Annotated in this window: 68 protein-coding genes, 5 tRNA genes and 1 pseudogene (2 of these 74 only partly in view); 27 read left to right on the plus strand and 47 right to left on the minus strand. The window is 25.9% G+C overall.

The genetic code is table 11. The annotated features are described in order from the left end of the window. The 3 genes in view from AVBRAN9331_RS02000 to AVBRAN9331_RS02010 are tightly spaced (each overlapping or abutting the next) and all read right to left on the minus strand, a layout consistent with a single transcriptional unit that may run on beyond the window. Nucleotides 1-141 carry the beginning of an EAL domain-containing protein gene (locus AVBRAN9331_RS02000; RefSeq protein ID WP_214150050.1) on the minus strand. 2,523 nt of this gene lie to the left of the window's left edge, so only the first 141 of its 2,664 coding nucleotides appear in the window; it begins with the start codon at nt 139-141; its stop codon lies beyond the left edge, outside the window. Then, complete coding sequence (locus AVBRAN9331_RS02005; protein WP_214116310.1) at nt 138-1,001, minus strand: cytochrome-c peroxidase; 864 nt, start codon at nt 999-1,001, stop codon at nt 138-140. Before AVBRAN9331_RS02005 ends, AVBRAN9331_RS02000 begins: the two co-directional genes overlap by 4 nt. Then, nucleotides 994-1,350: a transcriptional repressor gene (locus AVBRAN9331_RS02010; protein WP_214116307.1), complete on the minus strand. Its 357-nt coding sequence runs from the start codon at nt 1,348-1,350 to the stop codon at nt 994-996. The genes AVBRAN9331_RS02005 and AVBRAN9331_RS02010 overlap by 8 nt, the downstream gene beginning before the upstream one ends. A 121-nt stretch (nt 1,351-1,471) precedes the next feature. On the opposite strand from AVBRAN9331_RS02010, the gene AVBRAN9331_RS02015 reads away from it, so the two are divergent. From AVBRAN9331_RS02015 to AVBRAN9331_RS02030, 4 genes are read left to right on the plus strand one after another with little or no spacing between them, the layout of a single operon-like run. After that, nucleotides 1,472-2,905, plus strand: coding sequence for a metal ABC transporter solute-binding protein, Zn/Mn family (locus AVBRAN9331_RS02015; protein ID WP_336612314.1), 1,434 nt, complete (start codon nt 1,472-1,474; stop codon nt 2,903-2,905). After that, complete coding sequence (locus tag AVBRAN9331_RS02020) at nt 2,868-4,151, plus strand: hypothetical protein (protein WP_336612315.1); 1,284 nt, start codon at nt 2,868-2,870, stop codon at nt 4,149-4,151. The genes AVBRAN9331_RS02015 and AVBRAN9331_RS02020 overlap by 38 nt, the downstream gene beginning before the upstream one ends. Beyond that, complete coding sequence (locus AVBRAN9331_RS02025; RefSeq protein WP_214116301.1) at nt 4,148-4,873, plus strand: metal ABC transporter ATP-binding protein; 726 nt, start codon at nt 4,148-4,150, stop codon at nt 4,871-4,873. The genes AVBRAN9331_RS02020 and AVBRAN9331_RS02025 overlap by 4 nt, the downstream gene beginning before the upstream one ends. Then, nucleotides 4,854-5,660 (plus strand): metal ABC transporter permease, encoded by an 807-nt coding sequence (locus tag AVBRAN9331_RS02030; protein WP_442862287.1) that lies wholly within the window; start codon nt 4,854-4,856, stop codon nt 5,658-5,660. Before AVBRAN9331_RS02025 ends, AVBRAN9331_RS02030 begins: the two co-directional genes overlap by 20 nt. A gap of 33 nt (nt 5,661-5,693) precedes the next feature. Here the strand turns inward: AVBRAN9331_RS02030 and AVBRAN9331_RS02035 are convergent, their stop codons facing one another. Next, nucleotides 5,694-6,509 (minus strand): mechanosensitive ion channel family protein, encoded by an 816-nt coding sequence (locus AVBRAN9331_RS02035; protein ID WP_214119648.1) that lies wholly within the window; start codon nt 6,507-6,509, stop codon nt 5,694-5,696. 95 nt (nt 6,510-6,604) lie between these two features. Between AVBRAN9331_RS02035 and AVBRAN9331_RS02040 the strand changes: the two genes are divergently transcribed. Then, nucleotides 6,605-7,180 carry a DJ-1 family glyoxalase III gene (locus AVBRAN9331_RS02040; protein WP_214119649.1) on the plus strand — a complete coding sequence of 192 codons (576 nt, stop codon included), beginning with the start codon at nt 6,605-6,607 and terminating at the stop codon, nt 7,178-7,180. Between the two features lie 126 nt (nt 7,181-7,306). Here the strand turns inward: AVBRAN9331_RS02040 and AVBRAN9331_RS02045 are convergent. From AVBRAN9331_RS02045 to AVBRAN9331_RS02065, 5 genes are all read right to left on the minus strand, one after another. Beyond that, nucleotides 7,307-7,394: transfer RNA gene (locus tag AVBRAN9331_RS02045), tRNA-Ser, on the minus strand. Between the two features lie 46 nt (nt 7,395-7,440). Continuing rightward, nucleotides 7,441-7,514: transfer RNA gene (locus tag AVBRAN9331_RS02050), tRNA-Cys, on the minus strand. 3 nt (nt 7,515-7,517) lie between these two features. Next, a tRNA-Leu gene (locus AVBRAN9331_RS02055) sits at nt 7,518-7,605 on the minus strand. Nucleotides 7,606-7,621: 16 nt separating this feature from the next. Continuing rightward, nucleotides 7,622-7,696, minus strand: a tRNA-Gly gene (locus AVBRAN9331_RS02060). A 63-nt stretch (nt 7,697-7,759) separates the two neighbouring features. Further along, nucleotides 7,760-8,656, minus strand: coding sequence for a GGDEF domain-containing protein (locus AVBRAN9331_RS02065; RefSeq protein ID WP_336612316.1), 897 nt, complete (start codon nt 8,654-8,656; stop codon nt 7,760-7,762). A gap of 200 nt (nt 8,657-8,856) precedes the next feature. On the opposite strand from AVBRAN9331_RS02065, the gene fliQ reads away from it, so the two are divergent. Further along, entirely contained in the window at nt 8,857-9,123 is a 267-nt protein-coding gene (fliQ, locus tag AVBRAN9331_RS02070; protein ID WP_214116269.1) for a flagellar biosynthesis protein FliQ, read from the plus strand. Beyond that, a complete protein-coding gene (locus AVBRAN9331_RS02075; protein WP_214116267.1) occupies nt 9,120-9,542 on the plus strand; it encodes a Sua5 YciO YrdC YwlC family protein in 423 nt (140 codons plus the stop codon). The genes fliQ and AVBRAN9331_RS02075 overlap by 4 nt, the downstream gene beginning before the upstream one ends. A 1-nt stretch (nt 9,543) precedes the next feature. On the opposite strand, the gene AVBRAN9331_RS02080 is transcribed toward AVBRAN9331_RS02075, so the two are convergent. Genes AVBRAN9331_RS02080 through AVBRAN9331_RS02105 form a run of 6 tightly spaced genes read right to left on the minus strand, consistent with a single transcriptional unit; the run spans nt 9,544 to nt 13,205 of the window. Further along, nucleotides 9,544-10,371 carry a 4-(cytidine 5'-diphospho)-2-C-methyl-D-erythritol kinase gene (locus AVBRAN9331_RS02080; protein WP_336612317.1) on the minus strand — a complete coding sequence of 276 codons (828 nt, stop codon included), beginning with the start codon at nt 10,369-10,371 and terminating at the stop codon, nt 9,544-9,546. Continuing rightward, the gene (gene csrA / locus AVBRAN9331_RS02085) at nt 10,371-10,613 is read right to left on the minus strand and encodes a carbon storage regulator CsrA (protein ID WP_214116264.1); all 243 of its coding nucleotides are present in this window, start codon (nt 10,611-10,613) and stop codon (nt 10,371-10,373) included. Before csrA ends, AVBRAN9331_RS02080 begins: the two co-directional genes overlap by 1 nt. After that, nucleotides 10,607-11,404, minus strand: coding sequence for a tRNA pseudouridine(55) synthase TruB (gene truB, locus AVBRAN9331_RS02090; protein ID WP_336612318.1), 798 nt, complete (start codon nt 11,402-11,404; stop codon nt 10,607-10,609). The genes csrA and truB overlap by 7 nt, the downstream gene beginning before the upstream one ends. Continuing rightward, nucleotides 11,404-11,802, minus strand: coding sequence for an META domain-containing protein (locus AVBRAN9331_RS02095; RefSeq protein ID WP_336612319.1), 399 nt, complete (start codon nt 11,800-11,802; stop codon nt 11,404-11,406). The genes truB and AVBRAN9331_RS02095 overlap by 1 nt, the downstream gene beginning before the upstream one ends. Continuing rightward, nucleotides 11,799-12,356 carry a TlpA family protein disulfide reductase gene (locus tag AVBRAN9331_RS02100; RefSeq protein ID WP_239803169.1) on the minus strand — a complete coding sequence of 186 codons (558 nt, stop codon included), beginning with the start codon at nt 12,354-12,356 and terminating at the stop codon, nt 11,799-11,801. The genes AVBRAN9331_RS02095 and AVBRAN9331_RS02100 overlap by 4 nt, the downstream gene beginning before the upstream one ends. Before the next feature lie 9 nt (nt 12,357-12,365). Beyond that, nucleotides 12,366-13,205, minus strand: coding sequence for a hypothetical protein (locus AVBRAN9331_RS02105; protein WP_336612320.1), 840 nt, complete (start codon nt 13,203-13,205; stop codon nt 12,366-12,368). A 75-nt stretch (nt 13,206-13,280) separates the two neighbouring features. On the opposite strand from AVBRAN9331_RS02105, the pseudogene AVBRAN9331_RS09845 reads away from it, so the two are divergent. Together AVBRAN9331_RS09845 and AVBRAN9331_RS09850 are read left to right on the plus strand one after the other, a co-directional pair. After that, nucleotides 13,281-14,054: pseudogene (locus tag AVBRAN9331_RS09845) on the plus strand (nitrate- and nitrite sensing domain-containing protein); the annotation flags it as partial. 648 nt (nt 14,055-14,702) lie between these two features. Next, the gene (locus tag AVBRAN9331_RS09850) at nt 14,703-15,227 is read left to right on the plus strand and encodes a methyl-accepting chemotaxis protein (RefSeq protein ID WP_442862289.1); all 525 of its coding nucleotides are present in this window, start codon (nt 14,703-14,705) and stop codon (nt 15,225-15,227) included. Nucleotides 15,228-15,266: 39 nt separating this feature from the next. Here AVBRAN9331_RS09850 and AVBRAN9331_RS02115 read toward each other — a convergent pair whose 3' ends face one another. Further along, nucleotides 15,267-17,456 (minus strand): molybdopterin-dependent oxidoreductase, encoded by a 2,190-nt coding sequence (locus AVBRAN9331_RS02115; protein WP_336612322.1) that lies wholly within the window; start codon nt 17,454-17,456, stop codon nt 15,267-15,269. Nucleotides 17,457-17,521: 65 nt separating this feature from the next. Between AVBRAN9331_RS02115 and AVBRAN9331_RS02120 the strand changes: the two genes are divergently transcribed. The 4 genes from AVBRAN9331_RS02120 (at nt 17,522) to AVBRAN9331_RS02135 (ending at nt 18,984) form a co-directional block, all read left to right on the plus strand. Beyond that, nucleotides 17,522-18,070 carry a biotin transporter BioY gene (locus AVBRAN9331_RS02120; protein WP_214116243.1) on the plus strand — a complete coding sequence of 183 codons (549 nt, stop codon included), beginning with the start codon at nt 17,522-17,524 and terminating at the stop codon, nt 18,068-18,070. 148 nt (nt 18,071-18,218) lie between these two features. Further along, nucleotides 18,219-18,293 (plus strand) — tRNA-Asn (locus AVBRAN9331_RS02125). 75 nt (nt 18,294-18,368) lie between these two features. Continuing rightward, nucleotides 18,369-18,584 carry a hypothetical protein gene (locus tag AVBRAN9331_RS02130; protein WP_239803173.1) on the plus strand — a complete coding sequence of 72 codons (216 nt, stop codon included), beginning with the start codon at nt 18,369-18,371 and terminating at the stop codon, nt 18,582-18,584. 10 nt (nt 18,585-18,594) lie between these two features. Continuing rightward, entirely contained in the window at nt 18,595-18,984 is a 390-nt protein-coding gene (locus AVBRAN9331_RS02135; RefSeq protein ID WP_239803174.1) for a hypothetical protein, read from the plus strand. Nucleotides 18,985-19,381: 397 nt separating this feature from the next. On the opposite strand, the gene AVBRAN9331_RS02140 is transcribed toward AVBRAN9331_RS02135, so the two are convergent. The 5 genes from AVBRAN9331_RS02140 to AVBRAN9331_RS02160 are packed head-to-tail and all read right to left on the minus strand — an operon-like array spanning nt 19,382 to nt 21,475. Then, on the minus strand, nt 19,382-19,741 hold the full coding sequence (locus AVBRAN9331_RS02140) for a hypothetical protein (RefSeq protein ID WP_336612323.1): 360 nt from the start codon (nt 19,739-19,741) through the stop codon (nt 19,382-19,384). Further along, a complete protein-coding gene (locus tag AVBRAN9331_RS02145; RefSeq protein ID WP_336612324.1) occupies nt 19,707-19,940 on the minus strand; it encodes a hypothetical protein in 234 nt (77 codons plus the stop codon). Before AVBRAN9331_RS02145 ends, AVBRAN9331_RS02140 begins: the two co-directional genes overlap by 35 nt. Nucleotides 19,941-19,984: 44 nt before the next feature. Then, on the minus strand, nt 19,985-20,575 hold the full coding sequence (locus AVBRAN9331_RS02150) for a hypothetical protein (protein WP_239803176.1): 591 nt from the start codon (nt 20,573-20,575) through the stop codon (nt 19,985-19,987). 11 nt (nt 20,576-20,586) lie between these two features. Beyond that, nucleotides 20,587-21,255, minus strand: a complete 669-nt coding sequence (locus AVBRAN9331_RS02155) for a hypothetical protein (protein ID WP_239803177.1) — start codon at nt 21,253-21,255, stop codon at nt 20,587-20,589. After that, nucleotides 21,245-21,475 (minus strand): hypothetical protein, encoded by a 231-nt coding sequence (locus AVBRAN9331_RS02160; RefSeq protein ID WP_239803178.1) that lies wholly within the window; start codon nt 21,473-21,475, stop codon nt 21,245-21,247. The genes AVBRAN9331_RS02155 and AVBRAN9331_RS02160 overlap by 11 nt, the downstream gene beginning before the upstream one ends. 261 nt (nt 21,476-21,736) lie before the next feature. On the opposite strand from AVBRAN9331_RS02160, the gene AVBRAN9331_RS02165 reads away from it, so the two are divergent. The 9 genes from AVBRAN9331_RS02165 (at nt 21,737) to AVBRAN9331_RS02205 (ending at nt 26,406) form a co-directional block, all read left to right on the plus strand. After that, nucleotides 21,737-22,423 (plus strand): hypothetical protein, encoded by a 687-nt coding sequence (locus AVBRAN9331_RS02165; RefSeq protein WP_239803179.1) that lies wholly within the window; start codon nt 21,737-21,739, stop codon nt 22,421-22,423. Between the two features lie 9 nt (nt 22,424-22,432). After that, nucleotides 22,433-22,975 carry a plasmid mobilization relaxosome protein MobC gene (mobC, locus tag AVBRAN9331_RS02170; RefSeq protein WP_239803180.1) on the plus strand — a complete coding sequence of 181 codons (543 nt, stop codon included), beginning with the start codon at nt 22,433-22,435 and terminating at the stop codon, nt 22,973-22,975. After that, the gene (gene mobP1 / locus AVBRAN9331_RS02175) at nt 22,968-24,122 is read left to right on the plus strand and encodes a MobP1 family relaxase (RefSeq protein ID WP_239803181.1); all 1,155 of its coding nucleotides are present in this window, start codon (nt 22,968-22,970) and stop codon (nt 24,120-24,122) included. The genes mobC and mobP1 overlap by 8 nt, the downstream gene beginning before the upstream one ends. Nucleotides 24,123-24,151: 29 nt before the next feature. Then, a complete protein-coding gene (locus tag AVBRAN9331_RS02180) occupies nt 24,152-24,649 on the plus strand; it encodes a hypothetical protein (protein WP_239803182.1) in 498 nt (165 codons plus the stop codon). Then, nucleotides 24,643-25,011 carry a hypothetical protein gene (locus AVBRAN9331_RS02185; protein WP_239803183.1) on the plus strand — a complete coding sequence of 123 codons (369 nt, stop codon included), beginning with the start codon at nt 24,643-24,645 and terminating at the stop codon, nt 25,009-25,011. The genes AVBRAN9331_RS02180 and AVBRAN9331_RS02185 overlap by 7 nt, the downstream gene beginning before the upstream one ends. Then, complete coding sequence (locus AVBRAN9331_RS02190; protein ID WP_239803184.1) at nt 25,008-25,418, plus strand: hypothetical protein; 411 nt, start codon at nt 25,008-25,010, stop codon at nt 25,416-25,418. The genes AVBRAN9331_RS02185 and AVBRAN9331_RS02190 overlap by 4 nt, the downstream gene beginning before the upstream one ends. After that, a complete protein-coding gene (locus tag AVBRAN9331_RS02195; RefSeq protein ID WP_239803185.1) occupies nt 25,418-25,645 on the plus strand; it encodes a hypothetical protein in 228 nt (75 codons plus the stop codon). Before AVBRAN9331_RS02190 ends, AVBRAN9331_RS02195 begins: the two co-directional genes overlap by 1 nt. Continuing rightward, nucleotides 25,638-26,015 carry a hypothetical protein gene (locus tag AVBRAN9331_RS02200; RefSeq protein WP_239803186.1) on the plus strand — a complete coding sequence of 126 codons (378 nt, stop codon included), beginning with the start codon at nt 25,638-25,640 and terminating at the stop codon, nt 26,013-26,015. The genes AVBRAN9331_RS02195 and AVBRAN9331_RS02200 overlap by 8 nt, the downstream gene beginning before the upstream one ends. Before the next feature lie 88 nt (nt 26,016-26,103). After that, nucleotides 26,104-26,406, plus strand: coding sequence for a hypothetical protein (locus AVBRAN9331_RS02205; RefSeq protein WP_239803187.1), 303 nt, complete (start codon nt 26,104-26,106; stop codon nt 26,404-26,406). 6 nt (nt 26,407-26,412) lie between these two features. On the opposite strand, the gene AVBRAN9331_RS02210 is transcribed toward AVBRAN9331_RS02205, so the two are convergent. From AVBRAN9331_RS02210 to AVBRAN9331_RS02325, 24 genes are all read right to left on the minus strand, one after another. Further along, nucleotides 26,413-27,435, minus strand: a complete 1,023-nt coding sequence (locus AVBRAN9331_RS02210) for an ArdC family protein (protein WP_336606991.1) — start codon at nt 27,433-27,435, stop codon at nt 26,413-26,415. Next, nucleotides 27,428-27,562, minus strand: coding sequence for a hypothetical protein (locus tag AVBRAN9331_RS02215; protein WP_275591983.1), 135 nt, complete (start codon nt 27,560-27,562; stop codon nt 27,428-27,430). The genes AVBRAN9331_RS02210 and AVBRAN9331_RS02215 overlap by 8 nt, the downstream gene beginning before the upstream one ends. Next, complete coding sequence (locus tag AVBRAN9331_RS02220; RefSeq protein WP_239803190.1) at nt 27,562-28,557, minus strand: toprim domain-containing protein; 996 nt, start codon at nt 28,555-28,557, stop codon at nt 27,562-27,564. Before AVBRAN9331_RS02220 ends, AVBRAN9331_RS02215 begins: the two co-directional genes overlap by 1 nt. A 10-nt stretch (nt 28,558-28,567) precedes the next feature. Next, on the minus strand, nt 28,568-29,032 hold the full coding sequence (locus AVBRAN9331_RS02225; protein WP_239803191.1) for a lytic transglycosylase domain-containing protein: 465 nt from the start codon (nt 29,030-29,032) through the stop codon (nt 28,568-28,570). After that, nucleotides 29,019-29,471: a hypothetical protein gene (locus tag AVBRAN9331_RS02230; protein WP_239803192.1), complete on the minus strand. Its 453-nt coding sequence runs from the start codon at nt 29,469-29,471 to the stop codon at nt 29,019-29,021. Before AVBRAN9331_RS02230 ends, AVBRAN9331_RS02225 begins: the two co-directional genes overlap by 14 nt. A gap of 184 nt (nt 29,472-29,655) precedes the next feature. Beyond that, a complete protein-coding gene (locus tag AVBRAN9331_RS02235; protein ID WP_239803193.1) occupies nt 29,656-30,309 on the minus strand; it encodes a zeta toxin family protein in 654 nt (217 codons plus the stop codon). Continuing rightward, a complete protein-coding gene (locus AVBRAN9331_RS02240; protein ID WP_239803194.1) occupies nt 30,306-30,590 on the minus strand; it encodes a hypothetical protein in 285 nt (94 codons plus the stop codon). Before AVBRAN9331_RS02240 ends, AVBRAN9331_RS02235 begins: the two co-directional genes overlap by 4 nt. Before the next feature lie 79 nt (nt 30,591-30,669). Then, a complete protein-coding gene (locus tag AVBRAN9331_RS02245; protein ID WP_239803195.1) occupies nt 30,670-31,974 on the minus strand; it encodes a PcfJ domain-containing protein in 1,305 nt (434 codons plus the stop codon). Then, nucleotides 31,974-34,133, minus strand: a complete 2,160-nt coding sequence (locus tag AVBRAN9331_RS02250) for a DNA topoisomerase 3 (protein ID WP_239803196.1) — start codon at nt 34,131-34,133, stop codon at nt 31,974-31,976. The genes AVBRAN9331_RS02245 and AVBRAN9331_RS02250 overlap by 1 nt, the downstream gene beginning before the upstream one ends. Continuing rightward, nucleotides 34,133-34,714, minus strand: coding sequence for a hypothetical protein (locus AVBRAN9331_RS02255; protein ID WP_239803197.1), 582 nt, complete (start codon nt 34,712-34,714; stop codon nt 34,133-34,135). The genes AVBRAN9331_RS02250 and AVBRAN9331_RS02255 overlap by 1 nt, the downstream gene beginning before the upstream one ends. A gap of 37 nt (nt 34,715-34,751) precedes the next feature. Beyond that, nucleotides 34,752-35,405: a hypothetical protein gene (locus tag AVBRAN9331_RS02260; RefSeq protein WP_239803198.1), complete on the minus strand. Its 654-nt coding sequence runs from the start codon at nt 35,403-35,405 to the stop codon at nt 34,752-34,754. Nucleotides 35,406-35,475: 70 nt separating this feature from the next. Beyond that, on the minus strand, nt 35,476-36,132 hold the full coding sequence (locus AVBRAN9331_RS02265; RefSeq protein ID WP_239803199.1) for a hypothetical protein: 657 nt from the start codon (nt 36,130-36,132) through the stop codon (nt 35,476-35,478). Nucleotide 36,133: 1 nt separating this feature from the next. Beyond that, nucleotides 36,134-36,892 carry a TrbM/KikA/MpfK family conjugal transfer protein gene (locus tag AVBRAN9331_RS02270; RefSeq protein ID WP_239803200.1) on the minus strand — a complete coding sequence of 253 codons (759 nt, stop codon included), beginning with the start codon at nt 36,890-36,892 and terminating at the stop codon, nt 36,134-36,136. A 10-nt stretch (nt 36,893-36,902) separates the two neighbouring features. Continuing rightward, nucleotides 36,903-37,301 (minus strand): cag pathogenicity island Cag12 family protein, encoded by a 399-nt coding sequence (locus AVBRAN9331_RS02275; RefSeq protein ID WP_239803201.1) that lies wholly within the window; start codon nt 37,299-37,301, stop codon nt 36,903-36,905. After that, a complete protein-coding gene (locus tag AVBRAN9331_RS02280; RefSeq protein WP_239803202.1) occupies nt 37,298-39,169 on the minus strand; it encodes a type IV secretory system conjugative DNA transfer family protein in 1,872 nt (623 codons plus the stop codon). Before AVBRAN9331_RS02280 ends, AVBRAN9331_RS02275 begins: the two co-directional genes overlap by 4 nt. Beyond that, nucleotides 39,153-40,106, minus strand: coding sequence for an ATPase, T2SS/T4P/T4SS family (locus AVBRAN9331_RS02285; RefSeq protein WP_239803203.1), 954 nt, complete (start codon nt 40,104-40,106; stop codon nt 39,153-39,155). The genes AVBRAN9331_RS02280 and AVBRAN9331_RS02285 overlap by 17 nt, the downstream gene beginning before the upstream one ends. After that, a complete protein-coding gene (gene virB10, locus AVBRAN9331_RS02290; protein WP_239803204.1) occupies nt 40,096-41,373 on the minus strand; it encodes a type IV secretion system protein VirB10 in 1,278 nt (425 codons plus the stop codon). The genes AVBRAN9331_RS02285 and virB10 overlap by 11 nt, the downstream gene beginning before the upstream one ends. Then, entirely contained in the window at nt 41,363-42,271 is a 909-nt protein-coding gene (locus AVBRAN9331_RS02295; RefSeq protein WP_239803205.1) for a TrbG/VirB9 family P-type conjugative transfer protein, read from the minus strand. The genes virB10 and AVBRAN9331_RS02295 overlap by 11 nt, the downstream gene beginning before the upstream one ends. 1 nt (nt 42,272) lies before the next feature. Beyond that, the gene (locus AVBRAN9331_RS02300) at nt 42,273-42,944 is read right to left on the minus strand and encodes a virB8 family protein (protein WP_239803206.1); all 672 of its coding nucleotides are present in this window, start codon (nt 42,942-42,944) and stop codon (nt 42,273-42,275) included. Continuing rightward, complete coding sequence (locus tag AVBRAN9331_RS02305) at nt 42,928-43,068, minus strand: hypothetical protein (protein ID WP_239803207.1); 141 nt, start codon at nt 43,066-43,068, stop codon at nt 42,928-42,930. The genes AVBRAN9331_RS02300 and AVBRAN9331_RS02305 overlap by 17 nt, the downstream gene beginning before the upstream one ends. Beyond that, nucleotides 43,065-44,153, minus strand: a complete 1,089-nt coding sequence (locus AVBRAN9331_RS02310) for a type IV secretion system protein (RefSeq protein WP_239803208.1) — start codon at nt 44,151-44,153, stop codon at nt 43,065-43,067. The genes AVBRAN9331_RS02305 and AVBRAN9331_RS02310 overlap by 4 nt, the downstream gene beginning before the upstream one ends. Continuing rightward, on the minus strand, nt 44,153-44,929 hold the full coding sequence (locus AVBRAN9331_RS02315) for a type IV secretion system protein (RefSeq protein WP_239803209.1): 777 nt from the start codon (nt 44,927-44,929) through the stop codon (nt 44,153-44,155). Before AVBRAN9331_RS02315 ends, AVBRAN9331_RS02310 begins: the two co-directional genes overlap by 1 nt. Next, entirely contained in the window at nt 44,910-47,690 is a 2,781-nt protein-coding gene (locus tag AVBRAN9331_RS02320) for a TraG/VirB4 family ATPase (protein ID WP_239803210.1), read from the minus strand. The genes AVBRAN9331_RS02315 and AVBRAN9331_RS02320 overlap by 20 nt, the downstream gene beginning before the upstream one ends. After that, entirely contained in the window at nt 47,691-47,957 is a 267-nt protein-coding gene (locus AVBRAN9331_RS02325; RefSeq protein WP_239803211.1) for a TrbC/VirB2 family protein, read from the minus strand. 103 nt (nt 47,958-48,060) lie between these two features. On the opposite strand from AVBRAN9331_RS02325, the gene AVBRAN9331_RS02330 reads away from it, so the two are divergent. Beyond that, entirely contained in the window at nt 48,061-49,230 is a 1,170-nt protein-coding gene (locus AVBRAN9331_RS02330; protein WP_239803212.1) for an AAA family ATPase, read from the plus strand. Nucleotides 49,231-49,330: 100 nt separating this feature from the next. On the opposite strand, the gene AVBRAN9331_RS02335 is transcribed toward AVBRAN9331_RS02330, so the two are convergent. Then, nucleotides 49,331-49,744: a hypothetical protein gene (locus tag AVBRAN9331_RS02335; RefSeq protein ID WP_239803213.1), complete on the minus strand. Its 414-nt coding sequence runs from the start codon at nt 49,742-49,744 to the stop codon at nt 49,331-49,333. A gap of 149 nt (nt 49,745-49,893) precedes the next feature. Here AVBRAN9331_RS02335 and AVBRAN9331_RS02340 point away from each other — a divergent pair, with 149 nt between their 5' ends. The 4 genes from AVBRAN9331_RS02340 to AVBRAN9331_RS02355 all read left to right on the plus strand — a co-directional run bounded on the left by AVBRAN9331_RS02340 (nt 49,894) and on the right by AVBRAN9331_RS02355 (nt 52,904). Continuing rightward, entirely contained in the window at nt 49,894-50,466 is a 573-nt protein-coding gene (locus AVBRAN9331_RS02340; RefSeq protein ID WP_239803214.1) for a hypothetical protein, read from the plus strand. Nucleotides 50,467-50,534: 68 nt separating this feature from the next. Continuing rightward, nucleotides 50,535-50,777, plus strand: coding sequence for a hypothetical protein (locus tag AVBRAN9331_RS02345; RefSeq protein ID WP_239803215.1), 243 nt, complete (start codon nt 50,535-50,537; stop codon nt 50,775-50,777). Nucleotides 50,778-51,221: 444 nt separating this feature from the next. After that, a complete protein-coding gene (locus AVBRAN9331_RS02350) occupies nt 51,222-52,472 on the plus strand; it encodes a tyrosine-type recombinase/integrase (RefSeq protein WP_239803216.1) in 1,251 nt (416 codons plus the stop codon). A 24-nt stretch (nt 52,473-52,496) separates the two neighbouring features. Next, complete coding sequence (locus tag AVBRAN9331_RS02355) at nt 52,497-52,904, plus strand: type II toxin-antitoxin system PemK/MazF family toxin (protein WP_239803217.1); 408 nt, start codon at nt 52,497-52,499, stop codon at nt 52,902-52,904. Nucleotides 52,905-53,649: 745 nt separating this feature from the next. On the opposite strand, the gene AVBRAN9331_RS02360 is transcribed toward AVBRAN9331_RS02355, so the two are convergent. Further along, nucleotides 53,650-54,330 carry the 3' portion of an FAD:protein FMN transferase gene (locus tag AVBRAN9331_RS02360; RefSeq protein WP_239803218.1) on the minus strand. It continues 81 nt past the right edge of the window, so 681 of the gene's 762 nt are visible here — the last part of the coding sequence; its start codon lies off the right edge, out of view — the gene reads right to left on this strand; the stop codon is at nt 53,650-53,652.

Below are 54,330 nucleotides of genomic sequence, written 5' to 3' on the forward strand. Positions count from 1 at the left end.
GTAATTAATATCTATTTGATGAAGTTTGGTAAAAAATATTCCAGTGCATACAAAAATGCCAACCATCATTGCAGCAATGAAAATCTGTAAAATCTTTTGAACAAATGTTTTTATTTCTATATTTTTATATTCTCTATTCATTTCTCTTCCAAAATCTTAGGTCTTTTTCCTTCAAGTGTTTTTAAAAATTCTATTATATCATCAACATCTTTATCTGGCATAACTATGCCTAATTGACAAGCAGACATAACTCTAACAATATCTTCTAAATTATTAAATGCTCCTTGATATGTATATGGTTGGGTAATTGTAATATTTCTTAAAGTAGGCACTTTTACTTTTTTATCTTCTAATTTACAGCCTTCTGAAAAGCTAGTATTTATATCAGCAATTATATTACTTCCAAAATTACTACCATTATGACACGACGAGCAGCCATAAAAATTAAATAATTTAAGTCCTCTTTTAGCATTATCACTTATAGCATTTTTATCTCCTTTTAAATACAAATCAAAAGGAGCATCAAGAGTTATTAAGGCTTTTTCAAATTCTACCAAAACACTTACTAAATTATCATAATTAGCGGCTAATCCTATTTCATTAAACCATCTTTGATATGTTACATTTAACTTAACCCAACTATTAAATTCATCAGGCGTAATATTCATATCGTCTTTTAATGTTTGTTTAATTTGTTCTCTTAAATCAGTAATATTTGCGTCTTTAAAAAATAAATTAGAATATACAATATTTAAAATTGTTGGTGGATTTGTTAAATTATCAGAATTTATACCAGAATTATTCGTCCCACTACCAGTAAGATTTAAATTATGACAGGTATTGCAAGATACTTTATTAGGACTTAAATTTACATCAAAATATAATCTTTTACCAACGGCAGCTAATTTTTTATCATAAGGTATGCTAGTTAAAGGTTTATATATATTCTCATCTGCAAAAGCAAAAACAATAAATACAATTAAAAATATAATCTTATTCATCATTGTCCTTGCATTCCTCACAAACTCCTTTTACCAAGACAGAATTAACTTTTAAATTATTAATTGTTGGAAACTCCAAATCTTTAGTATGATGACAAATATCACACACAAAAAGTGCATTATTACCTTTATTTATTTGATAATAACCCTTGCCATCTAAATCAATTTTATTTACCAATTTAGACTTTTGAAACTGCTCCATCGTCCTATAAAATGTAGTTTTATTTGCCTTAGTTTTAAATTCATCAAAACTCATAGGCTCTTTAGCAGCTAAAAGCTCATCTAATAATAAAATTCTAAGTTCTGTAATACCGATATCGTGCTTTTTTAATAATTTTACTGAATTCATCTCGTAAATAATAGCAAAAAAAATTAAAATTTAAACCTAATTTATTTTTTGCAACTAAGTTGCATTTAAGCAACAATTTACTACACTTGCAACTTTAAAACATTTATGAAAAGGAATTGCAATGAAAAAGATATTATTAAGTTCATTAGCTAGCGTGTATTTATTAGCTAATAATGTAGGAGTTAGCATATTACCACAAGTTGAAATTGTTAAAAAACTATTACCAAATGCAAATATTACAACTCTTATGCCAGCAGGAGCTGACCCACATACTTACGAGCCAAAACCAAAGCAAATGATGGAGCTTAGTAAGGCTAAAGTATTTTTAGGTATCGGGGTTGAAATTGAAGATATATGGCTTAAAAGACTTGCCGAAAATACCAATATAAAAATAATTCACACTGATGAAAATATTCAAAAAAATAATTATTCTCATAAAGAATTAAACGAGCACCATCACGAACATAATGATGATGTATATAATGGGATTTTTGATGATAATGATGTAAAAAATAGAGATTTAAGTGATTGGATTGGTAATTGGAAATCAATTTATCCTTACGCTAAAAATGGGGATTTAGATGAATATTACAAATTAAAATCAAATGCAAAAAAAGATAAAACTGAGCAAGAATATAAAGAATATTATCTAAATGGCTATAAAACCGATGTAGAAAGCATAATCATTACAAAAGATAGTATGGAATTTATACAAAATGGTATAAGTAAAAAATCAAATTATAAATATATTGGATACAAAATACTAACCTATGAATCAGGTAAAAAAGGTGTTAGATATTTATTTGAAGCTACCAATAAAGATGCAGCTTTTAAATATGTGCAATTTAGCGACCACAATATCGCTCCTACAAAAGATTTAGAACATTTTCATATATTTTTTGGCAACTCTAGTCAAGAAGAATTGCTAAAAGAAATGGATAATTGGCCAACTTATTATCCTAAAAATATGAGCGTAAAAGATATTAAAAAAGACTTAATTCATCACATAGGCTCAAATCATAAAGAAGAGCACCATCACCACGAGCATCAACACGAGCATTCAGGCTTAGATGTGCATATTTGGACTGACCCTATTTTATTAAAACAAATTGCACAAAATTCAGCTAATGCTTTAAAAGAAGCTTTTCCTAATGAAAGCAAAACAATTGATGAAAATCTAAAAAATTATGAAAAAGAATTAGATGAATTAAACTTAAAAATATATGATTTAACGAAAAATGTGAATGTAAAAGGTTTTATAAGCGCTCATCCATCGTGGGGATATTTTGCTAAAAGATATAATCTTGTTGAATATACTTTAGAATTTGAAGGTAAAGAAATAAAACCTAGTGAATTAGCAAAAATCATAGAAATTGCAAAAGATAAAAAAGCTTGCCTTGTTTTAAAAGCACCGCAATTTAATGATAAATTGGCAAAAACCATTCACAAGGAAAGTGGATTAAAATTAGTAGAAATTAATCAACTTTCTAATGAATTATCTAAGGAGCTTTTAAACTTTGCGAAAATTATTAACGATAATTGTTCTAAGCATTAATATATACGCTTGTGCTTTATGTGCTTTATATACGCCAACTGCTCATGTTAGCTTTAAAGGAAATTCCATTTCATGGGAATTTTCTTCTAATTTTTCACAAACACTATTAGACGGCTATGATTTAAATAATGACAAGAATTTAGATGAAAAAGAATTAGTAGCCGTTCGTGCTGCTTTGCTTGATTATTTACTACCTAGAGATTTTTTGACTACTTTAAAATATTATGATTTGCCATTCGGAGAAAGCAAAAAAATCAAATTTATTGTTAAAGATATTAAAGTAAGTTTTGATAAGGAGCTTTTTTTAGAATACTTTATAGATTATGATTTTAGTCCTAAAATTGATAGAGTTTTAATGTTTTCGGTAGAGGATTTAGATGGGTTTTTTAATTTTAAAATAAAAGAAAATACCTATAAAGTAGATGGTTTTAGCATTAATGAAAACATTAATCTAAATGCAGTTTATTATGAATTTCAAAAAGCAAATGTAATAGAAAAAATAGCTCAAAAAGTAGATGAAAAAGTAGAAAAATCAAAAGAATTTGAAACCAACACTTCAAAATCTTTTTATGATATTTTATTAGAAAAATTAGCAAAATTACAGAGCAAAATGCTTGAATTATTAAAAGACAATAGCATATATTTATATCCTATCGCACTAATTTATGGCTTTTTTCACGCTTTATTACCAAGTCACGGAAAAAGCATAACCGCAGCTTATTTTATGAACTCTAAGAAAAAAATATTATTTTTTAGTCTAAAAGTAGGTTTTATTCACTTAGTAAATGCCTTTATAATTGCTAGTTTTTTCTCTTTATTTAATCTTTTAAATCTTAATAAAATTTCAGGATTTTTAATAAGTTTCTTAGCACTTATTTTGCTTTATTTAAAACTAAAAAAACCACAAATTTCACAAATTGCAAAAACACCAAATAATATAAAAAGCTTTAGTGTGGCTAATGAGAATAGAATTTTAAATGTAGTAAATAAAGAAAAAGTTCTTGATAATTTCTTAGCATTTAGCATAGGTTTATTACCTTGTCCTGGACTTATTTTAGTAATTGGTTTTATAAGTAGCTTAGGTGCTAGAGCTTTTATAGCGGCTTTATTAATCGCATTAGGTATGAGTTTGGCTATATTTTTAAGTGCATTTATAATAACAAGATTTAAATTTAACTCAAAAATAGAGATTTTAAGCCTTGTATTTGTAATATGCGTTGGATTATTTATAGGATTTTTTGGATGATTGAAGTAAAAAATGTAAGCTTTTCTTACGATACGGAAGAGATTTTAAGCAATATTAGTTTTAATGTAGAAAAAAATGAATTCGTAGGAATTATAGGAGCAAACGGCGGTGGCAAAAGCACAACTTTAAAGCTTTTATTGGGTTTGTTAAAACCAAGTAAAGGCGAAATTATTATAAACACAAATAAATTAAGTTATGTCCCACAAGTTGCTAATATAAATCCTAGTTTTCCAATCAATGTTTTAGATGTAGTTTTGATGGGAACTTTAAAAAGAAATTCATTCTTTTTTAATTCAAAACAAGATAAATTAAATGCACTTTTAGCACTTGAAAAATTAGGCTTAAAAGATTATGCAAATAAAAGATTTGCAAGTTTAAGTGGCGGGCAAAAGCAAAGAGTTTTAATAGCTAGAGCAATACTTAGTGGCTGTGAATTATTATTACTTGATGAGCCTACTGCTAGTATTGATGCAAAAGGACAAATAGAAGTGTTTGAATTATTAAAAAGCCTTAATAATCAAGGAATTAGCATAATTTGTGTTTGCCACGATATAGCTTTAATTTCTTCGTATGCAAATAAATTAATTCATATTAGCAAGACCGCACATTTACACAAAATCACAAAAGGTCTTGATAGCAACAAATTATTACACTTAGCAACGCATAAAAATAATTTATGCGAAGTTGATATATGGGAAAATTATGGAATATCTAAATTATAATTTTATTCAAAATGCAATTTTAGCAGCGGTTTTAGTAAGCATTGCTTGTGGGATTATAGGAGCGCTTGTTCTTACAAATCGTCTTGTAGCAATGGTAGGTGGTATTTCTCACGCAGCTTATGGTGGGCTTGGGATTTCGCTTTATTTTGGAGTTAGCACTATGCTTAGCACTTTAGCCTTTGTTATTGCTTGTGCTGTTTTGATTGCATATTTATCAAGAAATTACAAAAACCAAGATGCTGTAATTGGTGTAGTATGGGCTTTTGGAATGAGTGTTGGGATATTGCTTAGCGATTTAAGTCCTAATTCAAATTCCATAGTTTTTAGCTATTTATTTGGAGCTATTTTGGCAGTTGAATTAAGTGATATTTATATTATGTTAAGTGCTGATATAGCTTTTATCATAATGGCTTTTGTATTTTATAGACAATTAATAGGAGTTAGCGTTGATAGTGAGTTTTGCAAGGCAAATGGTGTTAATGCAAATCTAATTTATTATATGCTAATAATTGCAGCCGCTGTTTGTATAGTGATTAGTTTAAGAGTAGTTGGAATGGTTTTAATACTAGCTTTGCTTTGTATTCCTAGCTATATTTCTTCTATGTTTTGCACCAAGCTTTCATCTATGATGATTATTTCTGTATTATTATCGCTATTTTTTTGCCTAGGTGGATTAATTTTAAGTATTGCTTATGAATTAAGTAGTGGAGCTTGTATAATTTTACTTGCTTGTTTTTGCTTTATGATTGCTTATGTTTTAAGCTTTGTTGTGAAAAAAAGAATTTGAAATAAGATAAAAATCTCATTTCAAATTCTAAAATTATTTTATAAATATCTTTGCAAGTGCTTCATTTACCTGCATTGAAGCTTTTTCATAATTTTCATTTTTTACCCATAGTTGAATTGCTATTTCTATATTAGTATCATTTACATTTTTAACCCCAACATAAATTGCTGGATTTTTTAAAATTAATTCATTTTGACCTAATGCTGTTTCAACTTCTTTTCTAACATCACATAAAGTTGATGGGTCAATTACTTTAGAATAATCAATTCTTCTTGTTTTTTCACGAGAATAATTATAAATATTATCGCTTATAACTTTTGAGTTTGGAACTATTATATTTGTATTATCGTATGTTCTAAGCGTAACTGAAAACAAACATATATCAGATACAAATCCTTCTCCTGCACCAAATTTTACATAATCACCTATTTTAAAAGGTCTAAACACTACAACCAAAACACCCGCAGCTATATTTGATAAAGTTTCTTTAAATGCAAAAGATATAGCAAAAGATGTAGCTGTAAATAAAGCAACGAATGAAGTCGTATCAACACCAACATTATTAAGTGCTGCTAGAATTCCAACAACTAAAATTATAATTTTTACAAGCTTAACTAAGAAATTGGTTAAAGTCTCATCTGTGCTAATTTTAATTAAAGTAACTCTTAAAATTTTTCCTACAACTTTCATTAAAAACAATGCTAAAACAATAATAAGAATTGAACCTAAAATCTTAAAACCATATTTTAAGAAAAATCCTTCAAAATCAAAACCTGCACTTTGCAAATCAATTAGTTTATTCAGAGTTTCTGTGGTTGTGGCTTTTACATCTTGAATTGTTGTATCCATCAATATCCTTTTTAAAAAATTTGAAAATGAATATTAACAATTAATTACTTAATTTTAATTAATATTATTCTCTAATCTAATTAAAAGGAGTAAAAATGAAAAATATTTTAGTGCCTATGGCAAATGGAGCTGAAGATATTGAATTAATTAGCATTATTGATATTCTTCTAAGAGCGAAAAATTATGGAGCTAATATAAATGTAATTTGTGCTAGTTTAGATGATAATTTAGAAGTTACACTAGATACTGGTATGGTTTTAAAAGCTAAGGTAAAACTAAGCGAAGTTGATACTAAAAACATTGATGCAATTGCTCTAGCAGGTGGTTTTGGTGGTATGACAAATCTTAAAAATAGTGAAAAAATCAAATCAATTTTACAAGATTTAAATTCTCAAAACAAATTAATAGCAGCAATTTGTGCTTCTCCAATAGTTTTAGCAAATGCTGGGGTTTTAAGTGATGAATTTACTTGCTATCCAGGTTGTGAAGAAGGAATTAAAGGAACAAGATTAAATGAGCCTGTAGTAGTTCGTAAAAATATAATCACAAGTGCTGGACCTATCACTTCATCTTATTTTGCACTTACAATAGTAAAAGAAATGGGATTTTTAGACCAATTTAATGGAATGCTTGATGGTTTATTAATAAATCAATTCGGAATTAAATTCTAATTAAAATATATTGAGTGTTTTTCAACACTCAATTAAAATATTTTCTTCTAACAAAGGAGCTAAAAAAGCTAGAACAAAATACTTTTTTAAAAAAATATAAAATGAAAAAGATTGTTAAAAATGAAGTGGCCGGGAGAAAGGGATTCGAACCCCTGGAGGCTTGCACCTCAACGGTTTTCAAGACCGCCGCTTTCGACCACTCAGCCATCTCCCGAAAAATTATCAAACAAGCGATAAAAGATTTTTTGCAAAAGCCTTATTGGAGGTGATACTCGGATTTGAACCGAGGATCAAGGCTTTGCAGGCCCATGCCTTACCGCTTGGCTATATCACCTTATGGTGCCCAGAGCCGGACTTGAACCGGCACGGTAAAAACTACCGAGGGATTTTAAGTCCCTTGCGTCTACCATTTCCGCCATCTGGGCAAAATATGTAAAATAATGGAGCGGGAAACGAGGTTCGAACTCGCGACCCCAACCTTGGCAAGGTTGTGCTCTACCACTGAGCTATTCCCGCACTTATGAAATAAAGACAGAATTATATATTTTTTTTCTTAAATTAAACTTAATTATAAAAAAATTATGAAACTTGTATATTTACACAATTTTTGCCGCTTTTTTTACCAAAATATAATTCTTGATCGGCAATTTTAAAATAATGCTCAAAACTATCTTTACAAGGATTTTTAATAAAAATACCACCAATTGTTATAGTTGGTTGTATGTTATATTTTTTCAATTCTTGTTTTGAAACTGAATTTTTTACTACATTCATATAGTATTCTGCTTCTTGATTGTTTTTTACATTTAATTTCACTACAAATTCTTCGCCACCCCATCTAGAAACAACGCCTTTAAGCCCTAACATTTCATACTGAATTGCTGATGCTACACTTTTTAAAACTATATCGCCTATATCATGACCATAAGTATCATTAATTCTTTTGAAATTATCTATATCACAAACAGCTATTAAAATTGATTCATCTTTATTAAAGTTAGGAATTATCTTTTCTTCAAAATACTTTCTATTAAAAAGACCTGTTAGAAAATCTCTATAAACCAAATAAGTTAAGTCGGATAATTTTTTATTTGAAGTAACCGTTGCAAGACCACCATAAATTAACATAAATACCGAACTTGAAAATGTATTAATATAGAAAAACAAATCTTGACTATTACTATATTCACCTACTAAATAATGTCTAAAATAATATAAACCATATATGCTAAAAAGCAAAAATAAACTTACTGATATTCTATAAAGCCACTTGCTAAAAAATGTAAATTGCAAGAAAAATAAGCACATCATAATAGTGCTAAATCCACTTTCAAACCCTAAATAATAAGAACCCATAATTTGGTGTAAAAATATTTCGGCAAATGCTACAAAAAACGCTGCTGTTATTTTGTCTTTTAAATAAAAGCAAATTGCTACAAAATAACTCGTTATTGAGTAAATATTAAAAATAGCCATAGGAAAAATACCATTAATTAAAAACAAAAAACAATAAACACAATGTGTAATAAATATAGAAACAAGTAGCCAAAGGTTTATGTCTATTTCTTTTAATAATTTAATAAAATCGTTTCTAATGGGTATTCCTTGTTTTTTAATAATAAATAGTTAAGTAATTTTGCCTAAAATTGTTTAACACTTTGATGATAAGGATTAATATGGAAAGCACTTTAGTTGCACTTGGGGTATCAACTTTTAAAATAGCACTTTTATTATCACTTCCGATGCTCTTAGCTGGACTTATTGCAGGACTTTTAATAAGTATATTTCAAGCGACTACGCAAATTAACGAAATGACTTTAAGTTTTGTGCCAAAAATCATTTTAGTTGTTGTAATAATAATATTCTTAATGCCTTGGATGATGAATCAAATGATAGATTTTACAACTATGATATTAAATAAAATTCCAAGTTTTGTTAAATGATTTATCTAGCACAAACCGATACTACAGCTGGATTTTTAAGTAAAGATTATAAAGAAATTAATTTAGCTAAAAAAAGAGAAATCAATAAACCTTGCATAATCACAAGCACATATCTAACTAGCCTTAAAAACCTTGCAAGAGTTCCAAATAAATTTAAAAATCAAGTAAGAAAAGCTAAAAAAACAACCTTTATATATAAAAACCAAATATCATTTAGGCTAGTAAATGATAATAAACATAGTTTATTTTTAAAGAATTTTAAATATTTATACTCAAGTAGTGCAAATTTGCACGGGTATGAATTTGATATAAATTATGCAAAAAATATAGCTAATGTGATTGTGGATTTGGATTTAGCTCAAAAAAGTTCATCAAAAATGTTTAAAATAAACAATTCTAAACTAAAACAAATTAGATAAATTATGATTTAAGTTTAAAAAAACTACCCCCACTACCACTTAAAAATAAGCCCTTATTAGCATAGTCTAAAGTGATAGAATATAAAGCATTGCAAGGTTTTAGCAAATCGTTTAAATCATAATTTGTAAAATTATTTAAAAGCTCTTTTGTCTTTAATTTACTTAATTCATCATTTGCATAATATTTTGGCTCTTTTGCAAATTCACTAAAAACATCTTTTGTGCTACAAGGTGTGCTAAATTCTAATGAAAAATCGCATAAATCATCGCTAAAATCATCAATTATCTCACCATATCCACTAACATTAGCACTCTTTAACCCACTTTCAAAAAAGCTCACATCAGCCCCACTAAGCCTAGCAATTGCTTTAGTATCAAAAGGCTTTATATCATTTAATAGTTTTATAAAACAAGCAGCATTAGAACTAGCACCGCCAAGTCCTGCAAAAGTAGGGATATTTTTGTGTAAAACTAAAGCAAAATTATTTTGAAATTCTTGTTTTAAATTCTCATCAATCAGACTTAAAACTTTTGAAAAAATATCGCTTTTAGAATAAAAATTACTTACTAAATTATCATTTATCAAATAAAATTTATCCATCAAAACATCTTGTTTAAACTCATTTTCATAAGTAATTCCATTGATTTTTAATAAAGAATTTAAATTAGGAATTAAAGTTTTATCCAAATTCCTAGCTTCGCTTTTAGGTATAAAATAAAGCTCATCATATAAATTATCAATTCTATAAAATCTTGAAATTAATTGATGATAATTATCTTTTTTGCCTGTAATTTTTAAAAAGATATTAATCTTTGCAAAAGCTTTCATTATTTATCTTTTTTATACATTGAAAGTGAGCTTACTAAACTATCTAGCAATTCACTTGAAGATGCAGCTGATTGGATATTTTCATCTTTTATAGAATCTACTAATTCATCTCTTAAAATTAAAGTTTGTTTAGGAGCTTCTATACCGATTTTTACCGAATCACCCTTTATTTCAAAAATCTTAATTTTAATCCCACCATCAATAACTATTCCTTCGCCTGCATTTCTTGATACTACTAACATTTTTCCACCTTATTTAAAATATATTCTATTTTTTCATCTAATCTAATAATGCTAAAACAATCTCCTAAATCTATTTTATAGGTTTTATAATCTTGTTTTTTAAAATCATTTAAGCTTAATTTTTTGCCTAATAGCAAGTCGTTTATATCGCCTAAATAAAAATTTTCTTCTAAATCAACACTTCCAAAAGCATCATAATTTATAAAATCTTTAAAGCCGCCTTCACTAAGTCTTCTTAAAGCACTCAAAGTCCCTTTTACGCCTAATTCATCGCAAATTAGCTTAGCGTATGAACGAACATAAGTGCCTTTGCTAGCACTTAATCTAAAACTAATAAAAGGGAAATTATAATGCAAAAACTCCGCTTTTACACTCATTACACACTCATTTAGCTCAACCTTTTCGCCATTTCTAGCTAACTCATACGCTCTTTTGCCATTGATTTTTTTAGCACAAAATATAGGCGGAGTGTAAGTTATATCTCCTTGATACTTAGCAAAAGCTTGCATAATTTGCTCTAAACTAGGCTCTTTAACACTACAAAAGCTTATGTTTTCATTATCCAAGCTAGGGCTAATTGCACCAAGCCAAATCGTTGCTTCATAGACTTTTGGCTCAAGATTTAAAAAGCGAAATAATTTTGCGTGTTTTTTATCAGCACAGAGTAATGCCCCACTAGCAAATGGGTCAAGTGTGCCTGAATATCCTAGTTTTAGCCCTAATTTTTTACCTAATTTTAAAGCGTAAGAATTAGAGCTAATATTAATTGGTTTGTTTGCTAGAAAAATCATTATTCAAAAATAATTTTTACTTTATCGTTTTCTAAGCCATTTTCTATTATTTGCATACTTGTAAGACTACTAGCAACTGCGTTTTCTACTTCCATTACTTGATTAGGACACATCATTTTTGTGCTTGCTGGATTTTCATAATAAATATTATTATTTTCTTGTTTTATAGCACTAAAAATTCTATTGCAACCTACAAACATACCTAATTTATTATCTTCAATTATTAAAGACCAATTACTAGAATTGCTATATTCTTTATTTGTGTCTTTAACTATAATTTTTGATATTTTATATTCTTTATTTTCTAATTTTTTCACTTCTTTTGCTACCTCAACATTGTTAGTATTTACACAACCAAACAACACTAATATACTTAATAAGATTAAAGATTTTTTCATTTATTTTCCTTTGCTTTATTTATACTTTCTCTTAATAATCCTTCATCGGCTTTACCTAAAATAAAATACTCATTTCCTAATTTTTGATATTTACCATCTTTTAACATTACTTTAAAAGGTAATTGAACCTGAGTATTATATTTTATATCATCTGTTATTGCTTCTACTATCAAATCTGCTCTTTTATCATTTGTTAAAAAATAATACGCATTATAGTTCTTTGCAAATTCTTTTAATTTTTCATTATCAGCTTCTTCTGCATAAGATAATCCAACAAACACTAAATCATCTAAATGCTTTGATTGTATATCAAAAAGCATTGGAGCTTCGGCTCTACAAGGCTGACAAAAAGTCCCAAATATATCAATAATTAAAATTTTATTGCTATCAACCAAACTAAAGCCATTTTCTTCTCTTTTGATTTTTATTTCTTGATTATCCCAACTTTTTAAAGTTAATATATCTCCAGTTTTAATACTTGTAGTTTTAGCTTCATCGTTGCAAGCACTAAAAAATACAGCAATAAAACTAGCGACAAACAATAATTTTTTCATACCCACTCCTTAAAAACTTCTAATAAATACGCTATGCATAGGTTTTCCATCTTTATCAAGTTTATAATACTTAAATGCAATCTTGGTTCCTATGTTTAATGGTTTATTTATTTCGTTAATATTAAAACCACTGCCTATAGTAATAGTTGTAAGCTCGTTATTATTTAATTTTTCATCGGTAAATTTAGTAAGAGCTCTTAAAGCGTTAATCTTTTTCCATTGGCATTCATAATTAATTAGCTTACCTTCATTGTTTAAATTAGTTTTTGATATAACGCAATTGTCTTTATAAAATTTTCTAATTTGAACTATTTTATCTTGTCTTGGAACATCATAATTAGTGTTCTTTTTGTGTAAATATACGCCCTCTGATTCTTTTAATATAACTTCATTAAAAAAATCTACAAATTCATCTTCACTATTAAATTCATTCTGAACTACGAATGTAATATTTTTATTAGGGTGTTCTTTTAAATAATCTCTTAAATAATTTAATCTATCCTTTAAATCTCCCTTTTGATTAGGGACATCAACCACATAAAACTTAGCACATTTAAGCTTGTTTAACATAACATCATTAAAGGTATCATAATAATCTGTCCCACAAAATAAAAGACCTTTTATCTCAAAAGGTGGAAAATCCTTTGTAAAATCTTTGCTAATTTCATAAGTTTGATTATGATTATTATATAACTTTTTACCATCCCAGTTTGCACCCATACCATCAATATATTCGCTAATATAATAATCTCTTACATCAATACTTTTTAATTCATCAAAATCACTACCCTTAAATGAATTACCAAGTAAAGTTGAAAAAAACATACAAAAAATTAAAAAAAATTTCATCCGTTCTCCTAAAATTTATATAATTCTTTAAAAAACTTTAAAATAAAAATCTAAATCTATTAATTAAGGGGACTTATGATTTCTAAAATATCTATTTCTAAAAAACTTTTATTGCTTACAAGCACATTTTTAATTATATTATTAATTTATAATATTTTGCTAATTAAAAAGAGTTATGAAACATATAATTCTTCAATAATTGCTCAAGATAGCGTAAAAATCATATCAACAAATAGTGAAATAATTCATTTATTACAAGTAGAGCGTGGTCTTAGCGTAGGATTTTTAGCTGGTGCTAATAAGCAAGCACTAATAGAACATAGAAATAAATTTGTTTTAAATAATGAATTAAAAAATGAAGTTGATAATCTAAGAAATATGGTTGATAATAAAGCCAATAGAGCTATAGTATTACAAAATTATACCAATTTAATAAATCAACAAATCAAAAAAGTAAAAGATATTTCTCAAAGTCTTGATGAAAGCTATGCTAGTTTAAGCGATGCTCTTAATTTAGTATCTACTACTAAAGAAAGATATGGATTATTAAGAGGGACTTTAAACGGAGTATTTAATGCCAATACTATGGATATTAATACTTTTTCAAACATTAGCTATTTAAATACAAGCATTACTGGAAAATTACAAGAATTAAAAGAACTAAAGATTAATTTTATTGATGAATATTTAAAAAATCTTTCAAATCTTGAAAGCTATAAAAAACTTCAAGAATTTATATCAACTGCTATGAATAATAATATAAATGGTAATTTTAATATAAATGCAAATGAGTTTTTCCAAGTAGCTACTAATGTGATAGAAGATTATAAAAAATTAGAAAACGAAATAACAAATCAAATTCTAAATAAAGCAAATATAAATAAGTCTGAAGCTCAACAAGAAATAATTATTCAAATAATAATAGCCTTATTAGCACAGATTTTAAATATGTTTTTAGCCTATATAATATCTAAAAATATCATTAAAAATCTTAGTTTAATTAATACTGGTCTTAATAGCTTTTTTGATTTTTTAAGATATAAAAGCAATGATGTAGATAAAATAATCACAAATAATAAAGATGAATTTGGCAAAATGGCTATGCAAATAAATGCAACCGTATTAGAACTAAAGCAAAATTATGAAAAAGACCAAACCTGTATAAATGAAATTACAAATATTACAAATTCTATCAAACAAGGTAATTTAAATAATGAAATCACCAGCGAACCTTACAATCCAAAAATAAAAGAATTAAAAGAAATTCTAAAAGAAATGTTGCAAACTCTAAAACTAAAAATAGGAAAAGATATTAACCAAATTGATGAACTATTAAAAGAATACTCAAATATGAAATTTAAAAATAATATAAAAAACCCAATAGGAGAAATAGAAAATAGCCTAAATACCTTGCAACAAGAAATTAAAAATATGCTTTATTCTCAAGAAAATATAAGCAATACTTTAAAATCAAATTCTAATAATTTAAAAGAAAATATGAAGCTTTTATTAAATGGTAGCAAAAAGGCTAAAAACAACCTTGAAGAAAGTGCAGTAGCAATCAATCAAATGTCAAGCTCAATGACTGCAGTAGCTCAAAAAAGCCAAGAAATCATTCAACAAAGCGATAGCATAAAAAGCGTTATTGATGTTATTAGAGGCATTGCAGAAGATACAAATTTATTAGCCTTAAATGCTGCTATTGAAGCAGCGCGTGCAGGTGAGCATGGGCGTGGATTTAGCGTGGTTGCAAGTGAAGTTGGCAAATTAGCTAATAACACTAGCTCATCATTAAATCAAGTAGAAGCTAATGTAAAATTATTAGTCCAACAAATTCACGATATTGGTATGAGTATAGATGAGCAAACTCAAGCAATTAATCTAATCAATACAACCATAAACGAAATTGATGAGCTAAGTAAAGAAAATGATAATATTGCAAATGATACAAATAAAGCTGCAAATAGCGTAGATAGTCTAGCTAGCAATATTTTAGATGATTTAAACAAAAAAGAATTTTAATTATCCTAGTTTTTAGGATAATTAAAATAAGAATTTAAATTATAAATTCTTAATAATTTTCGGAGCTTTAAAGCAGTCTTTCTCCCAGTTTTTAGTGCCATTAAATTTTTCTATATCTACTTTACAAGTGTGAGCTGTGTTGCTATTTGATACCGCTGAACTTGGGCTTGAGCTTGTTAGCACATTTACATTTCCATTTAGGCACCTTTTACCATCAATTTGCCACCAAGCACCTTGAAAAATCAAAATATTATTAGGATTAATATCACAAATTATTCTAGCCCCCACTAAAATCTCGCCCCTATCATTAAAAACTCTTACAATATCTCCTTGCTTAATACCCTTTTTAATAGCTAAATCTTTATGCAAATAAACAGGCTCTAAATCATTTTCACTATCTCTTATATCGCTATTATGTAGTTGTGAATGAAGTCTATAAGGACTATGTGCAGAAGTTAAAAATAAAGGATATTTGCTTAAAAGCTCATCTTTTTGCTCGTATTTTGCGATATTGTTTTTTATACTTAAATTAATATTTTTTATGTTTTTAAATCTTGTAAAAGGCTCTAACTCGCTTAAGCCCTGCACTTTTTCATAAGATTTTTCTAAAAACTCATCAAACTCACTTAAAATTATTCCTTTTTTAAAATATCTTTCTTTAATATCTAAATAAGCTAATTTTACTAAGTCTAATTCATCTAAATCACGGCAAAATTCATAAGATTTATTAAATCTTTTTGCTATTTCTTTGCATATTTCAAAATCACTTTTTGTGTTATAAAAAGGCTCTTTTATAGGTTTTAGTGCAAAAATTATTTCTTTATTCGTGCTTTGCTCTATATCATAACGCTCCCCTTCAATAGCAATAGGCAAAACAATATCACTCATCTTAGCTTGAGCCGTCCAAAAAGGCTCAAGTGTGATAATGCACTCAAGATTATTTAAAGCCTTTAAACTCTCATTGCTATTTGGCTGATGGGTAAGGTATGAGCCACAAGCATTTATCATTAATTTTATATCAGGATAGATGATTTCTTCATCTTTATAAGTGCTTTTTGTATTAGGCCTTAATAAGCACTCGCTAAGTCTTGAGCTTGGGATATAATGATTTTTGCCTTTTATTTCGCCTAAAAGTGCATTTATATCGCTTAATTTTTCTGTATTTTTTGCACTCTCACCCTTGCAACCACTGCTTAAATTAAACTCAATCCCTAAACCATCTTTGCCTATATATCCGCACATAGCAGCTAAGCAAATTATTGCTAGGTAGTTAAATTCTCCGTTTAATTGTCTTTGAATTGACCTACCTAATAAAATATTACTAGGATTATTTTTAAGCTTTAAGGCTAGATTTTCTAAATCATTTTTGCTAATACCACAAATCTTACTAGCCCATTCTAAGTCCTTATTTACCCCGTCGTTTATACCTAGAAAATAGTCTTTAAATGTATCAAATCCTGTGGTTTTACTCTCTATAAATTCTTTATCATAAAGATTATTAGTATAAAGATAATTACACATTCCAATAGCCATCGCCATATCAGAATTTGAATTAGGAGTTAGAGTTGTTGCATTCATCATTTTTGCACTCTCATTAGCTCTAATATCTATAAAAATTACTTCAATATCTTTATTTTCAGCCATTTGTTTTAGATATTTTTCGTGTTCGTGCATAGGAATATCGTGAGCAATTTTACTCGTAATAATAGGATTAGCTCCCCAAAACACCACTACTTTAGCGTGTTTGATTATTTCTTTATAATCAGTTGCTCTTTCATAAACACAAGATGAGCTAAAAACATAAGGCATACTAGCTATTGCAGAGCCGGTTGAATAATCTCCTAACTCAAAGACCCCGCCACCAAGAGCATTGATAAGTCTATGAATTAGCATTCTACCCCAGCCAATTTTACCTACCCCACCCCATTCGTAACTTTCAGCGTAAATACTGCTAGAGCCATATTTTTCATAATATTTTTTAAGATTATTTGCAATTAATTCAAAGGCTTTATCCCAAGAAATCTCTATAAACTCATCATCTAATCTATCCTTAGAACCATCTAAAAATCCACGCCTAACGCAAGGATTTTTAATCCTTGAGCTATGATTTATTCTGCTTGTGTAATTATTAATCAAATCAGTCGGGGCTTCATCGTAAATAAAAGGCGTTATTTTATCATCTTCTAAATAAAACGCCCCTACTCTAGTGGCTATTAAATGTTTTTTCATAATTCTTCCTTTATAAATATTATTTTTAGTATATAATCATTTTTTAATTTTACAAAGGAGGGATTATGTTAGCAGCTTTAAAAAGTTTTTGCTTAAAGAAAAATACCGCAAGCAATACAGCTAAAGTATTACTAGCAAGTATTTTAATAGCATTTGCTGCTAATTTAAAAATAAGCATAGACATCATACCCTTTACTATGCAAACTATGGTGGTTTTAACTATATCTTATGCTTTAGGCTCAAGACTAGCTTTATTTAGTTTGATTTTATGGTTTTTAGAAGGTTTGTGTGGCTTTCCTGTATTTGCTAGCGGTGGTGGTTTGCACGCAATTTTAAGCCCTAGTGGTGGGTATATTTTTGGTTTGATTGCTATGGGTTATATTATGGGAAAAGCTAAAGACCATGATATAAACAATGTCTTTGCGTTAAGTTTATATGCTCTAGTAGCTACTGCGGTGCTTTATATTTGTGGCTTATTTATTTTAAGCTTTTATGTTCCTAAGGATAAAATACTTAGTATAGGGTTATATCCTTTCATAGTAACTGATATTGCAAAAGCATTTTGTGCTGCATTGCTTATAAATCCTGCTTATAAACTATTTAAAAACTTATAATTTATAAGTGCTTTTAAGTCAATAAATCATTTTGACTAAAAGCATTTTTTATTAAATTTCACATTTTTTTATATTTTTTTCAAAAAACTCTTGACAAACAAAATTTTCTTGGCTATTATTACGCTTTTACTTAACGATTACTACTTATTCCGGATTAGCTCAGCGGTAGAGTAGGCGGCTGTTAACCGCTTGGTCGTAGGTTCGAATCCTACATCCGGAGCCACTTTTTTATTTCCATTAGTTTTATTTATTTTGTCTTTAAGAAAAGATATTAGGTTAGTGAAAATTAGGAGCTTATATGAAAGATAATAATGTAAAACTTAAATCAATATATGATACTTCTATTGTTATAAAAAATAATGATCTTTTAGCAAAACAAATTTCTGATTACTTAAAAGAATATTTAAAAATTAAACGATTTGGAGGCAATGGTGGAAAATTTGCTTATATTGATGATGAAGGAAAATTTATTAAGCATATAGATATAAACGAGTTAAGCATTAAGGATCTGTAAAAGGAAAAATATGAAAGAAGAAAATAATAAACTTACACCGTTACATAAAGCCAACATAAGCGATATTAAGAAAAAATTACCCAAATTAAAACAAGCTTTAAAGAATGAAATAGAAACATATAACGAAGAAATGCGTTTTAAAATATTTGATGAAATCAAAGAAGTAATAATTATTGCATTACAATGTGGTAAAACATATAAAGAAATAATTGAATTACTAAAAAATAATTTAGAAGTTATGGTTACAGATAAACAGCTTGCAAGATATGTTAAAGAAGTATTAAAGTTAAAAAGAATAGGCACACAAGGCGGTAAATTAGCTAATATTGATTCTGATGGTAATTTCATAAATTATGTTGACATAGAAAATATAAATATAGATTTATTAGATGATAATTAAAATACTTTAATTGTCTGTTACTTGTCTGACACTAGTCTGACCACTAGTCTGCTCTATAAAATAGACTAGTCTGACTAGTCTGTATATTTTTTACATATAAAAATTATTAAAATTTAAAAAATAGCAAAAAAAGTAATGAATTTTAAGTATTTTTAACGCTTGTCTGACACTAGTCTGCTCTATAAAATAGACTAGTCCGTAATCTTATGCACTAGTCTGAATTTTATTAATACTTGTCTGGAATTTATATTAATTTATAATTTAAAATAGTTTATTTTAAATTATTTTAGTTTAGAATATATCTATAACATTTTTTTATTATGTTTTTAATTTTATTAATATTTTTTGGCTATAATAATTAATATATGGCAGATACTTCAGCCAAAAAACTGCCATATTATTTTAAACTTTTCTCGTATTTATTAATTTTTTTAAAAATCATTTTTTCTTTTAATACATTATGGCAAAAATAAGCACTACCAAAATGATTTCCCTTAGTCGTTTTTTCAAAATTTCTATTAGTGTGATAATCTATCCTTAAATCAAAAACTATTAGTTCTAACCCATATTTTAAAAATAAATCTACTCTAGCCTTACCTTGCAATGCATTTATTGGCATTAATAAGCAAAATGGTTTATTTAACTCGTAGCACTTTTTCAAGACTTTATCTTTTTTGCTATACGGTGGATTTGAAATAATAATATCGTAATGTTCTTTAGGTTCATAATAAAAAAAATCCCCCCCCCCTACTATCATCAATGTGAGAGTAGATTACCTTATTACCATTTTTTGTAAAAAGCTGAACGAATGCTGACCATTCCTTATCAAATGGACACCATATTGTTTTGCTTTTAGGAATAAATTCTAGTAATGGTTCTACTGCATAAAAAGGTGTATATACTTCATCACCAGATGGAGTTTTATCACAAGTTAAATATGCTTTATTAACTGCCATGCTTATATTTATATATTCTATTGTTTAAAAAGTAACATTGCATTTTACCAATTGATTACATCGTTTTTATTAGATATGTTAGTATTTTTAAACATTATGTTTTCAATAATTTCTGAGCTTTTAATTCTTAGTAAAATATAAATTCTGCTATAAAAAATAATGCAATTTATTAAATTCTCTTTTGTGATTTTATCATTTAATTCAAGTTTAAAAATATTATTATTTTTTATACATTCATATTCTGTTGCGTGTTCTGTTGCGTGTTTAACAATATTATCTATATCTAGTTTTTTTAACTCATTTAATGTAAAATCTTTTAATTCAAATTTACAAATATAAAGAAAAAAACCTATATTATTATATTTATCTGCTACATATTCTATTTTAGCATTCCACTTATCTAATTCATTAAAGCATAAAATACTTTCTGCATTAATAGAACAACCATAAGCTTCATAATTAAGTTCTAATCTATTTAATTCTAAAATATCAATCATATAATCAATACCACATTTGAAAAAATCAAAAACATTTTTTTTACTATCTTTTTTTGTGTCTAAAAAACAATTATCTTGTAGATGTTTTTTTAATTTTTCTATATAAAAATCAGCTTCTTTATTAATAATATAATTCATCTTTTTTCCTTTTATCTATGTATAGGTTTTGAAATGTCTTTTTGACTCTCTTTTACATTAGCAACTTTATTTTCTTTTATAATTTCTACAATGTTTTCTTTAAGTTTTTGTGTAGCCTGTGCTTCTTTTAACGAAATGGCTTGTTTGGAATTATCAATAACTTTTGCATTGCCATCTTTAAACATTTCAAAAAAATCTAAAGTAGCTTGATAAACTCCATTTAATTCTTCATCGTGTAAATTTATTGAGCGTAAATCATTAAATATATTTTTAAAATTTTCTTGTTTTTCAGGTTGTTTAAACTTACCACCTTCGCCAAATCTTTCTAACAATTCAAATACTTGTTTGTTTGTATTTTTGTCTGCAACTTCTTTATTTAAATTCGTATTTGATAAATTTATCAAGTGGTTTAAATCCTTACTAAATGCCCCAACGCCTAAAGGAGTATTTAGTTCTTGCTCTTTTCCATTGAGCTTTATTTTTAATTTTATAAACTCGTTGGGGAATTTTAAATTTTCTTTTGCACTGGCTTTAATAATATCATCTAACATAGCTAAAGATTGAAGCAATGCATTTTTTTCGTTATCTTTAAATTCTTTATTAGTTGAAAATATATCCTGTCTTTTTTTATCCATATCTTCAACTGATATTATTGTAATGCTTTCAAATTTATCTTTCATGCTCTTTCTCCTTTATAGATAAATCATTTATTATTTTTAAATCATATTTTTTACATAACTCATCAAATAAAGAATAGAATTCTTTTTCTTTTTCTAAAAGCATCATTGCTTGCTTACCTAATTCAAGAAAAAATTTATTTTCTAAATCTTTTTTCTTTTGCTTGGCATCTTTAAGTTTTTCTTCTAACGATGCAATAATTTGATCTTGTTTTGAATACATAATATCTCCTTGAATAATTTTATTTATTATATCACAAAATAATTATTATTTTAATAAAAAAATCTTTTTATTAATTAATTTATATCTTATAATTTTAATATTTTAATATTTCTATTTACTTAAAAAAGTTATTATTAATTTTAGAATAAAATAAGGTTAGGCAGGATAGACAAAGTATCCAAAAAGTGCCATACACTTTTTTTATACTATTGTCAAAACTGCTGTTAGCTCTTATATGTTATTAGCGTGAAAGGAATAGATATGGATAAAATTAAGAATGATATTTTAACTTTAGGAAGTGTTACTAAATTAGTTGAACATGAAGATTTTGAAAATTTTATAAATAAATTAAATAATGTTGATTTTAAAACTATTACACGTCGTATTTTACATAACCTTTCTTTTCATTTTAGATATGATGATTATACACAGCAAACCATAAATCATCCAGAGCAATTAATTCCATTATTATATAGTCATAGCAAACGCTTTGAAATTCGTTGCATTATCAGACAAAGTCTTTATAAAATAATGTCAAATTATTTTCCTAAAATAGATATTAAGTTATTAGATATTGAAACTATAAAAAATAATTTTTTAGAAGAACAAAAGAACTATAAAGACTATCATGCAGATTTAGTAACAAAAAATATAAGACCAAGATTCGATGATAAATATCGTTATGGTTTTAAAGTTAGAGTAACCGAAAACGAATTTTTTTATAATGCAAAAGATTGTGATAATTTAAATAAACTTGAATTTAAATTTCATCAAGATTTGGGTGTTCATTTAACTCTAGTGGATACTTCAAAATGTTATTCAATGGATATAGATACCGTTTCTAAAAATGTAAATATTTTAAGTCACCCAAAGTTAATTGCCGAAGAATTTGTATCTATGCTTGAAAAAATAAATAATAGTCAACCATATTTTAATTTTATATGCTAGTGGGAAAAAATGAGCTCTAAAAAAACTACAATTAGATTAAAAGATTATGCACTTGAATATTTAGATAAGTTAAAAGAAACTAAAGGAGTTTCATATACTCAAGTAATACATGAGCTTATACTAATATGTATTAAGGAGAATTATAAATTTTTAAAAGATGAAAATATTAAAGATGTGGAAACCAAGTATAAAGAGATTAGAATTTTCATAAGCAAAGATGAGTATGAAACATTAGAAAATTTTAGAAAAATACACGGCTTTAATTCAATAACTAAAGAAGCTAAATATTTAATATTATCATCTTTAAAAGATGAAAAATATATTAGCAAAAATCAATTTAATGAACTAATGAAAGCTATTGTAGAAATTAAAAAAATAGGTGTAAATATAAATCAAATTGCAAAAGTTTTAAATGAAAAAAGATTTGATAACTTTAGTCCTGACATGCAAAAATTTAATAAAATTGTAGAAGATACAAACAATGAAATTAAACTAACAATAAAGCAAATTGTATCAGACTATATGGCTTTAACAAAGAGATTAAATGGCTAAAAAAATATATTTAGAAGATGAAGAATTAAGAGCTAAAAAAGTATTTATTAAAAAAGAAAAAGTTGCAAAACTTCCTAAAAATTATAAAAAACGCACATTACATAAAACATATATTAATAGTAAAAAAAATACTGAAGTTATGATTAAAATAGCCAGTTCATGCTATGATGCAAAAAGCTTGAAACGGCATTTAAATTACATTTCAAGAAAAGAAAAGTTGGAATTATTTGATCAAGATAGCAATATATATAATAACAATAATGAAGCTATTGAAAATTTTTTAGCGTATGATGAATTTGAATATGATACAAGTAAAAATAAAAAGCAAATAAAGGAAACACACAATATCATATTTTCAATGAAAGATCATAAAAATGCACCAGTAGAAAAAATCAAAGAAGCTTTAACAAAGACTTTAAAAACTAAGTATCCTAATAATAGTTTTCTAGTAGCTATGCACAAAGATACAGATAATCCACATTGCCATGTTGTATTAAAAGTAAAAGATAATTTTGGTAAAAGACAACATATAAGAAAAAAGGATTTGCAAGATTTAAGAAAATTATTTGCACTAGAACTCAATGCTTTAAAAGTAGAAGCAACTGCAACAATAAAAACTAAAATTAATTTAACTCCTAAAGTGTATAAAGAAAAAGATAAATATATGAATTATCATGAAGTGGTAAGTTTCGGTGATGCATTATATGATTTTAAAGAAGATAATGAGCCAAGCTTTTATGTAAAAATGAAGGATAAAAATGATAAAGAATTTATATTGTGGGGCAAAGACTTAAAAGAAGTTGTAGATAACAATAATGTATGCGTAGGTGATAAATGCTATTTTGCTGTGACTGATCAATTAGAAGCAAAAGTGACAGCTAAGAAAAAATTACCTAATAAACAATTTCAATATTATGAATTAACCACTTATAAAAATATATGGGAAGTATCTATAAAAGATAAAAGCGAAAAGCATTTGCAACCTTTAAAGCAAAAGCAGAAATCTAAATATAAAATATTAACCAAAGATGAGTTTAAAACAGAGAGCCTTAAAAGTAATACACTAAATAAGCAAGATGAATTTCAAAATAAATTTAAGTTTAAAGATAAAACAAAATATAAAAATATAGAAAATATAGAAAAATAAAATATTTTAATACTTAATAAGGAGACAGTATGATTGTTTTTCTTACCAAATTGAAAAGAAAATTTTCAAAAGAAATTATAGAGAAAGAACCTAATGTGGTAGAAAATATTATTGAAGTTTTCGCAGATATTTGGAGTCTAACAGTAGTAATCGCAAGATGTAGCAACAATATAGTGCATGGTGAGTTTTTGAGTAGCTTTCCATTTGATAAATCTTTATCACCTAAGTTTATTCATTATATAATAAACTATACAAGAGATAGAAAGCTAAAAGAATTAAAAAATATATTACTTAGCTTAACTAAGAATACGCCTTTAGAAATTCTATATAGATCATTATATAAAACCTTTTTAAACTTGGAAAAACATAGTGAATCATATTTAACATATCCAAATCAAAATATAGATAAACAAGAGCTACAAAAAGCACTAAATAAAATTAAAAAAGATATTGATGATTTATCAGATCATATTCCATGCTCATATCACATAAAATTAGAATTTAACAAAAGGAGAAAACAATGTTGAATACATTTAAAACATTATTTACAGAAGTTTTGCCTTATGCATATCAAAGTAATGATTTTGCTTCAATTATATTTATATATTTAATACCTATTATGTATATGTTTTTGTTCTTCTATAAATGGTTTGTAATAGGTAGAACACTTAAAGAACAATGGGATGCTATGACAATATATACAAGCTTTATATTAATAATGACTCTCGGAGCGTATATAGCACAATACGCTGTAATTTTAGATTACAAAAATCTATACCCTGTAACTATTTTTATAGTGTTTTATGCAATTATATTTTTTACAGTATTAACATTATTTAATATATTAGGATTAATAATAATTAAATTGGAATTAAAAGAATTAATATGAAAATTATGCAAATAAAAAAAATCTTTGAGTATTTACCTATCATTATAATCGTATATTTAGTTTATATTTTTGCTAATGATTATATTAACAATAAATATGAAGATTATGTTTTTATAGATACCGATAACAATATAAAGATACATATAGTATCTAATCCTGTAATACAGATTCCAAAACATAATGAACTTTATAAAGAAAAAGAGCGTGGTCAAAAATTTTCATTGCAACACTTACTTAGAAGTGAGAAATTATATATTTGTGAATTTGGCTCTAATTCTAAATATAAAATAATAGATGATACTTATTGTATTAGAATGATTTTAAAGTATGGACAAACTAATTTTAAGAGTAAAATTTTAATTAATTTTATAAAAACTCAATATGAAGAAAAATTAAAGGAGTTATAATGCCAATATTTATTGCTATATCAGCTATGCTTTCAATTGTTGCGATTATATTGATAATTATTTTTATTTATGAATATTTTTTTGGGAGTTTTCCATTAATTAAAAAATATTATAAAATAAAATTTCATGAATTTTTATTACTTGATGAAGATGCTATTAAAGATTTAAGAGAAAGTGCTACAAGAAAATTATATAATGCAATAATCAATAGGAATAATAATGAATAAAATATATTTTAAATTTTTAAAATATATTAATTTAATTGATATTTTTGTTTTAATACTTTTGTTTCTAAGAAATTATTCTACAACTGATTATGAGGCAAAAATACATATAATTACTATTATTGTTTTTTTACTTGTTATAATTAATAATATTTATCATATTAAAAGAATAGGAATTAAGCGTAAAATTTTATTTATCTTATATACTGCTGGTATAAAATTATTTTCCTATCAATTAATTATAAGCCTTTTGCTAAGATTAGATGAAATTAAAGATTTTGAAAACATTATAATGTTTTTATTTTGGCTTTATTTAGGATATTTATTTTTAAATAGCTATGGATTTATACTAGAAGATAAAAAAGAAAATTAACAATATAATGCTTCCACCAACACACATTATCTTCTTTTTTATTTTTTTATGGTAGAATAAAATTAAACATAAAAAAAGGAATTTGTCTATGGAAGAATTGATATTTTTTGTAAAATTTTGTGAGTCAATCTTTGGTAACGATTATTCAACTCGCTTTGATGCATTAAACTATACATGTATTATTTTATTTATATTTTTCAGCATTTTTAGCAATACTAGATCTCTTTCTTTTATTGGGTCTGGTGGTTTATTGTTTTTAAATATATGTAATGCATTAACAGGGTATAGTTTGGCTCAAAATTCTGGTGCATACTTACTTGCATACTTTACAATCATGTTATCAGTTTATTTATTAGAAGAAAAATCAAATACTACAACAATTCATAGCTAAGTAGTTTTACTTAGCTATTTCAATATCGCTTCCTTTTGTTTTATTTAATACATTTTTTAATACATTATCCATAACATTTTTTGATATAGCATTTTCTTTTTTGATATTTTTATCAATACTAAAATCGCTAACATATTCAACTATTTTTAAAGCATCTTTTGTTGCTTGATATAATTCATTTGGATTATTGTTTATAATCTTTTTCCATGAATTAATATATGATAAATGTTCGCTAGGATCAAAATCAATATTTAATTTTTTACATAACATATAACTAGCAATTTCTGCTCTCAATTCTTCTCTTGCGTATTGCTCACTACCAAAACCACCTTCTAAATTTCTATTTAATCTATTTTTATGTCCTGTCCAATGACCTAATTCATGTAATGCTACACTATAATAACCCATTTCGTTTTTAAATTGCTGTTTTTCAGGTAATACTATTTTATCTAATGAAGGATTATAATATGCTCTATCGCCTAGTTTATGCTCAATAATAGCTCCTGAATTAGCCAATATTTTTTCTGCATTTTCAATTGATTTAAATTCAAAATTAGGATCTACTTTAAATTGTTTTCGTTCTGGCATATTTTCTATTTGCTCTGCATTAAATAAAGTATAATGCTTAACTATATATTTTTTATCATCATTTAAAGATATAAGTCCTTCTTCCATCTCTTTTTCTAAATCTGTTGTTTTAGGTTCAATAACACTAACAAACCTAATAGGAACGCCTTTCTCGCCTTTTTTAACAAAACCACCTAGATCTTTTGCTTGTTTAAAGGTTAGCCATCTAGGATCTTTATATCCCTTTTCAGCAGTAATTATCTCTAATAACAAAGCATTACAACCGTTATATTCTTGTTCTGTAATAGCATTATGTGGATTATTTTTTAGACCTGTTGCTTTCCATGGCTGTATCCATGGTGCAGTGTTATTTTCTAATGATTTTATAAGTGTATTTGTAAAATCTTCAATATATTGATGATTTTTATCAGCACTAGAGTTATTGAATTTTATATCACTCATTAATATCACCAGCACTTTCCAAAAAGTCAATAATACCTAATTTTTTAGCTTCTTCTTCACTATAAATTGCAACCACTTCTCCATCTTCTAATAAATCTATTTCTTGATTAAAATCTTTATTTTGCATTAATTTCCCCTATCTTTTGTTTTATCATTATGTTTTTTTTCATTTGTTATTTTCATAAAATCAGTAAAATCAAAACCTTTAGACAATTCAATTTTAAACTGCTTAGATACTTGCTCCCAATCAAAAATTTCTATCTTTTTGCAGGTATTTTTAAGTTGTTCTGCAAGTGCTTTTGCTCCATTCTTCCCAGCATCATCATAGTCATAACAAATAGTTATATTAGTATCTTTAAAAAGATGAATATATTTATCTTCTACTAAACTTGTAGCAGAACCAAGAGTGATCGCTCTAAATCCATTTGCAATTGCATTTAAACAATCTTTTTCTCCTTCAACAACCAAAATAGCTTTATTTAAATTAGTTCTATATTCATTAAGATCGTTTAAATTAAAAGGGCAACGCTTTTTACCTTTTGAAAACATTACTTTTGGTAACTGTATTAATTCTTTATTACTACCCACGAATGGCTTAGGACTAGGATTATATTTCCATAAAGTCATAGCCTTATTATCAAGATCACGAATAGGCATTATTAACCTATCTGATTCTTTAGAATATCCTATCTGATATTTTTTAGCTAATTCAATTCTTTTGTGATTATCAATATTTGGCAATGTTTGTTTTAAAAGTTCGCTATAACGAGTAAAATTTTCTTTTCTTTGCAATTCGTAATTAGATATATAATCTTCACTTATAGATAGCGATGAATGCTCCTTGTTTTCTTTAAAACTAGGTTCGCTTAGTGCATATTGTTTATTATTTACACCCATAAATTCATTTACTTTATCAAAAGCTTCCTTTTTAGAATAATTATGAAATTCACACAATAAATCAACACAAGAACCATACCAACCACTACCGAAATCTTTAATTCTGCCATTAAGATTGATTGAAGCACTTGCAGTTTTTTCATCTCTTAATTTAAATCTAAAATATCTATCAACTTCATAACCTAATTGAGTAAGTATGTATGCAGTATCTTCTCTAGTATTCATTTTACCCCCTTTATTTAATAATTGCATTAGTATTTTTATATACTATTTTTTGTTTTTTTCGCAATTTATTTAAAACCTTTATATTGTAATTGTTATTTGAAATTCTACCATTATAACAATTTAGACCTTTGTAATTAAATCCCCATTTTTTAAAACATTTGGCTAGATATGCACTTGCATATCGCACATTAATTTCTGGATCATACAAATCATTTAATGTTAAACCTAATTTTTTTAAATTTTCTTCATGTATAGAATTAACTTGCATCAAACCTATATCGTAAGTGCCATTGTCGTTTGCTTTATTTATCGCACTTGGATTAAAATTACTTTCAGTTTTTGCTATTGCCCACAAAAGCTGCGATGGAATCTTATGTATTTTAGAGTATTTAACAAATAACGCATCATAGGCATTTTCATTTGCAAAACAAATAAAAGGCAATAGTAAAATAAAAATTAATTTATTTTTTATCATCTTTTTTGAGATCTTTATACTCAAATTTACCTATATCTGTTTCTAATATTAATTTTTTTATAGGATAACAACCTGAAACGAAGTAAAATTTTTCCCCTTCTTTCAATTTAATTTCAATTTTTTTTCTTTCTATTATTGATTTGGTATTTTTCACACCTTTGTCTGTAAATTCTGTTGAATAGCCATATTTAATCATTTCATTACCGTTTTCCGATACATCCCAAAAATTATGCATATTTATAGGGATCTCTAATCCACATTTTCCATCTTCAGCAACAATAGAAGTAATAGTAGTATCAGTTTTTGCTTGAAAAAATAAACAATGTTTTATATATTTACTAACATATTCATGTCCGAAATTTGGTTTATTAATATCTTCTCCACAAGAGATAAAAAGTGTCGCTGTAGCTAATGCTACTAAAATTTTATATTTTTTCATTAAATTCTCCTTAAATAATATTTAAATTAATTTTAATTTAAAATAACTTTATATAACTTGAAATGATTGTTTTAAAAAATATTTTAATTAAAGGTATATTTTAACACACCCAATCGCTTCACTAACTTCTTCATTTGCAAAACAAATAATAGAAATCAATAAAGAAAAAAAATATTTTCCACATCTAAAGTTCTTTATTTATATCTTTATTTTTACCAATATCAGTCATTTTTTCAATATTTTTAATAGGCAAACATAAATTACCGTTTTCGTTAAATAATATATTAGAACACACATCACTAACCCATTTTTTCAATGGCGTATTCAAATCTATTAATTTTTGCTTATCCACTTCTAAACATTTAATTAATTTATTTGTTGAATTATCGTAAAGTTTTAAGTTATCAATAAGTGGCAGTGATTTTATTAAATTTAATCTACTTTCTTTATATCTTTTAATAATAAGATTAGTTTCAATATTATGCCCACCACGATTAACCCTTGCTTCAACTCTTTGTATATTAAGATTAGAGTTATCAAGCCCAATATATATCATTTTGACATTAAAACCATTGTTTTTAGCCTGTTTTATTCTATTTAAAACACTTTTACCTGAAAGCGTAGTTTCCATAGAAAAAGAAATTTTATTTTTAATACACGCATTAAATGTATTTATAGCCAACTTAGAGCCTAATGCATTATTGCCATTATTATCTTTAATAAATTTATCTGGATCTATATTTATTAAATTTAAAAATTCAATTTTATTTGCAAACCTATAAGTAGATTTCCCACTTCCATTTGCACCTGCCAAAAATAAAGCTATAGGTTTATTCATCTAACAATACCTTCGGCTTTTAAATAAATATTCATATTTTCGGTCATCTTTTCACTTTTATAAACATCAGCTTCTTTAGTTTTTCCTAATTCAATCAAGTTTTCATATTCAATATGATCTCTTAATGATTTTTCAGTAATTATTCCTTCATCATCGCTATCGTATGATTTATGCAAACCCATCTGTATCTTTTGATAAATATTCTCACTCATAGTATCTTTTAAGCTTTCAAGGTATTTTAATGCTTGTTCTTTATTTTCTAAAATTACAAAATCTGACATCTTATCTCCTTTCAATTATTTTAATTTATTTTAACATAAAATAAATTAAAATAAATTAAAATAATTTTTCAAAAATATCTTAATTAAGGTATGCCTTAACATACTCAACCACTTCTTTACTTGCTTCTTCATTTGCAAATGTTTTTATTTGATTTATGTAATACTTATTTCTATATTTTATAATCTCTATTGTATAGTGCTTATACTTATAATCTAAAGTAAAAATTCCACATTTTTCACTATTGATTTTATCTATATAAGAAGCAACGCAGTTTTTATTTCTTCTACCTTCTTGGATTAAATCAAAATTAGTTTTAATCATTTTAAAATTATCAGGTAATTTTAACTTTAAGAATGGATTATCTTTTTTAATAACCATTTTGTTCTTTTTAGCTATTTTATAGTCATATTCAACCACTAAATCATCGTGTAGCGATTTAAGTCTTTTTACTGAAGTTATATCTAAATTAATAGGTCTTTTAAGCGATATTGATAGTTTTATATAATCTGATAATAGTATTCTAAAATCATCAAGACTATAATTTAAATCTATTTTAAAATCATTAAACTTAAACATATAATTAGATAATATTCGTTCTTTTGAATAATTTCCATAATCATCATAATTTAGTTTTAAAACATTATGCCATACTCTTTTATAGTGTGTGGCACTTAAATATTTTTCTAAATTAAATAATGCTTTTGATTTTGCTAAATCAATTTTATTTACTACTTTAGGTATATTTTTATTCGGATATTTTAATTTTAATAATTCTTGTTTGTTTGGTGTGTTTTCTAATAGTTTTATTTCTATTTTCATATAATAGCTTATAAAATCTTCTTCATTAGCATTTTTTAAATCATATAAAATATCTTTAGCTACATTTGAGTTTAAAAATGATAAATATGTATATGCAAAATGCTTATTTAAACTACATAAATGCTTTAAGGTTGCTGGATACTTATTTTTATTATTCATAAAACCATATATATCATATAGGCTATTTTCTAAAATAAATGTTCTTATTGTTGTATTTCTTCCATAAGTATTAATAATATCATCACGAAAACTACAATATAAGTAATTATTTATATCAAACTTTATAGTATTGTAATATAATGAAACGCTTATTGTAAGTAAATATATTTTTTTATCATTTAATGAAAAATAATCGCACACATTAGTTTCTTTAATAATATTCAGCATATTAAATAGCTTATAAGTATCATCAGTTACTAATATAGCAATTTTATCAATTTGATAGCATACTAAATAATTACTCTCGTAATATTCTATAAAAGGGATAAGATAAGAAAAATCACTCCTTATCTTATCTTTAAATTGCTTTCTATCATCTAAACAAGAACAGTTAAAAAATTGCATTATTTTTTAGGTTTTCCATTATCATCATAAAACATTGCTTTGCAACCATTACGCCAATTAGAACAACCCCAAAAGTAATTACCTTTTTGTGATTTTTTACGCTCTAATACTCCAGCACCACATTGTTTGCAAGGATAAATATTTGCATTATAACCATCAGGTTTTCCAGCTTTATCATTATATGTTTTGGAGCAACCACCCTTATAATTAGAACAACCCCAAAAATATTTATCATCTTTTGTTTTTCTTCTTTGCATATAACCATTATTGCAAACTTTACATGGATATGTTTTATCTATTGCATTATCACTTGCAAATGTTTTTAAATCATCATTGTTTTTCAAACTCTCTATATCGTTTTTTACATCATTAAATACTGCTCTTAAAAAATCATTTCTGCTTAATTTAAAAGCTTCTATATCTTTTTGATTTTCAAACCACAACGCAGTCATATCAGGACTTGTCAGAAGCTTAGGTGATAGCTTTATTAAATTTCTTCCTAAATCAGTAGATTTAATCTTTTTCTTAACTTCAACAATATATCCACGCTCAAATAACTTTTTAATATGCTCACTTCTTGTTGCTGGTGTGCCTATGCCACCACTTTCACCCTTTTTATCCTTATCCTTTTCTTTTAGAAGTGCTTTTATTTTTTCATCTTTTACATATTTACTTACACTTGTTAAATCTTTTAATAAAGTTGCCATAGTATATAATGGTCTAGGTTTAGTTTGTTTTTTATTTATATTTATATTACTTGAATAAGATTTGCAGTTTTCAAGTGTGCTTAGATCTTGTGAATACTCTTCGTTTTCTTGCTCTTCATCGGTATTAATTTCGCTATCATTAGTATCAATAAATTCGCTAAAACCTGCAAATGTAGTTTTATTTGAGCTTGTGCTAAATTCATATTCATCATACTTAAAAACTACACTAGTATGCAAATATTCTTTAGGTTTAAAAAATTGTAATGCAAATCTTTTTGCTATCATTTCATAAACATTTAATTCATCTTTACTTAAAGCTTTTATATCAACTTTTTGTTCCGTTGGAATAATACCATAATGAGCCGTTATATTGTTATCATTAAATGCACTACTTTTAATACTAGTATCAGAATTATTTATAATATTTGTAAAACCTGTTAGATTATTTTTTATAGCTGATAAAATTTCTGGGCTTTCTTTATGCAAATTCTCTGGTAAATATTGACAATCTGATCTATTGTAAGATATTAGCTTGTGTTTTTCCCTTAAACTTTGTGTAATTTCTAATGTTTTATCAGGCTTATAGTTAAATATTTTAGAGCATTCAGCTTGAAGCAAAAGCAAATTATATGGTAGTGGTGGATTTTCTATTTTGTTTTCATGATTAACTATGCAATCAAATTCTTTATTTTCACATTTTGATTTTATATCATTTGCAACCACTTCATCAACAATTTTTTCGCTTGTTTTTAAATTAGCTTTTAATTTTAAATTTTCTGTTTCAAATTCTCCTGTTAAAGTATAATAGTAACTTGATTTATGATTTTCGTTTTCCAAATCTCTAGCAACTATCATAGCTAAAATAGGAGTTTGAACACGACCAACACTTAAAACACCTTTATATCCACTACTTTGAGCTATAGTAGTATATGCACGAGTTAGATTGATTCCAACAATCCAGTCAGCTTGGCTTCTAGCAAATCCACATTCGCTAATACCTTTAAAATCGCTATTATTTTTAATTTCACTTAAAGCTTTTTTAACACCTTTATCAGTTAAATCATGTAATAATAATCTCTTTACGCTTCCTTTATAGTTTGCATAATTTATTATTTCATCTACTAAAATTTGACCTTCTTCATCTGCATCACCACAATTTATAACTTCAGTAGCTTTTTTTAACAAATCACAAATTATTTTAAGCTGCTTTTTAGAGCTGTCTTTAGGCTTGTATCTAAACTCATCAATTTGTAGTGGCAAATCATTTATATTCCACTTGCCCCAATCTTGCTTATAGTCTTCAGGCATAAAAAGTTCTAAAATATGTCCAAAAGCCCAAGTAACAATATCATTACCTTTTTGAATATATCCATCATTTTTAACAGTATTTTCATTTAAATTATTTGCAATCACTCTTGCTAATTCAGGTTTTTCAGCTATGAATACTCTCATCATTTCTCCCATTCTTTCTTGTTATTTTCGCTACTGGTTTTTACCACACCTTTTTCTATTGCTTTATTTAAGCTTTCACTAAAGAACTTTTTATTATTTTCTTGTATAATGTCTTTATTATCCGTAGAAAGTGCGTTTGCACCAGATGAATTTTTATTCATCAGCTCCAAGTCGTGAGGTTTTTCCAACATAGTCGTATGCAGGGTGTTGGGGTCTGCATCTACGGATTGCTCTAAATTAATATTTTTTTGTATTCTTTTTAATTCACTAACTCTCATTTTATTAGCATGATAAATTTTTAAGTTATTTTTACCTATAACTACATCACCTATTTTTTCTTTACTTTCATATAATTTATCAAGTTTTTTCATTGCATAAACATCTATATTGTTTTTTGCTTCTTTAACAACTTCAGGATTGCTTACTACTTCTTGTATTACTTCTTTTACTTCAATTAGATTTTTAAACATTTCAGGGTGTTTATCGTATAAAGCTTTTAAATCTGCTTTTGCTTCATTGCTTGATAAAATATTTGCTAAATCCTTACCAAGCTTAAAAATCTCCAATTCTTTCTCACTCATATCAGTCCTTTAGTGGGCTAAATAGCCCACATATTATTTATCTATCCATACTTTTATCTTTAGCATAATTCATAATTTGCTCTGTTCCACTTTCTAGTTTATTACCTGCTGGACTTTGAATAGATTTAATTACTGCACCTTGCGATTGAACAAAATCAATCTCTATATTTGCTGATTTATCAATTTTATTTACAACTTGCATTAAATTTGGATATTTTTCAAGAGTTGTGTTTTTTGTAGCACTTAATGTAAAATCAACACCATCTTTAATTAGTGAATTAAATTTGTCAATTATTGCATCATCATTTGTCTTATCAAATGCATATCCTTCTTTAGTTTTAGTTGCGTATAATTTTTCAGCATTTTGCATTAATTCTCCTGCTTCATTGCGTTTTTCAGGTTGAATTTCTATTGCTATTTTATTAAACGCATATGCTTTACCATCTTTACTAATACCTTTTTGATAATATGCATCAGCTTTCATATAGGTTTCGCCAGTTTCTTTATTTCCTACTTTTAAATTCAATGGAATTTTATCAGCATCAACTGACTTTAAAAAAGCATCAATAGAATTAATCTTATTAAAAACATCTCTTGCATTAGGCTTTTGCCCTTCATATTCTTGCAATGAACCAAAACCGATGATGGTTTTATCATCTCCTACTTTACCACTTGTTACAAAAACATTCATATTTTCTCCTTTGTAAAATAATAAATAAAATTATATATACATATAATTTTATGTATAATTTTGCGTATTTTTAAGCAAGCAATTTAAAAATTACTCCACCTAAAATAAAAGCTAAAATAAAATTTAAACCAAGCAAAATATTAAAAGTCATTTTTGCTTTCTTCATCATTGAATTTATGCTTTTGGCATAATTTTGATTTAATTCTTTAACTTGATTTTCAAATTTGTTTAAATAGTTTTCTTGTCTTGTTATAAAATTCTTTAAAAACTCATCAAATTCTTGTGCCGTTGTTTCTAGTTTAGCTTCTTGATTATTTATAAAATTAGAAAAATTGGTATTAAATATTTTAGATTTTTCTTCTATTTGCAAATCTTTAAAATGAGAATGAATTTGATTAAAATCATTTATTATTTTTTTGGTTGTTAAAATATTATTTTGAGCTATCAACTCATCTTGCGTAGGTGCTTTTTTAAATAAAATACAAAAATTTACCCAAGTATTAAAAAAAGTATTAAAATTACTTTCTAGTTCATAAAACAAACTCTTTTCAACTTCACTTAAATTATTGTAACTTCTAGCTGTATCTATTAAGCTTAAAATTTTACTCTTAAGCTTATTTTGACTATCTATGAGTTTTGAATAATTTAATATATCTTTTTCATCACCATCATGATATTCTATTAGACCTTCTGCAACTAAATCAATTATATTATCTTGATTGCTCATTTTAATACACCCAACATTCTTTATTGATTTTATGCTTTTGCGTATATACATCGTAGTAATATGTTTTATCAAAATTTTCAACACTTTCTACTATATAACTACAACGATATTTGCTAACTTGATATTGGTCTTGTCTGTATAAATTTAACCATAAATTAGAAGGTTGTGAAAATTTATTTAACTTATAAATATTCTGAAAATCATCACTCCTATTAATAATGGTTTCATAGTGTCCACGATTAAAATCATTAATAGTATAATATTTGCCATCACATATATTTTTAGGCATTTTTAAATCTGTATATGCATTGTTAATTAGCTTTATACATTGTGGTGGTAGCTTATGTGTAATTCTAATTAATTTATCTTTATTACTAACTTTGCAATTTTTTTCTGGATAATACCCTTGTCCTATAGTATATTCATATTGCTTATTTAATATTTCTGCTGTGCATTCATGTGGAACATTCAAAATTGATTCTTTTAAATCAGCCATAATTAAATCATCATCAACTTCATTCCCATTGCTCGTTGGACATAGTTTTAAAAAATCTCTTCTTAATTCAAAAGTCTTCCAAGGCTTCTTAGCTCTAATTGAAAAAAATTTTCTTATAGGTGCATTGCATTCTGAAGGTTTTTTACCACTTGACATACATAATATAACTTCACAAGCAGTTCTTTTATCGCCAGTAAATTGATCGGCATATAGGCTACTAATACTAAAAAACAATATAACTATAAATTTAATAGAACTTTGCATATCAATCTCCTTATTTATGTTCAAAAATAATATTTACCAAATTAGGTTCATTTGCTATAAAGTCATATATAACTATATTTGCTGTTATTCCATTATGTTTTAAATAAAAAGCATATTTTTCAGCAAGTTCTTTTCTTGCAAATATATATATTTGATCACTATTATGTGCATAGTAAAAAAAGCTTACCTTCTTATTATTTTCAACTAAAATATTTTCTTTAAAATAAAATAAGTAATTAGTAACCCACGAGTAGTTTAGACTAGGATCTTTGATAACATTAAAAGTCGTATTTTCTACTACTTGTTGTTTTACAAGATCATATTTTGGACTATCAATTTTTACTGAACTTTTTGCACAGTTTGTAATAAATAATCCTACTAAAATAAATAAAAATAATTTTAATTTCATGCTGCTTCCTTTGTTAGTTTTAATAAATTTTCTTCTAAAAGTTTTTCATTTTCTTGTTTCATAATTTCAAAATTTTGATAAGGTATATTTATTCTTGTTTCTCCATTTTGGATTACAGTTTCCAACTCTTTTTTAGTTGGCAAATCTTTTATTTTTGCTAGAGATTTTGAAATAGATTTAAATTTGTCCATAAAATAATTATCACTATAATAAAATGCCTTATCACATAAAATAGGTTTTCCTGCATCTATTGTTACAAGTTCTTTTTCAAATGGCATTTCACGAAGTTCTTGTGGAAGCATTAGTGCCCTTACTGTTTTGCTTTCACTACCACCTACATTTAAACTTAATGCGTTTTGATAATTTGTTGATTTGTTGATTACTGTCATATTTCCTAAAATTTTTGAAATTCTTTCAGCATCTTCTTGCTCTCTAGGTGCATAATATATTTGACATGCATGATTTGTTAATAAAGTTTTTGCACCTTCTTTGCCATACCCATTAGGAATTGGCATTTCAAGTTGTGAATCTGACTGGTATATCATTAAACTTCTAAATCCAAAACCTGCCATAAATGCAACTCCTGTTAAGTATTTTGATAAATAACCACTTGAAGTAAATTCATCCATCAAACACAATACTGTATGTTGTAGCTCTGGATTTTGTTGTGGTAACTCTTTTGTATTTAATAGTATTAACTGTTGCCAAAATATATTTAAAATGAGTTTTGCATTATCTAATTGATCAGGAGTAATGCCAACATATATTGTCATTTTTTTCTTTCTTAAATCTCTAAAATCAAAATCGTTAGCACTAGTTGCAAGTCGCATATTATCTGCTCTAAAGATCATTAATGGAGCATTAAAAGAACTCATCACTCCACTTCTAGTATTATCAGAAGCTATTGCCAAATAAGATTTTATACGCTCTTGTGCTTTAGGGCTTGCAATTCCTAGCTCACACAACCAATTATAAGTATTTTCAAAACCTTTAATTTCTTGTTTTATACTTTCTTCTTCATCTTCACTACTTTCAACAGTAAAATTAAAACCTTCGCTGATAGATAATATCCCATAAAGCGTAAAAGAAACATCTAGTTTATAATTTCTAATAAATGCTAGTCCCATTTCAGAACTTAATAAGTCGTGAGTTAAATAACACAGTCCTATAAATAAATTTTGTGCTAATTGATTAAAAAATTGTGTTGTTGGATCTCCTACTACTGGATATAAAATATTTGCAAAATCAGTTAATTCTGCATCAACATTTGTGCCATTCATATTTATGTATGCTAGTGGGTTATATCTATGTGTTCTTCTATCAAATGGATTAAATAAATATACTTCATTGCCCAATTTTTCTTTTCTATATTTTGAAGTATAATCAAAGCATTCTTGTTTAATGTCTTGAACTACTGCACTTTCTTTCCATTCAAGTAAATTAGGAATAACAATACCAACACCTTTACCACTACGAGTTGGAGCACCAAGGGCAACAAATTGCTGACCACCAAATTTTAACAATTTGCCTTGATATTTACCAACGATAATACCTTTTTTGCCAAATAACCCCATTTTTTTAATTTCTCTTTTAGTGGCAAATCTTGCATCACCATGTAAAGATTGCTGTCGTGGTATTAAAGGAATAATTAAACATATCAAAGAACTTATCAAAGTTGCAAAACCTAAAGATTTGTAAATATAAGGATAGTTATTAATAATAGCACTAAATACAAATCCAATTTTAATCAAATATATTTTTTTTAAAAGCCCATTAAAATACAAACAAAAAATTATAGTTAGTGCATAATCAATCAAAATAAATAAAAATACTAAAGCTATAATTTGTGATTTAGTTAGCTTTTTCATTATAAACCTTATGTATTTTACCATCATACAAATACTCAAGTATTTGTCTTTTACCATTTATATTTTTAAAAACTATGATTATATCTATGGCTTTTTTTACAACATCTATTAACATATCTTTTCCTAATGCCCTTGCCATATCATTTTGCATAGACATCATTACAAGCCTGTCAATACAACCACCAACACTTCCAGCGTGGCAACTTGTCATAGAGCCGTTATGCCCACTTGAGATTACATTTAAAAAATCATAAGTTTCCCCACCCCTAACTTCAGCTAACAAAATTCTATCAGGCTTCATTCTTAAACAACTTTTTAATAAAGTAGCAGAATTTACTGCATCGGTTATTTTTGCTTCACTAGGATAAAATAGTTGCACATAATTTTTATGGTCATAAAATTTAATTTCTTCTACATCTTCAATAGTAATAATACGATCATCTAATGGGATAAAATCAATTAAGGTTTTCATGAAGGTAGTTTTTCCACTACCTGTTTCACCACAAATAACGACATTTTTACCATTTTTGATAGCTTCACCTAAATTATTTGCAAATTCTTTAGTTATTGCACCCCTTTCTATGTAATCATTGATTGTATATCTAACTTTACTAGGCTTTCTAATAGTAATTGATACAATTTTATCTTTTGTAGCAGGTGAAATTACTATCTGAATACGCTCACCAGTAGGTAAAATGCAAGATAATATAGGTTTATTTTTATCTATTTCATCTTTTTTAAAACTAGCACTAGCTTTAGCAAAAGATAAGGCTTTTTGTTCATTAATATCGTTTTCATAAGCAGTCCATTTTCCTTGAATATCTTCACACCAAATTAAATTGCCACCTTGATAGCAAACTTCATTTATTGAATCATCTTTCAAAAATTTACCAAAAAGCATTTCCGCATATTTATTTAAAGAAGTATTATCGCTCATAGCCTTGCCCTATTTTAGTCTTCATTTTTAGCTTATAAACTTTAGAAAAATCAACATCTTTATTTACATATACGCTTACTATTTCGCCTTGATTTTTATATAAAACAGGCTTTATTTTTATAAATTCTTGCAGTGCAGTATTTGCTAATTCTCGTGCATTTTCTCTTGTATTTTCAGTATAATCAACATTATCTTTACCCCTTTTACCATTAATAGCTACATTAACTGCATCATCAATTATGCTTAAAAATATAGCAGAGCCAAATCGTTTTAAATATTGATGATCTACATAGCCACTCATACCACTTGCACCAAGTCCATCTGTTGCAGGTGAGTTTATAGGAATAATTAAATTATTAGGAGTTCTTATTTCTTCCCAAACAACAAACAATCTATTTACACCATCACTAATTTCACCACTTTTAAAAGAACCAAACATGGTTGAACCACGATCAATCAACAAAACAGTGCCATCTGCACTATATACATCATTACTAATAGTGCAACTAACATTACCTGCTAACATAGAAACAATTCTTGTGTTTAAAGAACAATGAATAAAACTACCTTTTGATAATAAAAAATGTGGATTAATATTATTTATTCTCGCCATATTTATTTGATACGAGCTATTATTTGAATAGTTTTGTGATGAGTTATTAAAATCTAAATTATTAGAATTATTGTTAAAAGATTCTGGGTTACTCATTAATAAGTTAAGCCTGTTTGTTTCTTCTGCTATTTTATCATTGTAATAATTATTTAAATTTTGTGCTTGTGCTATATTTTCATCAAGTAATTCTAATTGACTTTTATTTGTGTTTTGAGATGAGTTATTAACACTAAAATTTGCACTAGATTTTAAAACCCTAGGTTTATTAACTAGCTTATTGTTTTCATTTGTATTCAGTATAATAGCTGGTTCTAAAGTAGTATTTTGTTCTTTTAATCCAAATAAAGCTTCTAAATCTTTTTTTACTTCCAACTCATCTTGAATTTGTGTATTATTCTTTATTTCAAAACTACGATTTTTTGCACTTATAATAGTTTCTGTATTTTGCTTAATTGGTTCTTCTTTTGTCTTGTCTGTTTTTACAAATTGATAAAAAACCAATATAGCAATTACAACGCATAAACAAATAACTGCAGTAGCTTGTAGTTTTATTTTAGAATTAGTATCTACATCTAATTCTAAATTATTATTTATTTTTTCTTGTTCTTGATTTATTTCATTAATTTTACTTCTATTTTGTTCGTTATTGCTCATTTATTACCCTTTCAACTTTATCAGATTTAGTATTTTTTAATGGATATAAATTTTTACCAGCACCTAAATTTTTAATACCAACTAATTTATCACCTGAACGAAGCAAAATTTGTTTTGGAATTTTATGAATCACTAAAACTGTATAATCATTATCTTTAGTAATATGAGTATTTAATATGCTCTCTTTATTTTGTTTATCATATTCAAATACAGATGGTATTGTTTTATTTGTATTAAAAGCTAAATATGTAAAAACACCATCATCATACGCATAATCAACGCTTATATCTTCGCTATTTTTATTAACATGTTGAACAAAATGATAATTTTTAGGAACATTGATATTGTTTAATTCTTGCTCAATTTCTTTTTCTTCGTTTTCAAGTTTAGTTTTATTAGCAATTAATTGATTTACTTTTGCAATATCATCAGTGTATTTAAAATCAACTCTATAAGAAGAATCTAATTTTGCAGTTAGAAGTAAATCAAATGTATAAATTCTTTTATTTGTAGTAATTATTAGATTTGTTTTCCAATCTTTTGCGTTTGGTTGAATTACTACATCTTGATTGTCAGAAAACGATACTAAATTACCATTGCTATCTACCATAGTTTGCTCTTGTGCTTTTGCAATATATGCTTGTGGTTTTATAAATATAAAATTAGTATCTGATTTAATAGACCAGCCTTCCAAAAAACCGCAAACTATATTTATAATTCTTTCATCATGAGCAAATTTAAGCATTGAAATATAGCCATTTTTAGCTTTTATTTCATATACTTCATTAGCATTAAACTCTGCAACTTGAATTCTTTTATCTTCTTTTGTAGGTTTAGGAATATTTACACAAAAACCATAAATCGTAAAAACTGTAATTAATAATATAACTTTTTTCATATCATTGTCCTATTTCGTAATCTAATCTATAATTTAACACTTGAAAGCTAAGTGGGTTTTCAAGTCTTGTAGCTTCATCTAATCTTGTATTTGTTAAATAATCGTATGTAATAGTGGCGATTTTATTACTCTCTTGTTCTACACCACTTCTTAAATCTTTTGTTATTGTTTTAAACCTAACTGTAGCTAATTTAATACCAGCACTTTCACCTAAAACGATTGATTTTATTTTTACATTTATTTCATAAGAATTTTTTAATTTTTCTAATATAGAATCAGAACCTTCAAATAACCTTATATATTCTTTCTTAACTTCATCAGATGAATATAATTGAGTTTTTAAATAATCTTTTTCAAGTATATTGTAATAATAGCTTTCTCGTGTTTTAACATAATCACCAATAAAAAACTTATCTAAAGCTTCACTACTAGTAAAATTTTCTTCATTTAATATTGTAATAACACTTGTTTCACCCGTTTTATTATCAACTTTTATTACATAAGGCTCAACTGTTTTTAATGGTGTTAATAAACACACTGCAACTACACTAATGATTGCAATAATTATTGATATAAATGATATAGTCCAAGCTCTTTTATTTGATACATCTAGCAAATATCTAAGACTTGCTTCATAGCTTAAAGCAATATTTTCATCATTTGTTTTTTTCATTATTACTCTCCGTTTTATTTACAGCTTCCCAATTAGTTCCATCAAATAATTTGTCAAAATTTTTATTATTTATAGAACAAGCATTTAAGATTAATATTAATAGTATTGTTGGCAAATACTTCATTTGCTATTTCTCCATTTCGCAGTATTGTTTCTAATTGAATTAATTCCATGTTTGGTTTTGCTATAAGCATTTTTAGCCCTTTGGTATCCGTTTTTAACTGCTCCAAATTCTTTTTTACCTTGATTTACTATTCCACTAGGTAATAATCTACTCATATAACCTAATTTAGCAGTTGCACCAGCAGTTACTAAAGAGCCTACACTAGTTGAAGTTTGGGCTGACTTTACAGCACTATCTAGGCTAACAGATGATAATTGTTGTGCTAATTGAAGAGCTAATGTTGTTCCGGTGCGTAAAATTACACCTGAAACTATACAAGAAATAACCACTAAAATAATATTAGGATTTTTTCCATAAATTTCATCATTTGTTAAAGACATAACAAACTGAATAATAACGCTTGCAAAAATATTTATAAATAAAAGTGCTAAAAAATTACTTATTAACAATGATATATATTGTGAAAATACTTGTTTGGTTGATTTAAGCAATAAAAATGCAAACATTAATGGGGCTATCATTATTAAAATAGAATTAGTGATTTGAACTATACTTAATGCAGAAGCTAAAGATAAAGAACCAATAAGACCACCAGCTAAACCAAAAAGCCCAGATAGCCCAGCTACAATTTTTTCACCAGACCACCACGATGCATCATCTATCATCTTTGCAACAAGTTTTACTATAGAATCCATATAAGCTTGAACTTTTTCCCAAGCAGTCCAATTACTACCACTAAAGGCAAAATTACCGGCATAGTTCATTACATCATTTATTGCTGATTTAAATAAACCGATGAAATTACCGTAATTCATAAACAAAAATATCACTATAATCTTCATCATAAAATCCCACAATAAAGTTGCGAAACTTTGTTGTTTTATAGACATTGAAAATTGTAAAAACTCATATATTAGCCATATAGTTAAATAAGTAATAGCAGTATATTGCAGTGTAATTACAAAACCTTGAATAATAGAAGAAGCAGTATAAAAAGGACTAGAACTTGAATCAATCTCAAAAATATTTGATACAAGCTCTCCAACATAAATAAAAGCACCTGTATCTGGCTTATAAACAATCATTATTCAAACCTTACATCATCAAGTTTAAATTTTCTTGCTAGTTTTAAATTTCTATACTGATTGTTATTGTAATTTACTCGCTCATCTTCTTTTAACTGCTCATTAATTTGCATTGCTCTAGCATGTTTTTCGTTTAATATTTTTAATTGTTGTTCTTGTGTTTGTAATTTTGATTGAGCTATTTGCAGTGCAGTTTGAGCATCAGCTGATTCTTTCATTGTTGTAGCTTTTACTGCTTTTTTAGCTAAAGATTCAATTTCTTTTAATGTAGCATTAAAATTCTTATCTATTTCTTTCAGCTCTTCTTCATTTTGAAAAGTTGTGGCAACTTCTCTATAGCAAATTGCTTGTTTGTTTTTAGATTCATAGCTACTGCAATAATCGCTTAATAAAAATTTTGTAGATAACTCTTTACCACGCTGTTTTAAACCTTCGCTTGTTAAATCTTCTTTAACCATAGAGTGCAATTGCAATGAGTTGCTTTTGAATTTTATAGTTTCTTCATATAAACCTTCAGCACTATTTATTGCTGATACAATATCACTAATACCAGTAGTATTTTTTAATTCTTGTGCATAGTGTTCAACTACTTGTCTATACTGCATCAATGTAGTTGCCCAACGATTAGCTTCCACTGCATATTCCTTCAAATCATCTATATATGATTTAATATTTTGTGCAATTGCAGCAACATCAATTGTTGGTATTCCACTGGCAACAGCATTATTTGTAAAGCATAACAAAACAACTAATGATTTAAACAATGTTTTTTTCATTACAATCTCCAATACTTTCATTATAAAGTTCTAAAATCTTTTGAAATTTTGTTTTATAATCTACTTCTAATTTATTTATTTTTTCAAGTTTTTCAACATAAGCTTTGCCTGTAGAAATAATTTTTAAATATGTTTTACCGATAGAACTAAGATCAAGACTTACAATAGCTCTTTCTTCTGCTTTTTTGATTAATACTTGATACATTGAAGGAATTGTATTTTTTGCAAATTCATACTCTTCTTTAGAAAGATTTAAAACTTTACAATAATCATCTTCTTTTGCTTGTGGATTTGACAGTAATAATATAGTTGCACTTTGCTCTATTATTGCACTTGCAATAGGTGATTTGGCAAAATCTTCAACACTTTGAGTTCCAAGCACCAAAAATCCATTTAACTTTCTTATTGTTTTTTCTTTATTGTGTATTTCTTTTGCAACTACTGGATTTCTAATCCAATCCCAAGCTTCATCAACAAATAATGCAAATCTTCTACCATCGCACTTTTCAAATATTCTCCATAGAATATAAAATGATACAGGACCATTAATGTCATTATCACTTAATAAATCAGTTCCATCTATACCAAATAAATTGCAATCATCTTTAAAAGAAAAATTGTCATTTTCGTTATCAAACACCCAACCAAACTGCTTATTTTTACTCCATTGTGCCAATCTACTTCTAATTGAGTTAATCTCATTTGTTCCTTCAGTTAAATGCTCTAGCATTAATGTGATTCCATATTTTCTTTCTTCTTTATTAAAATTATTCATTATTGAAATAACTGCAAAATTTAAATCTTCTTCTTCTTTTACGGATATTTTCTCATCATTTCTAGTAACTAATAATTTCATAAGAATTTGTAAATTTCTTATATTTTCTGGTGTGTTATCACACATAAAAGGATTAAAGCCTGTTGGATTTCCACCATCAATAGTAATGTAAGTTCCATTTTGGGCAATAATATTACCAATAGCACCTTTATCTTTATCTAGGTAAAAAAAGGTGGCTTTTTTCTTGTCTTCTGGAATTGATACTGGGAAAGTTGAAGGATCAGAATATTTTGCAAGTTGATTTAATAAAAAATTCATTAGTGCTGTTTTACCACCACCTGATTTACCTAAAATCATAGTATTTGCTAATAATAATTCACCAAAATCATCATTATTAAATCTTGTTTCATGAAAATTAAAATAATATGGAGATCCATTAGGGGTTCTTAAAATAGATACTGCTTGACCCCAACAATTTTTATCCTTTTTACCTTTACCAAAATTATGCAAAGCAATCAATGAAGCATAATTTTTACTTGAAATTTTATGAAGTCGTGGTCTAATTTGATAATTTGCAGGTATTTGAGCAAAATAAGTTGCAGGTAAAGCAATATTAGCAATAGTAGTCAAAAAGCCTTCATCTGCAAGTTTTGATATTATTATATTTGTATTTTCTTCTACTTCTTTTATACTATCAGCATATACAATTAATGAAAAATGATAATTTCCGAAAGAAATTTCACCAGAAGTTAAATCATCTAATGCTTGATCAATATCTATTATTTGCGATATAGCATCATCTTCTGCACTAACTAATCTCTTTTTTTGCAAACCAATTGCTTCTTTTGCATCTACTTTCTTCATAGGAGTAAAACTTTGTGTAATAACATAATTTATATTTAAATACATAAGATGATCTAGCATACCAATATAGCTATAATTTGGATATTCTTTAATTTCAATTGCTTTTAAAAATCTTTTTTTACCATTGTTTAAATCAATTTGTGCAATATTATGTCCAAATAAAATTGCGCTCATATTACCTTGCAAATAATCACATAACACTGTATCATTCACACGCACTTTTGAAAAAGTTCCTGAAAGCAAAAAGTTATAAAACTCAAGTTGAGATGAATAAACTATATTATTTTCAATGTATTTACCAAGTCTTGCAACTCCAAAATCCTTTAAATTACCTTCAATCCCCAAAAGCAATTCTTCAAAATTTTTAACATGTTGCCTAATCTCTTGAATTTTTGTTTCTACGCTCAATTTTTTAAATTTTGAACTGGCAAGTTTATTTAATGGTGAATATATGACTGATAATACTAGCTTGTTTTCTTTCAATTGGTTAAAATTTGAATAATACCTATCATTAAAATCTTTTAAAAAATTATTTTTAAAAAGACTATTTAAATAATCGTTTAATTCAATTCTGCAATTATGAAAATAAAAAGATATGTTTTCAGAAGAATATGATTTTATTAACATATTTAATTTATTTTTATTAACTTCTAAATCCACACTATTTTCTACTTCAAAATCAACACCATCAATAACAAATGTTGCTACATATTCACATTCTTTAGTAGTTATAATATGATTATTTATGAGAGTTTGAAATGGAATGTGCGATGAAATATTTGCAAGACTATGTAATGCACTAATACTTAATTTTGTTAGATTATTATAAGTTTTATTATGTGTATAACTTGAAGTTACATATGCTTTGGTTTTATAAAATTTTTTTTGTGCAGGATTTGTAAAAAATTTTAATTTTAAAAATAAAAGCCTAAAAATCATATCATCTTTTTTAGCCATAAAACGCATTATAAAAAATATAGGTATAGCTAAAAAAAAGAAAAATAGATTGATATATATTGCAGAAAACAATATAAACATCATAACAGATAATAAAGGCATCATAGGAACGCCAAAAAGCATAGCAGGTCTGCTTAGTGCTTTAAAAAATAAATCTGTATTCATTTAAAAAGCGTAAATAGCACCAATAATTGCACTTGAAGAAGCTATAACAATAGAACCAACAATTACTCTTGAATATTCTTGAAACGGATGTCCGCCCCACATAACTTTAATTCCAGAATACACTAATGCAATTGTTGATATTGTGAAAGCAACTGCTAAAATCCAACCTAAAACTGTGTCAAATAAGTTATTTACTTTTGACAAACCACCAGCAGCTAAAACAAGATTTGGTGTTAGTAATAATAATAAAATCTTATTATTTTTCATAAAAAATCCTTTTATTTTTTAATTTTTATCTTATTATATAATATGATAAATTAATTTTTTATTAACCTGAAATTGCTACTATTTAAAAATAAAGGGCTGAAGTATGAAGACAAATGAAAATCAAATAGCAAAAGCTATACAAAACAAATATAAAGAAATAGCAGAATTTCAAAAAGAAGTAGATAACTTAAAAACTTTATTATCAAAAATAAAGCTTGATAAAGAAAAAGAATATATTCAACATACAATAGATTTTTTATTGCAAAAAATACAAGCTTTAGAAAACTCTGAAATAAACAGTGAAAATTTTGAAAGCATAATTAATATGAATATGTTTAACTATGAAACATTAGATAGTGATAAGTCAAAAATTGAATACATTATAAATAATTTAATTGTTAAAAACGAAATCACAATGATAGCTTCAAAGCCTAGTGGTGGTAAATCTTTAACTGCTTTAGGAATTTGCACTAGTTTTTTAAAACAATCAATAGAACATAAAGTTGTATATTTTGATTTAGATAATTCAATAGCTACATTGACAAATAGGAAAATCTATAAAATAAGAAACGAATTTGGAAGTAGATTTAATATGTTTTCATCTAGCAATTATTCAGCAGAAGAAGCAAATATATTCCTTAACAAATTTAAAAATGTAGATTTAACAAATACATTGTTTATCTTAGATAGCATAAAAAACTTTATTCTAGGCGATAGAGATAAAAACAAAGATGTAAGTGAATTTATGAGATTAGTAAAAGCTTTAAGAGATGCTGGAGCTACTGTTATATTTTTACACCATACAAATAAACCACAAAAAGATTTAGGAGAAAATTACGCGGGTTCATCTGCATTTTTAGAAGATACAACAAATGCTTTTATCCTTGAAAATAACCCAGATAAACAAACTTTTATATTTAAAACTATAAAAGCAAGAAATGGTGATTTAAAAAACAAGGCTTTTCAATTTGATTTAGATAAGCATAGATTGATAGAAGTTGACATATTATGGGCAAGTGAGAATAAAAACGATACCAAAATAGTAGATGAAATAATAGAATTTTTATCAAACAATAAAGAAGCTAATTATACACAAATTAAAAATTATTTAATAGGTGAAGGCATAGTTAAAGATAAAAGTAAAATTGCAAATATTTTAAATAATTATTGTGGTGTTTTATGGGCTAAAGAAAAAATCAAGGAAAACAATAAAAGCATTTATAAACTTATTAAAAACGATAATGCCAATACAATAGATGGTATTGTGAAGTGATTGATAATATAAGTAAGGCAATAAACACTAATAATTGTATAAACAAAAAAATGAAGTATAATCTAAAAACAAAATACCTAGCTAAAAGCTAGGTATGTAATTATTTAATTAGCTGATAGCCAAAATTAATTGACTTAACATCAATTTCACAGAATTTTAACTCTTCTTCTTCCTTTTCATTTTTAGGCTGAAGATCTACATCATCATACCACTTTTTACAATGGTCAGGAACACATCTATCACGAACAACAACACCTGTTTTTGTAATTCTACCACTTCTACTATCTTTTTCTAATACACACTTTTTACCATAATTCATATTACCTTGAGTTTCTATTCTTCCATCAGGATACTCCATTAAAATCATAGGTCTTTTTGTAATATCACTTTTACTATTATTATTATTTATTTCCGGTGCTTTTAACGCATCAGGAACAGGTGGTAATTTTGGCAAAACACAACCAGTAGAAAATAAACACACTATACCTGCAGCCACTAAATTAATTTTTTTCATACTTTCTTCCTTTATTTTGAATTATTTGTTTAATTATATTAATCATAAATTAATTATAGCTTAAATTAAACTATTTTAAATTATTTTAGCTTATTTTAATTTATTTTAATATATTATATACTAAAATATATTATTTAAAGGAATAAAAAATGATAATTTCAGTTATATCAAAAAAAGGTGGTGTTGGTAAAACTCCTTTTGCCTTTTCAATAGCAAAAGATTTAAATATGTATTTACAATCAAATGACAATAGCTGTATTGAACATATCTATCCAAATAAAGCTAAAATCTCTCAAGAAGTAAAACTAATAGATAATTGTGTATATGATTTTGGTGGATTTGTAGCAAAAGGTATTTTAAATATTGTTGAAAAGTCAAATTATATAATAATACCAACAAATCCAAATTTAAATTCAATAATTAGAACTTATGAAACTTATAATGAACTAAAAGAATTTAATAAAAATTTTATCATACTCGCTACTGGCTTTAAAGACAACAAAGAAGTAGCTTTTTTAATAAAAAACCTAAAAAAAATTAAAGATTGCAATATACCAATTTTTTATTTTAAAGACTCAAAAATAGTATTAAATTCTATGAATTATGGAAAAAGCTTTAATGAATTATATAAAGAAAACACACTATCAATGCATAGCTATAAAAATTTCATTAAATCTTATTATGAGCTATTAAAGTATATTAAAAACAATAAATTATTTTAATTTATTTTAAATTATTTTAATTGACTATAATTAATATAATTAGTAAAATATATTGACAAGGATAAAAAATGACTAAAAAATTAGAAGTAAGTATTGATGATATTTTAAAAGACAATGTTGTAAATACATATAAAGAAGCTCAAAAACAAACTAGAAAGAAAAAAAACTCTAAGTTAAAAGTTACTAAAGGTTTTACAGTTACATTAACAGAAGATGAATTTAATGCTTTAGAACAATATTGTGCAGAAAATTATATAAGCAGAAATAGCTTTTTTAGACAACTACTAAGAGAAAAAATGGCTGAAAACTAAAATAATTTAAAATAAACTATTTTAATCTATAAATTAATATAAATTCCAGATAAGTATTAATAAAATTCAGACTAGTGCATAAGATTACGGACTAGTCTATTTTATAAAGCAGACTAGTGGTCAGACTAGTGTCAGACAAGCGTTAAAAATACTTAAAATTCATTACTTTTTTTGCTATTTTTTAAATTTTAATAATTTTTATATGTAAAAAATATACAGACTAGTCAGACTAGTCTATTTTATAAAGCAGACTAGTGGTCAGACTAGTGTCAGACAAGTAACAGACTAGTGGTATTTATAAAGTAAAAAAAAATAAAAATTATTAGATTTTAAATAAGAAGGTAATGAAAGTATAAAACAAGTTCAGTATATTATTTTTTGACTTAAACATACTTTAAATAACTTTTTAAGTAACTTAAAACTATAAACTGTAAAAGGATAATAATGGGAAGAATTAGTAGCACTAATTTAACAAATAAAGATATTAAAAAATTACAAAATAACAATAAAGCATATATTAAATGTGTTGGTAATCCAAAAGAACTATATCTAAGAATTTATCCTAGTGGTATGAAAACATTTTGTATTAGGTATAAAAACAAAATGATAAAACTTCATGAATTTAGAGAAAATATATACTCTATAAAAGAAGCAAGAGCTGATGCAATTAAAATATTAAGAAAACTACTTATTGATGAAAACTACAATTTAAGCATCAATAGGGTAAATTACAATTTTAGTATTTTATATAAACAATATATAAAAATAGTTCAAAACAAATGTAGAAATGAAAGATATGTAAAACAAATAATGCAAAGAATTAATAAATACCTTTTACCCAAGTTAGGAGATAAAAACATTGCAGATATTAAACATAGTGAATTATTAGATATACTAACTAGTATATATAATCCAGCAAATAAAAATAAAAGTAGAATTGATATAATACACAGGCTAATATCATATTTAAAATCAATTTTTGATTTAGCGATAGCAGATAATTACATACAAAATAATCCAGCAAATAATTTAAAAGAACACTTTATTACTTTAAAAGAATTTAATAAAATTAACTCTCGTGATGGCAGAAGACCTGCTCTAATAAATAATGAAGATATAAAAAATTTTATAAAATGCCTAAAAGAAAATAATAAAATTGATTTAAATATTAAATATGCAATATTTTTACAAATTCTCACTGCAAATAGACCATTTAACACAGTATCTGCGAAATGGAGTTATATTGATTTTAAAAATAAATTATGGACTATTCCAGCAAGTGAAATGAAGAATAAAAATGAACATACAATAGCATTGAATACATATATGATTAAAATTTTATCTGAATTAAAATCAATTTCAAAAAATAATATTTATGTATTTCCTTCAAAATACAAAAATAAGCACATATCAACAAATACTATAAGTAAAGCTATTAGAGAAACTTTAAATTATAAATATTATGGAAAAGTAGTCCCTTATGGATTTAGAAGCACTTTTAAAACAATATGTAGTTTAAATATTACCGCTTTAAATAGTATGGGTATTAGTGAAAAAGTAATTGAAGAAGTTATGGATCATTCTACAAAAGGCATAGCGATGCATTATGAAAGAAGTAGATCATCTATAAAAGAAAAAATGATTTTAATGCAATGGTATGGCGACTATATTAACAATATAGAAAAATTATTATAAAATAAGAAAAAATAGGATTTTGCTATGATGAATTATGATGACTGGAATGAAGTTAAAAAGAAAACAAATGATAATAATAAACATAAAAATATAAAACTTGGGGAAGTTTATTGGGTTAAAATAGGATTAAATATAGGTTATGAAGTTTATGGCAAAGGTAAAGATTATGCTAGACCTGTGCTAGTGATTAATAAGCTTTTTGATAGTGCTGGTAATAGGCTGTTTTTAGGTGTTCCTTTAAGTTCTAAAGTATATGGAAAAGCTAATAAATATCGTTATGTTTTTGATAGTAATGGAAGCTTACAAACTGCTTTATTATCTCAAATTAAAGTGTTTGACAATAAAAGAGTTATGTATCAAGCTAAAATTAAATTACTAAAAAATGATTTTTTAAATATAAAACAAATAATTATAAATGAAGTAATAAATTAACCCCACACCTAAAAGGTGGGGGAAACCCGAGCCATTATCTTGCGATAAGGGGGCGACTAACCCAAAAAGGGTGAAACATTTTTATTATAGTATTTGTTTAGTTAATTTGCAAATAGCTTATATAATGTTTGTTTAATTCTTTTATTTTAGTTACTTTTAAATTAACTTTTGTAATTAAATTACCATATTATCTTTATTAATAAGCTTTTATGTATTTAAAAAATATCCTACATCCGGAGCCACTTTTTTATTTCCTTTAATTTTATTTTTAGCTCGTATCTAAAATCAAACAAATATTTTAAACATTAAATTCACAATATAATTATTTGCAAAAAAATAGAATTTAAAACTGATAGCACAATATAAAAATCATAGACAAAAACTATATTAAATATTAAGTATAAAACTTAGTGAAACTTCTAAATATTTTAACAAAACAAACATATAAAGCAAATAGTTAGAATATAACAAGCAATATTTTCAACTCACGCTACTATTCATAAAAATATATTTAAGTTTTTAAAAATTCTTAAATTATGATTTTGATAAAAATTATGTTGCAATGAGCAAAACAAGCAGTGGTATTTGTAATTTTATCTATTTTGCAAAAGTAATACAAAAATTATTGCTATTTTTCTTTAAATATCTAAAAAGCAAGCATTTGTAACAATATTTTTAATCAAGATTGTTCTAAAGTAATATAATAAAACTCTCTTTATTTTAACTTCAATTAAAATATATTAAATTACCTGTCGCGATTAGATTGGTATTTTATTTCGTTATTAAAATCAATGCAAATTGCTAAATACTCTTTAGGCAAAACAAATTCTTCAAAGCACAAAGCAGTGGAAAATACCCCGCAACTAAGCGTGTTTTCTCCTATTACACTAACTTGAGAATATTTAAAATCTTTTGTATTTATTATGTGATTTGCCCTTTCATATTGTGCTGAAGTTGTTAGCGATTGATTTAAGATTTGCCATTTTTTAATAGCTTCTTGTGGATTTTTAGGATTTTTAATATTTACAAATATTTCTTTATTAGTCTTTAAATCCCCTCCAAAATTAATCACATATTTGTATTTTTCACAAATTTTAGCACATTCATCAACTGCAAATTCTTTAATCACGCCACCTAAGTCAATTTTTGTATTTATATCTTCAAATTCTATAAATTTTTTAGATAAAAAATATGAATTTTTACCATATTTTGCATTATTTTTTAATTTTTTATTGATTAGTGTAATATCAAAAGCATAATTAGTAATTTCACTAAGACTTGAGAGTTTTTGCAAAATCATCATAGTTTGCTGGTCTAATTTTATACGATTTTTGCTTTTATTATTAATTTTAGATACCAGCGAAGAATTATCAAAATAATTATATTTTAAATGTAGATTTTTACAAAGCTCAAAACATTTAATAGC

It is taken from the genome of Campylobacter sp. RM9331, from assembly GCF_020137685.1.
Taxonomy (GTDB): domain Bacteria; phylum Campylobacterota; class Campylobacteria; order Campylobacterales; family Campylobacteraceae; genus Campylobacter_E.

What these genes read in the sequence shown, in the direction of transcription:
- AVBRAN9331_RS02005 (WP_214116310.1), bottom strand. Translation starts at nt 1,001, where the DNA reads ATGAATAAGATTATATTTTTAATTGTATTTATTGTTTTTGCTTTTGCA.
- AVBRAN9331_RS02010 (WP_214116307.1), bottom strand. Translation starts at nt 1,350, where the DNA reads ATGAATTCAGTAAAATTATTAAAAAAGCACGATATCGGTATTACAGAA.
- AVBRAN9331_RS02015 (WP_336612314.1), top strand. Translation starts at nt 1,472, where the DNA reads ATGAAAAAGATATTATTAAGTTCATTAGCTAGCGTGTATTTATTAGCT.
- AVBRAN9331_RS02025 (WP_214116301.1), top strand. Translation starts at nt 4,148, where the DNA reads ATGATTGAAGTAAAAAATGTAAGCTTTTCTTACGATACGGAAGAGATT.
- AVBRAN9331_RS02030 (WP_442862287.1), top strand. Translation starts at nt 4,854, where the DNA reads ATGGAATATCTAAATTATAATTTTATTCAAAATGCAATTTTAGCAGCG.
- AVBRAN9331_RS02035 (WP_214119648.1), bottom strand. Translation starts at nt 6,509, where the DNA reads ATGGATACAACAATTCAAGATGTAAAAGCCACAACCACAGAAACTCTG.
- AVBRAN9331_RS02040 (WP_214119649.1), top strand. Translation starts at nt 6,605, where the DNA reads ATGAAAAATATTTTAGTGCCTATGGCAAATGGAGCTGAAGATATTGAA.
- AVBRAN9331_RS02065 (WP_336612316.1), bottom strand. Translation starts at nt 8,656, where the DNA reads ATGGCTATTTTTAATATTTACTCAATAACGAGTTATTTTGTAGCAATT.
- fliQ (WP_214116269.1), top strand. Translation starts at nt 8,857, where the DNA reads ATGGAAAGCACTTTAGTTGCACTTGGGGTATCAACTTTTAAAATAGCA.
- AVBRAN9331_RS02075 (WP_214116267.1), top strand. Translation starts at nt 9,120, where the DNA reads ATGATTTATCTAGCACAAACCGATACTACAGCTGGATTTTTAAGTAAA.
- AVBRAN9331_RS02080 (WP_336612317.1), bottom strand. Translation starts at nt 10,371, where the DNA reads ATGAAAGCTTTTGCAAAGATTAATATCTTTTTAAAAATTACAGGCAAA.
- csrA (WP_214116264.1), bottom strand. Translation starts at nt 10,613, where the DNA reads ATGTTAGTAGTATCAAGAAATGCAGGCGAAGGAATAGTTATTGATGGT.
- truB (WP_336612318.1), bottom strand. Translation starts at nt 11,404, where the DNA reads ATGATTTTTCTAGCAAACAAACCAATTAATATTAGCTCTAATTCTTAC.
- AVBRAN9331_RS02095 (WP_336612319.1), bottom strand. Translation starts at nt 11,802, where the DNA reads ATGAAAAAATCTTTAATCTTATTAAGTATATTAGTGTTGTTTGGTTGT.
- AVBRAN9331_RS02100 (WP_239803169.1), bottom strand. Translation starts at nt 12,356, where the DNA reads ATGAAAAAATTATTGTTTGTCGCTAGTTTTATTGCTGTATTTTTTAGT.
- AVBRAN9331_RS02105 (WP_336612320.1), bottom strand. Translation starts at nt 13,205, where the DNA reads ATGAAATTTTTTTTAATTTTTTGTATGTTTTTTTCAACTTTACTTGGT.
- AVBRAN9331_RS09850 (WP_442862289.1), top strand. Translation starts at nt 14,703, where the DNA reads ATGAAGCTTTTATTAAATGGTAGCAAAAAGGCTAAAAACAACCTTGAA.
- AVBRAN9331_RS02115 (WP_336612322.1), bottom strand. Translation starts at nt 17,456, where the DNA reads ATGAAAAAACATTTAATAGCCACTAGAGTAGGGGCGTTTTATTTAGAA.
- AVBRAN9331_RS02120 (WP_214116243.1), top strand. Translation starts at nt 17,522, where the DNA reads ATGTTAGCAGCTTTAAAAAGTTTTTGCTTAAAGAAAAATACCGCAAGC.
- AVBRAN9331_RS02130 (WP_239803173.1), top strand. Translation starts at nt 18,369, where the DNA reads ATGAAAGATAATAATGTAAAACTTAAATCAATATATGATACTTCTATT.
- AVBRAN9331_RS02135 (WP_239803174.1), top strand. Translation starts at nt 18,595, where the DNA reads ATGAAAGAAGAAAATAATAAACTTACACCGTTACATAAAGCCAACATA.
- AVBRAN9331_RS02140 (WP_336612323.1), bottom strand. Translation starts at nt 19,741, where the DNA reads ATGATAGTAGGGGGGGGGGATTTTTTTTATTATGAACCTAAAGAACAT.
- AVBRAN9331_RS02145 (WP_336612324.1), bottom strand. Translation starts at nt 19,940, where the DNA reads ATGGCAGTTAATAAAGCATATTTAACTTGTGATAAAACTCCATCTGGT.
- AVBRAN9331_RS02150 (WP_239803176.1), bottom strand. Translation starts at nt 20,575, where the DNA reads ATGAATTATATTATTAATAAAGAAGCTGATTTTTATATAGAAAAATTA.
- AVBRAN9331_RS02155 (WP_239803177.1), bottom strand. Translation starts at nt 21,255, where the DNA reads ATGAAAGATAAATTTGAAAGCATTACAATAATATCAGTTGAAGATATG.
- AVBRAN9331_RS02160 (WP_239803178.1), bottom strand. Translation starts at nt 21,475, where the DNA reads ATGTATTCAAAACAAGATCAAATTATTGCATCGTTAGAAGAAAAACTT.
- AVBRAN9331_RS02165 (WP_239803179.1), top strand. Translation starts at nt 21,737, where the DNA reads ATGGATAAAATTAAGAATGATATTTTAACTTTAGGAAGTGTTACTAAA.
- mobC (WP_239803180.1), top strand. Translation starts at nt 22,433, where the DNA reads ATGAGCTCTAAAAAAACTACAATTAGATTAAAAGATTATGCACTTGAA.
- mobP1 (WP_239803181.1), top strand. Translation starts at nt 22,968, where the DNA reads ATGGCTAAAAAAATATATTTAGAAGATGAAGAATTAAGAGCTAAAAAA.
- AVBRAN9331_RS02180 (WP_239803182.1), top strand. Translation starts at nt 24,152, where the DNA reads ATGATTGTTTTTCTTACCAAATTGAAAAGAAAATTTTCAAAAGAAATT.
- AVBRAN9331_RS02185 (WP_239803183.1), top strand. Translation starts at nt 24,643, where the DNA reads ATGTTGAATACATTTAAAACATTATTTACAGAAGTTTTGCCTTATGCA.
- AVBRAN9331_RS02190 (WP_239803184.1), top strand. Translation starts at nt 25,008, where the DNA reads ATGAAAATTATGCAAATAAAAAAAATCTTTGAGTATTTACCTATCATT.
- AVBRAN9331_RS02195 (WP_239803185.1), top strand. Translation starts at nt 25,418, where the DNA reads ATGCCAATATTTATTGCTATATCAGCTATGCTTTCAATTGTTGCGATT.
- AVBRAN9331_RS02200 (WP_239803186.1), top strand. Translation starts at nt 25,638, where the DNA reads ATGAATAAAATATATTTTAAATTTTTAAAATATATTAATTTAATTGAT.
- AVBRAN9331_RS02205 (WP_239803187.1), top strand. Translation starts at nt 26,104, where the DNA reads ATGGAAGAATTGATATTTTTTGTAAAATTTTGTGAGTCAATCTTTGGT.
- AVBRAN9331_RS02210 (WP_336606991.1), bottom strand. Translation starts at nt 27,435, where the DNA reads ATGAGTGATATAAAATTCAATAACTCTAGTGCTGATAAAAATCATCAA.
- AVBRAN9331_RS02215 (WP_275591983.1), bottom strand. Translation starts at nt 27,562, where the DNA reads ATGCAAAATAAAGATTTTAATCAAGAAATAGATTTATTAGAAGATGGA.
- AVBRAN9331_RS02220 (WP_239803190.1), bottom strand. Translation starts at nt 28,557, where the DNA reads ATGAATACTAGAGAAGATACTGCATACATACTTACTCAATTAGGTTAT.
- AVBRAN9331_RS02225 (WP_239803191.1), bottom strand. Translation starts at nt 29,032, where the DNA reads ATGATAAAAAATAAATTAATTTTTATTTTACTATTGCCTTTTATTTGT.
- AVBRAN9331_RS02230 (WP_239803192.1), bottom strand. Translation starts at nt 29,471, where the DNA reads ATGAAAAAATATAAAATTTTAGTAGCATTAGCTACAGCGACACTTTTT.
- AVBRAN9331_RS02235 (WP_239803193.1), bottom strand. Translation starts at nt 30,309, where the DNA reads ATGAATAAACCTATAGCTTTATTTTTGGCAGGTGCAAATGGAAGTGGG.
- AVBRAN9331_RS02240 (WP_239803194.1), bottom strand. Translation starts at nt 30,590, where the DNA reads ATGTCAGATTTTGTAATTTTAGAAAATAAAGAACAAGCATTAAAATAC.
- AVBRAN9331_RS02245 (WP_239803195.1), bottom strand. Translation starts at nt 31,974, where the DNA reads ATGCAATTTTTTAACTGTTCTTGTTTAGATGATAGAAAGCAATTTAAA.
- AVBRAN9331_RS02250 (WP_239803196.1), bottom strand. Translation starts at nt 34,133, where the DNA reads ATGAGAGTATTCATAGCTGAAAAACCTGAATTAGCAAGAGTGATTGCA.
- AVBRAN9331_RS02255 (WP_239803197.1), bottom strand. Translation starts at nt 34,714, where the DNA reads ATGAGTGAGAAAGAATTGGAGATTTTTAAGCTTGGTAAGGATTTAGCA.
- AVBRAN9331_RS02260 (WP_239803198.1), bottom strand. Translation starts at nt 35,405, where the DNA reads ATGAATGTTTTTGTAACAAGTGGTAAAGTAGGAGATGATAAAACCATC.
- AVBRAN9331_RS02265 (WP_239803199.1), bottom strand. Translation starts at nt 36,132, where the DNA reads ATGAGCAATCAAGATAATATAATTGATTTAGTTGCAGAAGGTCTAATA.
- AVBRAN9331_RS02270 (WP_239803200.1), bottom strand. Translation starts at nt 36,892, where the DNA reads ATGCAAAGTTCTATTAAATTTATAGTTATATTGTTTTTTAGTATTAGT.
- AVBRAN9331_RS02275 (WP_239803201.1), bottom strand. Translation starts at nt 37,301, where the DNA reads ATGAAATTAAAATTATTTTTATTTATTTTAGTAGGATTATTTATTACA.
- AVBRAN9331_RS02280 (WP_239803202.1), bottom strand. Translation starts at nt 39,169, where the DNA reads ATGAAAAAGCTAACTAAATCACAAATTATAGCTTTAGTATTTTTATTT.
- AVBRAN9331_RS02285 (WP_239803203.1), bottom strand. Translation starts at nt 40,106, where the DNA reads ATGAGCGATAATACTTCTTTAAATAAATATGCGGAAATGCTTTTTGGT.
- virB10 (WP_239803204.1), bottom strand. Translation starts at nt 41,373, where the DNA reads ATGAGCAATAACGAACAAAATAGAAGTAAAATTAATGAAATAAATCAA.
- AVBRAN9331_RS02295 (WP_239803205.1), bottom strand. Translation starts at nt 42,271, where the DNA reads ATGAAAAAAGTTATATTATTAATTACAGTTTTTACGATTTATGGTTTT.
- AVBRAN9331_RS02300 (WP_239803206.1), bottom strand. Translation starts at nt 42,944, where the DNA reads ATGAAAAAAACAAATGATGAAAATATTGCTTTAAGCTATGAAGCAAGT.
- AVBRAN9331_RS02305 (WP_239803207.1), bottom strand. Translation starts at nt 43,068, where the DNA reads ATGAAGTATTTGCCAACAATACTATTAATATTAATCTTAAATGCTTGT.
- AVBRAN9331_RS02310 (WP_239803208.1), bottom strand. Translation starts at nt 44,153, where the DNA reads ATGATTGTTTATAAGCCAGATACAGGTGCTTTTATTTATGTTGGAGAG.
- AVBRAN9331_RS02315 (WP_239803209.1), bottom strand. Translation starts at nt 44,929, where the DNA reads ATGAAAAAAACATTGTTTAAATCATTAGTTGTTTTGTTATGCTTTACA.
- AVBRAN9331_RS02320 (WP_239803210.1), bottom strand. Translation starts at nt 47,690, where the DNA reads ATGAATACAGATTTATTTTTTAAAGCACTAAGCAGACCTGCTATGCTT.
- AVBRAN9331_RS02325 (WP_239803211.1), bottom strand. Translation starts at nt 47,957, where the DNA reads ATGAAAAATAATAAGATTTTATTATTATTACTAACACCAAATCTTGTT.
- AVBRAN9331_RS02330 (WP_239803212.1), top strand. Translation starts at nt 48,061, where the DNA reads ATGAAGACAAATGAAAATCAAATAGCAAAAGCTATACAAAACAAATAT.
- AVBRAN9331_RS02335 (WP_239803213.1), bottom strand. Translation starts at nt 49,744, where the DNA reads ATGAAAAAAATTAATTTAGTGGCTGCAGGTATAGTGTGTTTATTTTCT.
- AVBRAN9331_RS02340 (WP_239803214.1), top strand. Translation starts at nt 49,894, where the DNA reads ATGATAATTTCAGTTATATCAAAAAAAGGTGGTGTTGGTAAAACTCCT.
- AVBRAN9331_RS02345 (WP_239803215.1), top strand. Translation starts at nt 50,535, where the DNA reads ATGACTAAAAAATTAGAAGTAAGTATTGATGATATTTTAAAAGACAAT.
- AVBRAN9331_RS02350 (WP_239803216.1), top strand. Translation starts at nt 51,222, where the DNA reads ATGGGAAGAATTAGTAGCACTAATTTAACAAATAAAGATATTAAAAAA.
- AVBRAN9331_RS02355 (WP_239803217.1), top strand. Translation starts at nt 52,497, where the DNA reads ATGATGAATTATGATGACTGGAATGAAGTTAAAAAGAAAACAAATGAT.